The sequence below is a fragment of the Acidobacteriota bacterium genome, assembly GCA_016208495.1.
Lineage (GTDB): Bacteria > Acidobacteriota > Blastocatellia > Chloracidobacteriales > Chloracidobacteriaceae > JACQXX01.
This window is the reverse complement of the sequence record JACQXX010000035.1, coordinates 1-43,563: the sequence shown is the minus strand read 5'-3', so window position 1 is coordinate 43,563 and position 43,563 is coordinate 1. Positions and strand designations below refer to the sequence as shown.

Genomic DNA, 43,563 nt, shown 5'->3' with positions numbered 1-43,563 from the left:
GTGTGAGCCATTGTTTTTCTCCTCCTTCTTAACTAGAGGATGACACTTTAGCTCACTTTTTTGTTTCCGAAAGTGTATACAATTTATGATACTTTCCTGTATACGATTTAATGATATTCAACAGGGTTCAGGGTTCAGGGCCAGATACTCCACGTTGCGTGGTACCCGCCAGTTCCCCAGTCTTCATCTTGAGTGGGATCAGTCAACTCATCGCCGAAACCCTGAACCCTGAACCCGATTTCAGTGGGATTTTATTTTCTTCTGGGTCCCTCAGCATTCACATGTCCCGTGATGGTGATCGTCCGTTGATCTTTTTCTGGTACAACCTGGCATTGGCGGTGGGGTTACCGCTGGTGTTGCCTTACTACGTGTTTCGGGCCATCCGCCACGGTAAATATCTACCGGGTTTTAAGGAGCGGCTGGGTTATTTACCCTCTTCGCTCTGTCCTCCTTGTCCCGTAGCCGAACCAGTGATTTGGATTCATGCTGTCTCCGTCGGAGAAGTTCTGGCGGCGCGTCCGCTGGCAATGGCGTTGCGGGCTCGCTTTCCACAAGCCCGGATCGTGATTTCAACCACGACTGAAACAGGACAACACCGTGCCCGCGAGCAACTTGCCATGCTCGACGGGCATTTTTATTTTCCCCTGGATTTGCCTGGAGTGGTCGCCCGGGCGCTTGATCACATCCAACCCTCACTCGTTCTCATTTTGGAAACCGAAATCTGGCCCAATTTCCTGCGGGCTTGCGCTGGACGGTCAATTCCTGTGGTGCTGGTCAATGGCCGGCTCTCGGATCGGTCTTTTGGTCGCTATCACCGGGTGCGTCGCTGGTTGCAGCCAGTCCTGGCTCTTTTTGCGCGGATGTTGATGCAATCAGATGGCGATGCGGAACGCATTCTGGCACTTGGTGCGGATACTGACTGTGTCCGAATGATCGGCAATTTGAAGTATGAGCCAGCGGATGCCGGCGAATGTGCCCGCCGGGATCGGGTGGCGAAAGAACTCGATGCCCAATTTGGTCTGTCGTCATCACCCAGTCCCTTGCTCGTGGCAGGCAGCACGGTCGAAGGTGAAGAACCCATGCTGGTCAAAGCCTTTGAGCAGTTGCGTTCCCAGCCTGGACTTGAGTCTTTACGGATGCTGGTCGTTCCACGCCATCCCGAACGGTTTGAACCCGTGGCGCGGATTTTAATACAGGCTGGATATCCTGTTGGCCGAAGGTCGCGGCCTTCAGACTCTGACCGTCTGGCGCCGGTGATGATGCTTGATTCGATTGGGGAACTGGCAGCAGTGTACCGGTTTGCAACCGTGGTTTTTGTCGGTGGCAGTCTGGTTCCACGAGGTGGGCACAACATTCTCGAACCGGCGGCTGATGGACGAGCAGTGGTAACTGGTCCCTTTACTGAGAATTTTCGCGATATCATGGCAACTTTTGTCGCAGCTCAGGCAGTGAAACAGCTCTCTCCTGACACTCCAGATGGGCTCATTCAGCAGTTTGTCGCCGTTTGTGAAGAATTACTCGTCAATGCCGAATCTCGTCAAAGCATTGGAACCCGCGCACGGCTGACCTATGAAGCTCAAAGTGGGGCGACTGCCCGTGCAATTGAAGAAATAAAAGCTCTGCTGGAACCTGAAAAATAGCGGGCTGAAGAAAGCGGGCTGAAGAAAGCGGGCTGAAGAAAGCGGGCTCAGGGTATTGAACCCGTTTTCTTCAGCCCCGAGCCCTGGTATTTTCAGCCGCAGAAACCCCACAGAGATCGCTTATGCCGGAAACTGAAGCCAATACAACCCGAATTCAGGTGCCTTATTTGGGTAATATCCCAAGGTGGTGGCTCTATGTACCGGGAAAGCTCTATGAGTTTGGGGTCCGACTCCGGTTGGCCCTCTACGAAACTGGCTACTGGAAACCAAAAGCCCTGAACAATCCAGTGATAAGTGTTGGAAATATTACCCTTGGCGGAACCGGGAAAACACCGCTGGTTGAATTTATCGCCCGCTATCTAACTGGTGAAGGCCATGAAGTCGCCATTTTGACCCGCGGGTATGCCCGACAGGATCGCCGTCAGTCACGAGTTGTTGTTAGTGATGGAACTCAGGTTTGTGCCACACTCGCAGAAGCCGGAGATGAACCGCTGATGCTGGCTCGGAGGTTACAGGGCGTCAAAGTGATTGTTGGTAAAAACCGGTATGCGAACGGCACCTGGCTCGAAGCCAACCAGGGTTGTGAAGTACATCTTCTGGATGACGGGTTTCAACACGTGCAGCTTCAGCGAGATTTAAATCTGCTGGTACTGGATGCCACTGACCCTTTTGGCGGTGGTGAAATGGCGCCGTTTGGACGTCTGCGCGAACCGCTCTATGCGCTCAAACGGGCTGACGCGATCATTGTGACGCGGGCAGACCAGGCTTTTGATGAAGATGAACTGCGCTGGGTGCTCAGCGAATGTGGTGTAGATGTGCCATTAATCTTTTCTTTTCATGAAGTTACCGGCGTTCATGAATTAAAGGATGGTAAACCTCGGGCCCAACGCTCTCTGGCGGGGAAGGCCGTTGGGGTTGTTTCGGCGCTTGGGAATCCAGACCGGTTTGAACACGATGTAGCGACCCTCGGTGCCAGAGTCGTGTATCGGAAACGGCTCCGCGATCACCATGTTTACTCCCAAGAAGATGTTGCCGAGACTGTGTCTGCGGCGCAACAGGCTGGAGCCGAACGACTGGTAACAACGGAAAAAGATGCTGTCAAGCTAGAGCAGTTTCATTTTGGGCTAATGCCCGTGTCAGTGCTTGAAATCAAAGCCCGATTTGATGATGAAGTCAGTTTGAAAACCTTGCTCCTGCGGACTATTGTTCGCAAACAAAAAACAAAACGGGCGGAAGACATCGGGCGGAAGACGTCGGGCTCAGGGGATTGAACCCGTTTTCTTCAGCCCCGAGCTTGCGAGTCTTCAGCCCCAAGCCCTGAGCCCTGGTTTTTCAGTCCTGAGCCCTGGTTTTTTTAGCCCCCAATCATCGTTCCAATCTTTTGCAAAGGGAGACACCGCTTGTGACGCCTCAAATCGAGCAAGTTGCATCACGGCTGCTTGCGGAAGACCGAAGGAAGTTAACCGAAATCGAAAAGCGGTTTATTCGCCGTTTGGCTGAGCGGAGACTGATCAGCGCCAACATCAACCAGCAATTTGACGAACAGTTGACCTTTGGGCAGCGAGTGGCTGATCAGATTGCCTCCTTTGGTGGAAGCTGGCCATTCATTTTTCTGTTTTTTTTCACGCTTTTAGTCTGGATGGCATTTAACAGCTTTGTTTTAAGAGATAATGCGTTTGATCCATTTCCTTACATTTTGCTGAATCTGGCGCTTTCGTGTCTGGCGGCCTTACAGGCACCCGTGATTATGATGAGCCAGAATCGGCAGGCGGCAAAAGACCGGTTGCAGGCCGAGCAGGATTATCAGGTCAACCTGAAATCCGAATTTGAAATTTCACGTCTCCATGAAAAAGTGGACGCGCTCCACGCTGCCTATGTGGCTGAATTAAAACAAGTTGAAGAACGTCACACAATTTTGCTCGAAGAAATCCTGGCGCTCCTTGAAGATCAGCACGATGAAGATTCAGGTAAACCAGACATTAAATAGAATGAAGAATGAAGAAACCAAGTAGTGGTTAGTAGTTAGTGATTAGTGGTTAGAAATCAATATTTTCGAAAAAGAACCAAGAACTAACCACTAACCACTAACCACTAACTACTAACCACTAACCACTAATCACTAAAAGGGTTCTTCATTCTCAATTCTTCATTCCAGAGGTTTTATGTCGTCTCCTGTAACTCCGGTCGTCCACAATCGAGCCGTTTTCTTTGACCGTGATGGTACGCTCAGCGAAGAGGTCGGTTATGTCAATCACATCTCTCGTTTTCAACTCTTGCCGACCACGGGACGGGCAATTCGTAAGCTGAACGATGCTGGCTGGCGTGCGATTGTCGTTACCAATCAAGCTGGCGTGGCACGTGGTTATTTCGAAGAATCACTGATTGGGCAAGTGCATACCACACTCCGGGCTGAATTGGCCAAAGATGGTGCCTTTCTGGATGCCATTTATTATTGCCCACATCATCCATCAGCCGGGGAGCCGCCTTACCGTCAGAACTGCAATTGTCGAAAACCAAAGACTGGGATGCTTGAACAAGCAGTCAATACTTTTAAAGTTGACCTGAGTCGCTCGTATGTCGTCGGCGACAAATACAGCGACGTTGAATTGGCTCATCGTGTTGGAGCAAAAGGAATTTTGGTACTGACCGGGTATGGACGTGGTGAGTACGAGTATCAGCGCCAAAGCTGGCCGCGTGACCCTGATTTTATTGCTGAACACGTGCTTGAAGCCGTTGAATGGATTTTGGCAACCAATAATGTTCAGCTTGGCACCACCACTGACCGCCGCAACACGCCACGCTCACCGTTTCGAGGGTTTCCACATCTGTAGGAAATGAAGAATGTGATTAGTGGCTAGTGATTAGCAGTTAGAAATCAATACTTTCAAAGAACCAAAAACCAAGAGCCAACCACTAACCACTAACCACTAAATGGTTTCTTCATTCAACTATGACTTCCCGCCTGCTTTCGATTATTGAGCGATTTTCAGAGCAAACCATTCTGGTGGTTGGAGATTTGATCGCCGATGAATTTGTGTTTGGAGAAATTGCGCGTGTTTCACGCGAAGCACCTGTGTTGATTCTCCGTCATGAACGAACTGAAACCATGCCAGGCGGGGCGGGAAATACGGCTTCAAACATTGCCTCATTGGGCGGAAATGCTGCATCAATTGGAGTTGTAGGGCGTGATCGGGCTGGCCGGATGTTGACGCTGAGCCTCCGGTCCCGGGGAATCAATACCAGCGGTGTGCTGTCTCTTCCAGGTCAGGTAACCCCAACCAAGACCCGGATTCTGGCAGGTTCGGCGCATGCACCCCGCCAGCAAGTCATTCGAGTTGATCGCGAAGAACAAGAACCGCTACCTGATCGAGCCCGCCAGTGGGTCCTCTCCCGACTTGAAAGCCAGCTTAAACACGCAACTGGCATCATTTTATCTGATTACAATTATGGATTGATTGACTCGGATTGCATCGCTCTCTTGCAAGACTGGCAAACCCGTCACTCTGGGATTCCAATTGTGGTGGATTCACGGTTTCGGTTGCATCAGTTCACTGGCTTTACTTCGGCAACACCAAATGAAGCCGAGGCTGAAGACCTGTGTGGTCAACGGTTTACCACCAGTGAAATCGCACGAGAGCAGGTTGAGCGGTTACGTGCTGACTTGAATTTGAAGGCGTTACTATTAACCCGTGGCCCGGAAGGAATGATCTTGGTTGAGGCGGGTCGTCCAGTGGTTTTTGAAGAGGCAATCGGGAGCAAGGATCCAGTTGATGTTACTGGGGCTGGGGATACGGTAATTGCCACCTATACCACGGCCCTCGCGGCAGGAGCTACGTTTCCTGAAGCCATGCATTTAGCGAATTGTGCGGCTGGATGTGTCGTGATGAAACGGGGAACGGCAACCATCAGTCAGGCAGAACTGGTGGAAAAGCTTGGGGAATGAAGAACCCTTTTAGTGGTTAGTGGTTAGTGGTTAGTGGTTAGAAATCAATACCTCCCAAGAACCAGGAACTAATCACTAGCCACTAACCACTAACCACATTTTCAAAGGGCTAGCGTTTGGTGCGTTCGGCTACCTGAACCTGTACAATGGCGCTGTCGAGTGCCGCCAGTGCTTTTTCGATGTCAATGCTGGCATCTCTTTCAGCACTCTTGAGAACACGTTCGGCCTCCTGAAGTGCAGTCTTGGCCTTGGCAAGGTCAATTTCTTCAGGGAGTTGCGCCCGTTCAGCCAAAATCGTAACGCGGTCGGGCATCACTTCCACAAATCCCTGGCTGACAAAAGCCAGGCCCTGTTCGTTTCCATTGCGATAACTGACCAGCCCCGCCACGCTCAATTGTGAGATCAAAGGGGTGTGGCCGGGAAGGATTCCCATTTCCCCATTCAGGCCGGGAACGGTGATTTCATCGGCTTCTTTATGAAGCAGTAATCGGTCGGGAGTAACAATTTCCAAAGTAAGGCGATTGGCCATAAGTATGATTCCTGAAATAATAGAGATGGACTGAGGTTGGAAAATGACCCGCCAAGATACCAGTCAACGCTTTTGGGTTCAAGCCATTTCCCGCTGGATCCTCTGTTGACATCCCTTCCGCGGTTTGTCAGTATCGCCCTTCTGTGCCCAACCCTCCATTCCACAATCAATCACTCCCCCTATGGAAAACAACATGTGTGCAGACCAGTTTGAGACCAACGGTCATTGCCTGATTGGCGATGAAACAGTAACCGTTCAGGCCGAAACCGGTGTTCATCGGGTGTTGTCGCTTTCGGTGTTGTTTGCTGAACAAATGACCCTGCATCGAACACGGCATTTCCAGGCTGGCGGTCGGACCGATGTCATTTACAAGCCGTATCTCTATGCTTTGGCAATTGATATGGCCGAGCAACAAGCTGTTTGGAAGCCCGTGCGGTACTTGTTTCGGCGGCCATATGAGGGGAAGTTGATTTATGTGGTGACGAATGACAATCGCCGGGTGACGGTGACCGATCAACATCCAATGATTGTTTTTGAAGGTGATCAGCTCGCTGTCCGCCCAGCAGCCAGCCTGAAGGAGGGGGATCGTGTCCCGTTGTACTGGCAGGGAACTGTCGCCACGATTCCGATCAAGGGGCTGGTGACCTGTACGGCCTCAACAACAGTCTATTCGATGGAAGTGGATGATACCCATACTTTTGCAACGTCTTATGGGATTTATGTCCATAACTGTATTCCGCTGTAAAACTTGACTGGTCCAGGATCAAAACGGCATCAAGCCGCCGCACTTCAAATTTGAATTTTCTTCGCGATTTATGAACATTGCAATTGTTGGAACAGGCTACGTTGGTTTGGTAACCGGCGCATGTTTTGCTGAATTTGGTGTCAAAGTCACTTGTGTGGACATTGATGAGGCGAAAATCGCTGGCTTGAATGAAGGCCAGATACCGATTTATGAACCGGGGCTTCATGAATTAATTGAAAAAAATTTGCGGGCCGGGCGCATTCAATTTACCACCAATCTTCGGGCGGCGGTTGAACGCGCCCTCGTGGTGTTTATTGCCGTTGGAACCCCACCCAAATCAGATGGAAGCCCGGATTTATCTCAAATTGAACAGGTTGCCCTCCAGATTGCACCAGCGCTCAATGGATATAAGGTGATTGTGACCAAAAGCACGGTTCCAACTGGCACCGGTCAATTTATTCGCCGGGTGATCGAAGAACATGCTTGCGGTGATCATCGCTTTAGTGTGGCTTCCAATCCGGAGTTTTTACGCGAAGGGGATGCAATCAATGATTTTCTGCGGCCCGAACGGGTTGTTATCGGGTGTCAGGATTCAGAAGCTATTGCCATCTTGCAAGACATCTATAGCCCGTTAACCCAGGTTGGCGTGCCGATGGTGATTACATCACTCGAAACCGCCGAATTGATCAAATATGCCTCCAACGCTTTTCTGGCCACCAAAATTTCATTCATCAATGAAATGGCAAATTTGAGCGATGTTTTGGGATGCGATGTGCAGGACGTTGCGCGTGGGATGGGGCTTGATAGTCGAATTGGGAACAAATTTTTGTATCCTGGGCCAGGATATGGTGGTTCTTGTTTTCCAAAAGATACGCAGGCACTGGTCCATCTGGCCAATTCGGCTGGATATGATTTGAAAATTGTAAGATCAGTGGTTGAAGTCAATCAGCGACAGCACGAGGTTGCACTGGACAAAGTGGTGGAATTGCTTGACCGGCAGGTCGAAGGAAAAGTGGCTGGAATTTTGGGATTGACCTTTAAGCCCGAGACCAGTGACTTGCGCGAATCACCGGCGATGTGGGTTGCCTCCGAACTGGTCAAACTGGGCGTTCAATTACGGGCGACTGACCCCGTGGCAAACAAAGAAGCCAAAACTTGCCTTTCGAAAACTGAGTTTTTTGAAGATCCCTATGACACGGCTCAAGGGTGTGATGTTTTGATTTTTGCCACTGAATGGAACATTTATCGCAAACTGGAGCTTGGTCGCTTGAAAGACCTGATGCGAACTCCAGCCATTGCTGATCTGCGCAACATGTATGACGCCAGACTGGTTCGAAAGCATGGCTTCCGGTATTTAGGGATTGGAAGACGCTAAGTTAATGTGACAAGGTGACAGGGTGAGATTCTTCATTCTTCATTCTAAAATTCCCTGGTGATCTTTCCCTTGTGATGTTTGGAGTGAATCAGTATAGTGTGTCGTTGCGGTATCTGACCTCCTTTCACTCGATTTTTTTCACGCAGTTATTCAAAGTTGTTTTTGAGCAAGGTTTTGAAGTTCCGTCATGGCGAGCCTGATGGTTGTTCACCTCTCCGGTGAAGAACGTGGTAAAACGTTAATTTTTGACCAAGAAGCAATTACCCTCGGTCCTGACGAAGGTTGTGATTTGCCGTTAAATATTCCGGCGACTCACAATGGGGACTTCCCGAGACGTCTGATTGTGGCTGAGATCTATCGGCAAAAACACAATTTTGACCTCTTCTTCCGTGACCCAGAGCATTACTCCCTCCTTGTCAATCGAAAACCCGCTACAACCAATGATGGGCCTATCCCTCTGTCGGATGGGGACTTGCTGTCACTCCAGGCCGTAAAAACATCTGAACTCCATCTGCCAACTGAACTCCTGGTCCACGTGGTTCAAGAAATCGAGGAAACCAAAACTGGTGTTCGCAATGCCCATTTACAATTTCCCGAAGTTGATATGGGCGGGCGAATTCACCCACGTACGGCATCACGGTTTGCCAAGGAGTTGATTGTGGCGCTCTATGGTGAGATCCCGCCCTGGGCGCGGGTTTTTGCCATTATTTTGTCGCTGGTGATTCCACTGTGCATTCTGGTTTCAACCGGAATTGTCTTTGTTGGAGTCATGCGGTACTACGAAATTCTAGACCGCTTTTCCAATCTGAGCCGGGCGGCGGAGAGTCAACTGGAAGATTTACTGACCAAAAATGAAGCACTGCGACAGGAAGTTGACTCGCTCAAAAACGTCCTCAATTCTGGACAAAACATTGCTCAATCCTATGGGCCAGGCGTGTGTTTAATTGAGGGCACGTATTCGTTCACGAATCGCCAGACCAACAAGCCGTTACGCTTTATTGACAATAGTTTTAACCAGAGTACACCGCTGGCTGCGGATGGCAGTTTGCAAGTGAGTTTTGAAGGAACCGGCGACATTTATTATGAGCAATTTACCGGCACCGGATTTGTCGTTGCCGAGGGCAAACTTGTTACCAACCGGCACATTGCTCAACCCTGGTTTAATGATCCAACTGACAGTATTTTGATTAATAGCCTTGGTGGCAAACCTGAGATCCAGGAATTGAATGCTTATTTTCCGGGGATTAAAACTTCGTTCCCACTCAAAGTTTTGCAAATCTCATCTGAAAACGATGTGGCGCTATGCAGCTTTACCCAGGGTGATGCCGCAATTCCGCAATTGCCACTCGATACTTCGGAAGAAACCAAAAACATGACGGGTCAAGGAATTGTGCTGTTAGGGTATCCGACCGGCGTGGAAGGAATTCGTGAAGCGCTTCCTGATGAGCGATTAAAAGACGAACTGCGCAAGCGAATGACGTTTAGCGATCTGGCTGCCGAACTCTCAAACCGCGGATACATTTACCCCAAAGTATCTCAGGGCCATATCACCCAGTTTATTACTGGACGAATTGTCCATGATGCCCAGACCACTGAAGGTGGTTCAGGAAGTCCCATTTTTAATAGTTATGGAAAAGTGGTTGGGATAAATGCTCAGGTGATGCTCGATGAGCAGGAACGAATCCAGGCTAGCTTAGGTGTTCCCATCAGCGCCGCCCTGGAGCTTCTCAAGAAGTCTGAGAAATGAGAACCGTCAGTTGTCAGTCGTTGATGAGTCAGTAGTCAGTAGATAAAACCCGGATAGCTGAGTCCGTGGATTTCTTGAAGAGAATTGCTCTTAAATGACTCAAATCGAACAAAATACACTTGACACCTGACTACTGACTACTGACTACTGACTACTGACTACTGACTACTGACTACTGACTACTGACTACTGACTACTGACTACTGACTACTGACTACTGACTACTGACTACTGACTACTGACTACTTTGTAACCCCACGTTGAGCTGTCTGGATAAACTCCACCATGCTACGGGCAATAGCATTGTCAGACATTTCTTGCTCAATCACTTCAATGGCTTGAGTGGTATTGAGTTTTGAGTTGAGCAGCAGACGGAAAATGCGTTCAATGGTTCGCAAATCTTCGGTTGAGAAACCAGCCCGGCGGAGTCCAATACTGTTTGGACCATAACACTTGGCATGATTTCCCGCCGAACGAGCAAAGGGAAGCGCATCTTTCACCACGACTGAATACGCCCCAAGAAACGCATATTGTCCAACCCGACAAAACTGATGAACTCCGACATAGGCGCCGAGTGTCGCCCGGTCGTGTACGGTAACGTGTCCAGCCAGTGAAGCCCCATTGGCAAAAATGACGTGATTGCCCACGGTACAGTCATGGGCCACATGTGACTGCACCATCAACAGGTTATCGTTTCCGATACGTGTAATTCCCCCCCCCCCAACTGTCCCTCGATGAAGTGTGGCAAATTCACGGATTTGATTGCGTTCACCAATGATGAGTTCCGTTCGTTCGCCCTTATATTTCAAGTCCTGCGGCTCCTGGCCAATGGAAGCAAACGGGTAAATGCGAGTCCCACAACCAATATGGGTTGGGCCTTCAATGACCGCGTGAGAGCCAATTTCAACGTCATCAGCAATAACCACGTCAGCACCAATCACGGCAAAAGGGCCAATTGAGACGCCGTTGCCGATTTCAGCGCGTGGACTGATGATCGCAGTTGGATGAATTGCCATGCAAAATCCTTGGAATTTCTAAATATGAATGAGTTGAGGGTTGATTGGTGACTGGTGCTTGGTACCTGGTGCTTAAGGATCCAGTACTTCGAAGCACTAAGCACCAGTTCAAGCTGGGGTTTCCGTATCTTTGGCTGGAACTGGTGTTTGTTTACGCAGAGTGCTCCGATCAACCAGGACCGATGTGATTTCTGCTTCCGCCGCCAGTTTATCTTCAACAAACACCCGCCCTTGCAGCTTGCAGACTTTCCCTTTAAAGCGAAGCAAGGTCATTTCAATCCTGAGTGTATCTCCAGGAACAACCGGGCGTCGGAATTTGGCTTCATCAATGCCGGTAAACAACAGAATCTTGGACTGTGGATCGTTGACCGAGCCAAGCATGAGCATTCCGCCGGTTTGAGCCATGGCTTCGATAATCAAAACCCCCGGCATGACTGGCAGCCCAGGGAAGTGACCCTGGAAAAAGGGTTCGTTGATCGTGACATTTTTCAAGCCAACGACGCGCTTTCCTGGATCAAGTTCGATGATCCGATCCACCAGCAGAAATGGGTAGCGATGGGGGAGTGTGTCTTGAATCTGGGCTGTATCAAAAATGATTTCCATAAAGTATTCATCAAGAGTGGCTGTTGGGGGGAATTGGGAATTGGGAATTGGGAATGAAGAATGAAGAAGTGGTTAGTGGTTAGTTCTTGGTTCTTAGTTCTTGGTTCTTCTTCGAAAGTATTGATTTCTAACCACTAACCACTAACCACTAACCACTAACCACTAACCACTAACCACTTTAATCATTCTTCATTCTTCATTCGCTCCAGGGTTTGCTCAACTTGCTTGACCCGTTTTTCAAGTTTGGGAAGCCGTTCTGGAAGTTGTGCCGCAAAGATATGCATCAACTTCCATTGTTTCAATGAAAGAATCGGCATTCCAGACGCTTGTTCGCCGGGTCCCACTGATTTTGAAACCCCAGATTTCCCGGCAATAATGGCCCCATCACCAATTTCAACATGTGGATTTGTTCCGACCTGACCAGCAATCATGACGTGGTTTCCAACGCGAACGCTCCCAGAAATCCCTGCCTGGGCTGCAATCACGGTGTCTTCGCCAATGTCACAGTTGTGGGCAATATGGACCATATTGTCAAATTTGGTGCCGCGACGGATGCGGGTCGTTCCAAGCGTTCCGCGATCAATTGTACAGTTGGCGCCCAGTTCAACATCATCTTCAATGATCACGTCACCGATTTGCGGGATTTTGATATGTCGCCCGAGTTTGTCCTGAGCAAACCCAAAACCATCTGACCCGATGACTGTTCCGCTATGGAGTATTGCCCGGTGGCCAATTGTTACCCGTTCATAAATGGTGACATTGGGGAAGATAATACAGTCACTGCCGATGACCACGTGGTCGCCAATCACGACGCCAGGATGAACCACGGTTCGATCTCCAATTGAGCTATTTCGCCCAACTGTGACCCGTGGATGGATGATGACTCCCATGCCCACAACAGTGTTTTCACCAACAATAAAATCAGGTGCAATCACAGGTGGTTCAGCCGGTTTGACGTGGAGTTTGGCGATGGCTTGAGCGAAGGTGACTTTGGGGGAAGGCGAAAGCAGAAGCGAATACCGGGCCCTGTCCGCATCAGTGATTGATTTGGCATCAATAATGAAGGCGGATGCCTGCGACTCGGCCAGATGTTCCCGGTGTTTCCCAAGAGCGAGAGAGAGGCTTCCTGGCTGGGCAGATTCAAATGGACTGACACGCTCCAGAATAAGTTCCGGCGTGCCAGTCCATTCAACTTCCAGAAATTCCGCAAGTTGTTTGAATGTGAGGCTCATGCGAGAGTGGCTGCTGGCTGTTGCCCTGAGGTTACTTGTTGGGGGCTGGTGACGGAGGCGCAGCCGCGACCGGGTTGGATTTGTTGTACTCTTTCATGAAATCATCCGTGATGTTTGAATCAGGGTTGACGGCCAGAAAGAGTCGTGTTGTGTCGTTTTGGGACATATCAAACACAACCACGATATTGCGTGAGGTCGCATAACCCTGCAGGAAGCGGGTGATCTTCTCGTTTAACGGCGACAAGACCGCACCGGATCGGTTGCCGACGTCTGCCTGATAGTCTTCAAATTTGCGCTGGGCTTCTTTTTTGATTGATTCATACTCAGCCATTTTCTGTTGCTGAACTTCCGGCTTCATCATTGGCCCTTTTTCGCTCAGCTCTTTCTGCAGCGCATCAAGCCGGGTTTTGAGCGTTTCCAGCTCTTTGGTCCGGGGCTGAAATTCGGCTTCGAGTTTGTCGAGTTCTTTTTTGTACTCGAGAATTCCCTTGGGGAACTGGGTGGTGTCAATGACCGCCACACGCCCGGTGGGAATGACAGCCGGGGTGGATGGTTTGGTGGGAGTGGTGCCCGGGGTGGTTGTGGTTTTGGAAATCGGCGGCTGCTGGGCCAGAGCCGAGCTGGGGAGAAGAATAACAAGGGCAACGAGCCAGAATAAAACCTTCTTCATTATGTAAATCCTCGATGTGTTGCGGAATTCTAACCCTGATAAGGAGCAATCAAGACGATGCCTGGAGAAAGGAATATGCTACTTTCTGTCTGAGCACTGCGATGACGATTTACAGGGGTGAGTTTGTCGAATGTGACAAGGTTTGATTATACAAAGGGAACTCAGAAACGCAAACCTGATTCTCTTCAGGTAGGATGCCTGAGGTTCAATTCCAATTACAGCCAGCCGTTTATTTTGTCCAGTGGTCATATTTTTTGTCATTTTTTTTCCTGGGGAGCCATGTCCAAGATTCAATTACTGCCTGATATTGTCGCCAACCAGATTGCCGCCGGTGAGGTTGTCGAACGCCCGGCTTCGGTAGCGAAGGAATTACTCGAAAATGCACTGGATGCCGGTGCCACACGGGTTGAAGTAGAAATCGAACAGGGCGGCAAGAATCTGATTCGCATCCGCGATGACGGCGAAGGCATGACTCGTGATGATACATTGCTGGCCTTTGAACGCCATGCCACGAGCAAAATTCGCACCGTCGAAGACCTCAACGCCATTGATACATTTGGGTTTCGGGGCGAAGCCCTGGCCTCGATTGCCTCTGTGTCGCGAATTACGCTTTTTTCAAAATTGCGAGACGATGTGGCCGGGACCGAACTGGTGATTGAAGGCGGGCGGATTCGTCATGTTCGCGATGCGTCCTGGCCGGGTGGAACCGAGATTTCGGTCCGGGACCTGTTTTTTAATGTTCCAGCCCGCCGCAAGTTTCTCAAAACAGAAACCACCGAGAGTTTTCACGTCACCAATCTGGTAACTCATTATGCGCTGGCCAATCCTGAAAAAGCCTTTGTTTTGAGAAATAACGGTCGTGAGATCATTCAGGTAACTCCAACGGCCAGCTTGCGTGACCGGGCGTATCAGTTGTTTGGTGAAGCTTTACTGGAAGAACTGGTCAAGGTTGAATTTGCCCAAAATGAAATCACGGTCAGCGGTTTTATCTCACGGCCTCAGCAGCAGCGGGCCTCCCGTGATGGGCAATATGTATTTGTCAACGGACGGTATGTAAAAGACCGGGTTTTGGGGCGGGCGGTTTCCGATGCGTATCGAAATATCATTCCGCCTGGGTTTTATCCATCCGTGCTGTTGTTTGTCGAGGTTTCGCCTGAGGATGTGGATGTCAACGTCCATCCACAAAAGACTGAGGTTCGCTTTCGACGCGCCCAGGCCGTGCTTGAGACCGTCCGTGATGGTCTGAAACTGGCGCTTGGAGTTGAAAAACCTTTTGCTCATTTTCCGGGTTTGGGTGACCTGCGCGAGACCGAAACCTTTGCTTCAGTTGTACCGCCATCTTCTGAGGAACTGATAGAACCACCTTTTCTTTCGCCACCAGCTGAACCAGTTGAGGCAGGAAATCTGCCTGAGCGACGACTTGAATTGCCCCGGCCTGCCGTGTCACAACCTGTACTTGACCGGAATTTTAAAGCTGAGCTGGCGGCTCGACGTGAAGAATTGGAACTGCAGGAAGCCACGGAACCGATCTCTGAGGTACTTCCCTCGGAATCGCGTCCGGTTCAACCACCACCATTTTTTCTGTCCTCACCAACGGTCGAACCAGTGGAAGCGGCTCCGGTCAGGCCCGAATTAGAGCTTTTTCCACAACTGGCCCGCCAGGGTTCCCGAGCTGGGCGGTCACTCTGTGCCCAGCGTCGAACTCGAACGCCTGAAAGCTATGTTGCCGCCAGCCCGTTGGAATTACCCCGCCAGGATTTTCGGATACTGGGCCAGTTGCACGAGAGCTACATTATTGCGACTGATGCTCGTGGTTTGTTGTTGATTGATCAGCACGTGGCCCACGAACGCGTTTTGTTTGAGCAGCACCTGCGGCGCTTGATGAGTCGTGAAGTTGCCTCGCAAAAACTGCTCATCCCACACACCCTGGATTTGACACCGGCTCAGGCCGCAGCCTTTGAACACACCATGGCTGACCTGGACCAGTGTGGGTTTGATGTCATGCAACTTTCAGGACGAACCATTGCCCTGCGGGCGCTCCCGGCTGAACTGGAGCCCGAAGAAGCCCGAACGCTGCTGACTGAGTTGCTCGATGTGGTTGAAGAAGAACAACGCTCGGTTGCCCTTGAACATTTCCAGCGTGAAATTGCAGCCGGTCTTGCCTGTCGGGCGGCAATCAAAGTGAACAAAGCACTGACCCTTGAGAAAATGATCTGGTTGATTGACGAATTGATGCGGACTGAAAATCCAACCAATTGTCCGCATGGTCGTCCCGTGCTCCTGCGGTTTGATATGCACGATATCGAGCGCGGCTTTAAGCGAATTTAAGGACACCAGGGTTAAAGATGACAGGGTGACAAGGTGACAAAGTGACAAGGTGACAAGAAGCTTTCTTTCATCCCTCATCCCTTCAAGACCCCTGAACTCGATTTCATTGGGATTTTATTTTCTTCTGGGCCTCTAACCCAGATTTTTTTCGATGACAAGAACAACGAAAATCACATTTTTTCAATCAACAGGCCACGCCTTGGAAATGAAAGCCTGGATTTCGGATTCAGAATCATTCACTCAGTTACTGGTCTCCCAGCCGAGTTGGCACCTGTCAGCCTGCTGGCGAGGTTTTAACTGAATTGACAATTTGAACATCCGTTGGTAGGCTCGCTGCTTTGCTTTTGGATCGTCCAAATCTACCTCACCCCATAACTAAGCATCAGCATTAAGATTAAGCAGGACAGGTTAATATCAGAATGACTTTCGAGGCACAGAGACGGCAGCTTTTCAGCCCCAGATGGCTGCGATTGTTTGTTGTTACCACGGTCTTTTCAATTGGGCTGGTTTCCTCCGGTTGTATTACCTCCCGCGTTGCCCTGCCCCGTGAACTTCCGGTTCAGCCCACTGTTCCCACATCCGAACTGGTCTCCCGCATTGCCACGCTCCAGCAAATCACGCAATTAAAATCTTCCGTTGGACTCCAATTTGCCGACTATAAGGAATCAGACCAGGGGAAAGGGAAAATCTATCCAACCGCCGATGGGAAGCTGGTATTGCAGCGGCCACAACGAATTCGACTGGCCGTTGACGCCACGCTGGTTGGGAAGATCGCCGATATGGGATCTGATGGGGAACGATTTACGGTGGCAGTGTTTTACCCGACCGATAAACGGAGTTTTATCCGAGGCACAAACCTGCGCAAATATACTCAGCAAGTTGATCAGTTGAGCGCAACCACCAATACCAAAGACATCAGCACCTTTTCAAAACTGAGACCCCAACATCTGGCGTTGCCGATGTTGGTGCCGGCGCTCCCAGAACCATCACCGGATACCAGCTTTTTTGTGGTTGAATCACGTCAGGATGAAGCTGAAGTTATTTCACGCGATGGTCAAATGTCGCTTGAAGTTCCAGCCAAGCGCGTGATGCGCACCTATTATGTGCTCTATGTGTCCCGGCGTTCGGCTGATGGGCAGTGGTCTCCAGTCTATAGCTACTGGTTTGATCGAACGCGAAAGGGCACGCCGCTGGTCCGGTTGCAGATTTATGAAGAAGACGGCACGTTGAGCACTCAATCAGAATATGAAGGCTATACCGACAAAGCTGGGCGTCCGCAACTGTTGCCGCAAACCGTGAAAATTTCACGTCCGCACGATGGGTACGCCGTTCGCATTACCTTCCGTGAACCAGAAATCAACACTGACCCGCTTTCAGCCGATGTCTTTATGCTGCAGAATGATGAAAACCTGCAGGTTCTCGACCTCGATACCGAGCCAAACAGCGCAATTCGCGCCAAAGCATCTGAGAATTAGTCAGTAGTCAGTAGTCAGTAGACAAAACCCGGATCGTTGAATTCGTCAAATTCTTGAAAAGAATTGTTCCTAAATGATTCAAATAGAACCAAATACACTTGACAGGCAAATCAAATCCCCAACACTCGACTACTGACTACTGACTACTGACTACTGACTACTGACTACTGACTACTGACTACTGACTACTGACGACTGACGACTGACGACTGACGACTGACTTTTACCTTCCGCTCTCTTTAAACCATTATGGACAGTTTAGTTGTTTCAAATGTGCAGCAGCGTCCCACCCGAACCGCCGTGAGCATTCTTGGTGTGGCGCTTGGTGTGGTGCTGGTCTTGATTTTTGTTGGATTGGTCAACGGCATGCAGCACAGTCGTGCGCAACGTGAATCAAACGTCGGGGCTCACATCATGTTTTGCCGTGAGTTCAGCCTGACCACCACTTCCTTGTCCCTCCCAACCCAATATCAGGCAGAACTGAACAAGGTTCCCGGAGTCACTGTCACGACACCGGTTGGCCAGTATCTCAAGGAAAGCAAAAACGGCATTGGGTTTGAGATTCTGGAAGGTATTGATTTTCCAAGCTATGCCAAAATGTCCGGCATCACCATGAAGACCGGTCAGCCGTTGCAAAATGAGCTGGATGTCATTGTTGACGAGGATTACGCCAAACACAAAAAGGTCACGGTTGGCAGTGAAATCGAACTCTTTAACCGTAAGTTTAAAGTCAGCGGCATCTACCAGCCGGAAAGCGGCGCCCGAATCAAAATCAATCTGGCCAGCATGCAGGAAATTCTTTCGTCGCCAGAGCGCTGCACGGTGATCTACGTCAAAGGGACTGGCTCGGAAAGTCAGGCGTCACTCGCCAAAAAGATTGATACAGCACTGCCTGGCAACAAAATTATGCCGATGGAGGACCTGCTCCAGCTCTATGAAAATGGAATTCCTGCCTTCAATCAATTTCTAAAAGTTGTGGTTGGGCTGGCAATCATTGTAAGCTTGCTGGTTGTCTTACTGGCCATGTATACCACCATCACTGAGCGAACCCGTGAAATCGGCATCCTCAAATCACTTGGGGCCTCAAAAGCATTTATCATTCGCGAAATTGAACAGGAAGCCCTGCTGATTTGTGCCCTGGGGGTTGTGGTTGGATTTCTCTTTTCATTCTTGTTGAAAATCGGAATCACTAAATTCACTTCGTTACAGGTTGAGCTTGAACCCCGGTGGATGCTGTATGCCGCATTGATTGGGTTGAGTAGCGGATTGCTCGGGGCGCTTTACCCGGCACTGCGTGCCGCCAATCAGGATCCAGTGGATGCCTTGAGCTACGAATAGCTCATCCTGTGCTCCTAAAAATTGAGAAAGCAGGCTTTGCTCAGTTCAGAAAGTCCAATTGAAATTTATGAAAACAATTCTGCAAGCCATTGATGTCTCTATGATTTACCGGGCGGGGAAAGTTGATGTGCCAGCCCTGCGCGGAATCAATCTGGAGGTGAAAGAAGGCGAATTTGTGGCTGTGATGGGACAGTCCGGTTCTGGCAAATCAACGCTCTTACATATTTTGGGCGGCCTGCTCAAGCCAACCAAAGGCACAGTGCTTGTGGATGGCGAAGATCTTGCCAAAGCCTCAGATGCCCATCGAACTGACATCCGCCGCCGCAAAATCGGCATTGTTTTTCAGCGATTTAACCTGTTTCCAACCCTCTCGGTTGAAGGCAATCTCAAACTTGCTGAGCGAATTCGCCAGAAAGGCTCGCAAAACGAAGCGCCTGCCCAGGAGTATCGTCGCCACATTTTGCAGTTGCTTTCGCTTGAAAGTCGCCTGCATCACAAGCCAATTGAGCTTTCTGGCGGCGAACAGCAACGGGTTGCCCTGGCCCGGGCGATTGTCAACCACCCGGCGATTTTGCTCGCGGATGAGCCAACTGGCAATTTGGACAGCGAAAACTCACAGATCGTGCTCGATATGCTGGTCAAGCTCAATAAAGAACTTGGTCAAACGGTTTTGATGATTACCCATAACCTGGAAGCGGCTCAGACCGCAAACCGACTGGTGACGATGCGGGATGGACGCGTTTTGCACGATGCACCGGTGCAAAAATCAGCACTACCTGCCGTCGAACCCGGTGTTTTGGCGGGCAAATAAAGCAAGTGCCTTTTGTTGTGAGAGAGGGAGCGCGAACCACGCTATGCGCAAGATTTTTGAAGTGATCAAAGCCACTGTGCTCTGGAATTATGATCGGGGAACCTGGCAGTACGATGTGTTGTGCGTAGCCATCCTCGCTTTTATTTTTCTCATCCCAACCTCGTTTTTTGACGAACGGAAATCACGTTCGCTCAAAAAACCTGATTACATCAGCACTGGTGAACTGCAAAACCAGGCCCCGGCGCCAACGCTCAAAGCGTTGTTGGAATCAGCCGGATCACGGCGGCGGGGAGGTCAAGGGGTCAAGCTCAAGCATTTTGAGGCGGTATCAAACGAGGATGGGGTGATCGTTGGATACCAGGTCTGGTATCAACAAAACTAGCCAGTCATCTGGCCAGGACAGAGAAGTTTTGAGGTCAAAAAACACAAGTTATGAAATTAAAAGGACTTTTTTCGGTCATATTGTTTATTGGAATCACTGTGATATCGGTCATTCCCGGCAATTTCGCAGCCGTTCAGGCCAATGCTCCGGCAGATGCCTTAAATACGGTTCTGGCCAATGTCGAAACCACCAGTCGCCGAATGACTGGACTGCAAGCCACTATTTCGCACCAACGCACCAATGGTCAGCTCAATATTAAAGACCCCAAGCAAATCGGAACCCTGCTGTATAAACCAGGGAGTGTTCGTCGAATGCGGATTGATTACACCCAACCACAGTCAAAAGTGGTGGCGGTCAATGGTGACAAGGGACTTTTATTTGAGCGAAGTGTCAATCAAGTTTTTTTAAGCACCGTGAGCAAAGTGGCAAGCAAAGCTGGATCATCAGGTATCTTGTCAATTTTGAATTCAGCGGCTCAACTCAAAGAAAAATTCGACATTAAACTGGTTGGGAACGAAGGATTTAATGGAATGCAAACCACCCATTTAACCCTCACACCCAAAGCACAAGATGGCTTTACCAGAATTGAAGTCTGGATTGACAACAAGACGTGGTTACCGGTGCGCCAGATTTTTTATGAACGCAACCGCGATTTTACTGAAGTGACGCTGAGCAACATTGTGTTTAATCCAAAGCTGTCGGACAAACAATTTGATGTTGATTATGGAAAAGCCAAGGTGATTAAAGGCTAATTGAGCTTGGGGCTGAAGAAATCGGGCTGAGGGCTTGGGGCTGAAGACTCGCAAGTTCGGGGCTGAAGACATCGGGCTGAAGAAATCGGGCTGAGGCAAATGGATTTGAGGGCTAACCCTTGATCCTGCAATGCTTCAGCCCGTTTTCGTTTTCTCTCAACCTGATGTTTTAAAACCAACTGGAGTTCAGGGAAGCACAATTATTTCAACAGTTTGACTTTCTGGCCAATCGAGGTAATGGTTTCAAAATGGTATTAAACCCCGAAGACTTCAGCCCCGAGCTTGCGAGACTTCAGCCCCAAGCCCTCAGCCCAAGCCTTCAGCCTGACGTCTTTTGTACCGAATCCGACACAGTTGGTTGAGAAACCGAAGATGGAACGGCTATGCTGAACATCCGTCATTAAACCGACAATTGTGCTGAGGAGAGAATACCCAATGGCTGACCAAATATTGATCGACCAGGATCCACAAGACCTGACTGGTGAGGATGCTGTCAAAATTCCCGAGGTTCTGCCAGTCCTTCCGCTGCGGGATATCGTGATCTTCCCGTTTATGATCGTTCCGCTTTTTGTCCAACGTGAACGCTCGATTCGGTCGGTTGAACAAGTGCTTTCAGATAACCGGTTGATTTTATTGTTGTCACAACGTGATGGAGATAAAGATGAACCAGTCGAACAGGACCTCCATCAGGTTGGAACCGTGGCCGTCGTCATGCGCATGATGAAGTTGCCAGATGGCCGGATTCGAATTTTGGTGCAAGGGATTTCTCGGGCGCTCGTCAAAAAAATTGAGGAAACCCCAGCCTACCTGCGGGCGACCATCACTCCATTGACTGAACCCAAACTTGAATCATCCCTTGAGCTCGAAGCCCTGACCCGCAATATTAAAAATTCAATGGAAAAAGCCATCACTCTGGGGAAAAACATTTCTCCCGAAGTGATGGCGATTACCAATAGCCTTGAAGATGCCGGGCGGCTCGCTGATTTGGTGGCTTCCAATCTGGAACTGAAGGTTGCCGAAGCCCAAACCGTGCTCGAACAGATTGATCCCAGTCAACGCCTGCGTCGGGTGAATGAACTCCTGGCCCGTGAAATCAGCGTCTTGCAGGTCCAGCAGGAAATCAACAGTCAGGCGAAAGGGGAAATTGATCGGTCTCAACGCGAGTACTATTTGCGCCAGCAACTCAAAGCCATTCAACAGGAACTGGGAGAAGGCAATGAACTCCTTGAAGAAATCAACCAGTACCGCGAAAAAATTGCCGAAGTCAAAATGCCGGAAAAAGTCGAAGAGGAAGTCCTGCGGCAATTGAAAAAGCTGGAACGGATGCACCCGGACGCAGCGGAAGCCTCGACGCTTCGCAATTACCTGGACTTGATGGTGGGGTTGCCCTGGTCAGAATCCTCGACTGACAACCTGGATCTCAAACAGGCACAAACCATTCTGGATGAGGACCATTACGGATTGGAAAAGGTCAAGGAGCGCATCATCGAAGATCTGGCCGTCCGCAAGCTCAAGGGCAAAACCAAAGGAGCGCTTCTGTGCCTGGTTGGTCCTCCAGGGGTTGGAAAAACATCGCTTGGCCGGTCAGTGGCACGTGCCCTGGGTCGCAAGTTTATTCGCATTTCACTTGGGGGAATCCACGACGAGGCTGAAATCCGGGGTCACCGGCGAACCTATGTCGGCGCCATGCCAGGGCGGATTATTCAGGCAATTCAACAGGCGGCAACCAACAATCCGATCATCATGCTGGATGAAATTGACAAGGTGAGTTCCGATTTTCGCGGCGATCCAAGCTCCGCCCTCCTCGAAGTGCTGGACCCGGAACAAAACCATTCGTTTCGGGACAACTATCTGGGCGTGCCGTTCGATTTGTCAAACGCGATGTTTATGATGACGGCCAATATTCTGGACACGATCCAGCCGGCCTTGCGCGACCGCATGGAAGTCCTGCGATTGTCTGGATATACCGAAGAGGAAAAACTCGCCATTTTGCGCCGTCACATCCTGCGCAAACAAATGGAGGAAAACGGGATCTCCTCCAAACACATTTCATTTTCAGATTCAGCTCTCCGGGCGATCATTATGCAGTACACCCGTGAATCGGGGTTGCGGCAATTGGAACGTGAAATTGCTTCGGTGTGCCGGAAGGTAGCCCGGCGCGTGGCTGAAGGCCAAACCGGACGGGTTCAAATCACGATCAAAAACCTGCAGGAATTTCTGGGTGTTTCCAAATTCATGGCCGACGAGTTGCTCAAAAAAGACCAGGTGGGTGTGGCCACGGGTTTGGCCTGGACTCCGGTCGGCGGTGACATCCTCTATATCGAAGTCCTGTTAATGAAAGGGAAGGGAAGTCTGCTTCTGACCGGAAAACTGGGTGACGTGATGAAAGAATCAGCTCAAGCCGCACTTTCGTTTGCCAAAGCCCGGTGCAAAGAACTTGGAATCCTGGAATCTGATTTTGCCTCACACGACATCCACATTCACATTCCCGAAGGCGCCATTCCAAAAGATGGCCCCTCCGCCGGAATTACCCTGGCCACGGCCATGGTTTCAGCTTTTTCCAACCGACCTATCAAAAAATCGGTGGCCATGACCGGAGAAATTACACTTCGCGGAAACGTTCTACCGATTGGTGGTGTCAAAGAAAAAGTACTGGCTGCCCGGCGTGCCAAAATTACAACCGTCATCCTGCCCCAACAAAACCGCAAAGACGTTGAAGAAATGCCCAAAGAACTGGTCAAAGACATGGAGTTTGTCTATGTCGAGCACGTCCGACAGGTTTTGAAAACAGCGCTGGTCAGCTAGGTCAGTACCGCCTGCGTCAGCGGGTGGGTCTTTTGGAGGAAAATGAAATGCACTCCCTTGCCTTTATAGTTCTCAGCGTATTGAGTTTGCTGTTGCCTGTGATACGCCAGGAATCACATGAATATGCACCACTCCAGGAGCAGAAAATTGCCTATAAGAATTGGACTTACAAGAGTTTAAAGGCGGATGCTCCGTCCGTGAATTTGCGTGACTGGGCAACCGGGAAAAAACTGGTGCTGGTGGTGTATTATGCGCCCTGGTGTGGCAACTGGCACAACGAAGCCCCAGTGGTTGCCCGACTCTATGACAAATACCATGCTCAAGGTTTGGACGTGATTGCGGTCAACGAGTACGGTTCCAGTGACGAAGCCCGGACCTTCTTCGCCGGCAAAGGATTATCCATTCCGGTGGTGGTTGAATCGGAAGATCGAGCTGAACGAGAGAAAACCACCCATTTCGGGTATCGTCAGGCAACGGGTGATACGCGACGATGGGGGTCGCCCTACAATGTCTTTCTGGAGCCGGCGACATTTCCCAAACAAGGCGATGTCCTGGCGGAAAAAGCGTGGGTTGTAAACGGCGAATTGATCGAAGCCGAGGTTGAAAAACACATCCGCGAACGGCTTGGGATTCAGTGATCTACCTGCTGACTTGTCTTCTCACCCGAGTCGGGCTAGAGTTGGACATTTCCCTTCTCCAAACTGGAAACTTCCTCAAAAGGATGAGTGCCGAAAACGATGGCCATTACAGAGCAACAGGCTGTGGAAATTGCTGTCGCTGATTTTGCGAAGCGACGAGGTGTCAACCGAAGTGATATCAAGGTCATACGCACCGAGAAAACCCAATTTGCCAATGCTGTATTGGGGGCTCCGGTCAGCGGTGAAATGGCAGCCATGATGATGACTGATGGCTGGCGCATTATTGTTCAGACCAAAGGCGACGGAGATGATGCCGAATATCGGGCCAACCCACAACAAGTTCGTCTCTTCCGCTATCAGGGTTCACATTATAAGATTTATCCGTGACCGTTTGTGCCAAACTGATTTTGGCCAGCCGTCACCCAACGTTGTGACATCAGGAGGTACGAGGCCGTGAAACGCTCACCACTTTTCCATCTCACACTCGGGTTAATGGTGGTCATTGCCGCTTACTGGGCAGGGGCCATTCATCGGTGGGAAACTCAACGTCGAGCTTTACCGAAACAGCTCTGCAGTGGAATTCCTTCCCTGAAACAGTCTGACTTTCCGGCTGGTCAATCGTGCCGCAAAACGGCTGGGCTGGAGTATCGCGGCTATATTGTCAAGTATAAAGAAGGCACGAAACGCAGTGCGATTGAGGCGCTGTTATCACGCTTGAAAGGCGAACACGTCAACGAATACAAATACCTCCCCGGCCTCTCGTTTGAAACCGTTGGGGCTTCGCTCAGTGTTGAAGACGTGTTGCGGATATACCGGGCTGATCCCAATGTTGAGTTTGTTGAGCCAAACTATGTGTATTATCCGTCAGATAGCTGGCCCAACGATCCTGGATTCGAGCAGCAATGGGGGCACCATAACACCGGACAGCCAATCCAGGGCCGACCGGGCGGAAAGGCGGGAGCTGATATTTCAGCCATTGCCGCCTGGAATAGTTCCACCGGTAGCAAAGACATTGTGGTTGGCGTGGTTGATAGTGGAGTTGATTACCTGCATCCCGATCTGGCTGCCAACATGTGGGTCAATGAAAACGAAATCCCAGATAACCGGATTGATGATGATAAAAATGGCGTGATTGATGACGTGTTTGGGTACAACGCGATCAACAACAGTGGAAACCCGATGGATGATAACAACCACGGAACACACTGTGCCGGTATCATTGGGGCGGTGGGGGACAATGGCGAGGGAATCGTCGGCGTCAACTGGAACGTCCGCATTATGGCGCTCAAGTTCCTGTCAGGTCACGGTGGCGGTTCGCTCAATGATGCGCTGGAATGCATCAACTACGGCCTGGAAATGAAGGCCCGAGGTGTCAATTTGCGCGTGCTGTCCAATAGCTGGGGCGGTGGTGGATATTCAAAAGCATTGGAAGAAGCCATTCAACGGGCCAATGAGCAGGGGATTTTGTTTGTGGCGGCGGCTGGCAATGATGAAACCAACACTGACAAAGACCCTAATTATCCATCGTGTTACAACGTTCCCAATGTGGTTTCAGTCGCAGCCCTCAACAACAACGATGATCTGGCGGTGTTTTCAAATTATGGAGAAAACACGGTTCACATCGGCGCTCCAGGCGTCGAAGTCTATAGCACGATTCCCCATGGGCAGTATGCCTACTATTCAGGTACTTCAATGGCCACGCCCTACGTTTCTGGGGCTGCGGCGCTGGTACTCTCAAAAACACCTGACCTGAAAGCGGCTGATTTAAAAGCGCGGTTGCTTGAGAGCGCGGTTCCGGTGAAAGCTCTCAAAGGGAAAGTCAAAACTGGCGGTCGGTTGAATGCCAATCAGGCGCTGGTCGAATGAATGAAGAATGAAGAAAAAGCTATCTTGTTGCAGAAAAACAACCTGGCTTTTTCAGGGTTCATAATCCACCAGATATTGGCAGAACCCACTCAAACTCCTCAACCTAAGGCGAATCGATGGTTTCGGTTCGCCTTTCGTTTTCTGAAGAGATTTCAGCCTTGTCTGGTTGATGGAGTGGAATAAAAACCCGAAAGGTCGAGCCTGTGCCCAATTCGCTTTCGGCTTCAATTTGCCCGTTGTGGGCCTCGATAATTGAGCGACAGATATAGAGTCCCAGCCCGGTGCCGGGGATCCGAAGTTTTCGGGCGTTCCCCATGCGTTGAAATCGCTCAAAGAGTTTTGGAAGATCTTCTTTGGCAATCCCAATGCCCTGATCTGTAATTGAGAGGCAGGCGATATCTCCCTGAACCGACCCTTCGATCACGACCTTTCCACCAGCGGGTGAGTATTTCACCGCATTCCCAATCAAATTATCAAACACTTCCTGAAGGCGTCCGGAATCCGCCGACACCACGATTGGTGTTTCCGGCCACATTGTCTCAAAGGTGACGTTGGTTTCAACAAACCGGCTATCCAGAACCAGTTCAATGAGTTCCCGCAAATACACCGGTTGAAACTCAAAGTTCATTTTATGTGATTCGAGTCGCGACATCGTCAGCGTGTCATTGGCCAGCCGGGCCAGATGGCGTGACTGCTGGTTGATAATCTGCAAATAGCGTTTGGTGCTGGAGTCTTCCGTTTGATCGGACAAGACCTCGCTATACGCCTGGATTGTGGTAAGCGGCGAGCGGAAATCATGGGCAACCATCGAAACCAGATCATCCTTGACCCGAATCATCTCCTGAAGCTGGGTGTTGGCCAGCATGACCTCGTTGTAGAGTTCGGTCTTACGCAGTGCCACTCCGATTCCATCGGCCAGAATTTCAGCCGTAATCACATCACTTCGGTCAAAATGACCTGGGTCGGAATGTTCAAGCAGCAACACGCCGATGACTTCATTCCCACGCAGAATCGGAATTGCCAGTCGCGAACGGGCTTCGGGAATGCTGACCAGATCATCCTTTACTTTCCGCACGTCATCAATTTTGACGGTTTGTTTGGTTTGGATCGCCCGGTGGAGAATGCCCTGGGTACAGGGCAAAACGTCCCCAATATTCCACCCAACCGCCACCTGGTTGCCAACCACGGCTCGAACCATGACCAGTTGCGCTTCCAGATGATAGAGATGTACTGAGACATGCACGTACCCGAAATTGTCACAAATAACTTGCGCGGCCCGTTTCAGCATTTTCTCAGAGTCAAGGATGGCACTGATTTCACGCAAAAAAGTATTGATCAACCGGAATTGTTTGCTGCGTTTGTGCTCAGCTTCAAAGGCTCGCGCGTTCTCGACCGCGATTGAGACGTGGGTCGTGAGGTTGTTGAGCATTTCAATTTCAATCTGAGAAAATGGCTGGCGGGGTGAATTTCGACCAACATGAAACATACCAATTTGTCGTGCCTCACCCGTTTCAGGATGAGTGGTGCGGATGGGCAGGCTGAGCAGAATTCCATTCGGCGGTGTTTTATCTGTTGGCGGTGGTGTGCCCGGAGGTGTATCGGAATTAATAACCATCAGCCCTGGCGGGATCGGGCGAATCCACTTGGTTAACTCCGTCACCGCATGAGAATCGTCAAGGAGCGCCACCGAGACCTGATCGGCATTTAAAAGCGTGGCGGCATTCTGGGTCACTGAATCCAGCAACGGTTTGAGCGCCAGATGTGAAGTGATGCTTTTGCCAACTTCAAACAACGCACTCATTTGGGTGGCCAACCGATGCGAATGCTCAAACAACTGGGTTGTTTCAAGGGCCAGTCCCACCTGTTTTCCAACGTTGGCCAATAAGCGGCAATCCGGGGCGGAGAAACTCCGTTTTTCGTGCGACCATAAGACCATCACGCCCAGCACACCATTTCGGCCCGAAAGTGGAACACTGACCAGGGTTTGGATTTGTTCCCGGTGGAGTGTTTGCTTGAGATGGGGAAGTGAGGTATGGATGGTTTCAAGGTCGTGGATTTCCAATTCGCCACGAGTGGTTTTCAATCCCACTGTAAAACATTCAATCCCAAAGTCATACATCAAGCGGCAGAGTGAATCGGGAACATTGCTGACATGTTCGAGTCGTAGCTGTTCGCGTGTTTCATCAAGCGTCAAGATGGCGGCGGCTTCGAGGTCAACCACGTCGAGGATTTTGAGCGCCCCCTCCAACACCCCGTGCCGGTCCATGGAACGGCTGGTGGTTTCAAGCACCAGATTCAATCCAGCCAACTCACTGTTGTTGACCGAAAGCTGAATCAGCATGCCTTCCATTTCTTGTTCGACCCGGTGGCGCTCCAGAATCAGGGAAATTTGCCGGGCAAAGGCAATCACTGGTAACACGCTTTGTTCAGTCGGGGCCAGACCGGATCGTGGATCATCGAGGGACATCACCCCCAGATATTCACCATCCTGACTTACAATCGGGACAAACAGTTCATCGTTTTTATTCCACTTCCCCTGGCCTCCGGTGTAAGACTCAGGGCTTTTATAAAGATTTTCACGCTCTAAAACATGATGGAGCCTGGGTGGAAAGTAGAGTGCCTGACCAAGCATGCCAACCTGGATTGGTTCACCCAGATGAAGCAATTGTCGGAATTCATCCTGTGGAAATGGAATCTGGTGGATACGCTCCAGAATTTCAGCCGGAATGGCGTCACATCCCACCAAATCACGATAGGGAAACTCTTCTTTAAACAAAGAGACAAGCACCAGCCGGTAATCTGTCAGGTGTGCAATGGCATTGACCACTCGATGAAGCAACGCCGCACCAGCCTGACCCGATGCTGAATCACTCAAAATACCAATTAATTCTTCAAGGTAAGATAGAGAAACCGTCGCGGAAATACTGGTCGGAACTGGTACCTGCTGAACCTGGGTTTGAGTGAGCAATGATGCAAAACGCTCAGTGGCTTCCGCCCGGTGAATCTGGCGAGTGATTTTATCAAGGTGAGGATTGTGCAATGCCTCACGCAGCAGGCGCTGGATTTTCTGAGATTGGTGCAGCAGGAGCGACTGAGCTGTTTTTTCAACAATGTGTGGGTCAAAACTGATACTTCCCACCAGTCTCGGCGCCTGATCAGGCCCTGAGGAGGGAAGGCTTTCAGCCGCAATGCAGCAGGAAAACTGAGCGTCCAAAAAAAGATACACCCAAAAAGGGTGTACTTTTTGAGTGGCGGTAAACAGTAGTTCATGCACCTGAGTCAGTTCAAATTCAGCCAGGGCTCGATTCCATTTCTCCCAATGTTCGGGAGGTGACGCAACCCAAAAACAAGGTGGGGTCAGCCCCCACAGATTGCGACAAACTCGAACCGTCTCCAGCGCATGGCGCAATACCTGCACATCAATTGCCTGGGCAGGGAGATATTCACCGAAAATTTTTCGGAAATCCGAGGAGAACTGAAGCCTCATGGAATCTGATCCAGAATGTGGAATGAGATGATTTGTGCTGATAGAAATCGGTAACCAGGATTGTTGCCCAGTATACACCAATTACCCAAATGACAAAGTGACCATTTGACAAGGTGATCAGATGACAGAATGATAAGGTGACAGGGTGACAGGGTGACAAGGTGACAGGGTGACAGGGTGACAGGGTGACAGGGTGACCGGGTGACAAAATGGAGACTTTTTGGTTTTTTGTGTAAATGGCTAAACTGAATTTTTAGCTCGTTTTTAAGTTTAGATAAACTGTTTATATTCAATATTTAGTGACTAAAGAAAGAGCTAATCACCTGGTTTTTCCAGGTTAAATTAACTGGTTACAGAAAAATTTGGACAGTCCCCAAACTTGTTTATTTTCAATCCTGTCACCTTGTCATTTTGTCACCTTGTCATTTTGTCACCCTGTCACCTTGTCACCTTGTCAGATGTCATCTGGTCAGGTGGAAGATTTTTTGAATCAACCGAAGCTCCTGGGCGCCAAGCTCTCGGGTAATAATCAGAATCATCAGGTAGACCAGCCCTTGAATCGTCATTTTCACGACCACCAGAATCCCAGTCAGTGGAATCAGATGGAGTCCATAAATCACGGCTGATGCCAGCACAATCCGTCCCAGGGTCAGAGGGGAGATAAGGGCTTTGAAGGAGAAGAGAACGTACCCGCAAGCCAGAAGGGCACCAACCGTCATGGAAATGGTGGTTCCGATGGCTGCCCCTCGCAACCCATACACCGGAATCAATTTGTAGTTCAGCACCACATTGGCCACGAGCGTAAAGGCGCCAATCAGGAGTGAAATCCAGGGATGTCCACTCCCTGTGATGATCGTGGTCAGAACTGAAATCAAGCCGAAACTCAACATTCCAAACGCCACGATTTGCAGTGCCCCAGCCCCACTGAGATAAATCTTCGGATATAACAACCCAAGCGAATCCGCCGCATTGGACGAAAAAACGGTTGCCAGCAGTGCCATGACCAGCAATGCCACCCGCATGGTCTGGCGGATGTAGGTTTGGACTTCTCCGGTTTCTTTTTCAAATGAAGCTTTGGAAATAAGCGGAAAGACCACAAACGTGACTGAAATCACTGCCTGATAGGTGATGTTGGCAATGTTGATTAGCGCGCCATAATCGCCGGCATTGGCGCTGGCAATGGTGGGATCGGCTGAGGAAAAGGCTTTCAGGAAGGCAATATCTACTTTTTGCAACAGGTTGTTGCACAAAACGAATGCCAGCAACGGCAACTGAAATGTCAGGTAGGTCCCAAGTTCGACATGTGGTGCAATGGTTGATCGCCCACGGCCAGCCAGTCCAATGGCTAAAATCAAAACGAGAAAGGCCCCCAGTGCAAAGCCCCCCACGGCACCAGTCACACTCCGAAAGATCAGCGCACAGGCAATAATGGCCAGCATTTTGAAGGTCGAGTAGGAGGTATCAAGCGTTGCTTGCCAGAAAAACTCTTTCTTTCCATTGAGATACCCCATGTAAACTGCATAAAAGGCATAACACAGGGTGATCAGTGCTGAAACTCGCAGCGGCGTGATGAGCGAGGCATCATTCCAGAACTGAGTCGCCAGATACGGCGTCAGCAGCACATACACCAGGACGGTAAGGGTTCCGAGGATTCCCTGAACCCCTAATGCCCGTGACCTGAGTCTTTCCGCCGCCGCCGGGTTTTCTGAAACAAACTTTGAAACCGCTTGCTGGGTGCCGGTGATGATGACGGCATTGATGATTGAGACAAACGACGTGACAACGGCATATTCGCCATACTGCTCCTTGGTCAGAAGCCGAGGCAGGGTGAAAATGATCGCATATCCGGTAAAGATGAAATAGAACTTGGCCAGCGTGATATAGATAGCACCGCGTCCAGCCGAAGTGGCTGTATCAGAAGCGGAACCAGTTGGCGATTTGATGGATGAAGACAAAGTGGCTTCCGGGGTGGGGTGAACAGAAGATTTTGCGGGAGTACTCATGAGAAAGAATAACGAGTAGCGAATAGTGAGTAGCGAGTCGTTTCCAATTCAACGGGAGACAGTAATTAAAAAACAGAGCAATCCAGATAAGTTTGACTACTCGCTACTCGCTACTCGCTACCGAAGGACTTAGCTTGGCACGATCAGCACGGGGCAATTGGCATCACGCATGATGCGTTCGGTATTGCGCCCGAGCACGTTGCCGGTTTGACGATTTCCAGTGCCGACCACAATCAGATCAACGTCTGACTCCTTGGCAATCCGCAACACTTCAGAGTAAGTTCGGCCTTCACCCAGAACCGTTTTGGATTCAATGCCTTCGGCTTCGGCCTGGAGTGCAGCCAGTTTCCCAGTGGCTTCTTTGCGGACATGGGACTCAATGTCTTCGGTACCAATCGTGGTAACCGCCCGGACATAGTTGAGAAACACACCCAGGGCATGAGTAAAGATCAGGCGGCTATGGTGTTCGCGAGCCAGATTGATGGCCACGGCTTTGGCGGCGGCATCATCGTCTGAGAAATCGGTGGCAAAGAGAATCCGGTTGAGGGCAATCGTTGTTTCTGAGCCGCGATAAAAGACAAAGTCGTGAGCGGGTTGTCGTGACACAAGCACGGGACATTTGATCTTTTCCAGAATCGCGACACAGGTCGAGCCGACCATGGCGCGTCCCAGCGTGCTGCGATTTTGGGTGGCAATGGTGACCAGATCAATTTGATGTTCTATCGCGACCCGGGCGATTTCGTCTGCCGGGTTGCCTTCGGTCAACAGGAGGTGGACATCCAGACCTTTCACCACTTCGTGTTGGCCAATTTCTTCAAGTTCATGACGAACGGCAATCAGCCATTCATATCCATGTTCAGACAGGGCACGTTCTGAAAGCCGGAGCGCCTGGGGAGGGAGTGTCCCTTCCTGGACGTTGTGGATGTACAACCGGGCGTTGTGGGCCCGGGCAAAGGCAGCCGCATATTTCAGCATGCTGCGGGAAAGTGGGGAAAAATCAGTGCAGAATAAGATATTTCGGTATGGATACATATGACGGAAAATCCCTAAAAAGAATGAAGTCGAAAGGATTCGAAGTCAGAAGCACCGACGTAGGGAGGGTGCTGAATTGAAACCCTTCAAAAACCACAAAATCGTCGAAATTGCAAATGAAAAAACGCGAAAGCCAGTTCCCGGATGGCGTTCAGCCTGTTGCTAACGCCGATCTGGCACGAGAAATTGAGGGGCTGGGGTGGTCGTGGCATGCCGCCCAATATCCTTCAGTTCTCCAACCCGGCGGCCAAGGTGGGATTTGACAACCTGCAGGCGAAACGTTACTATCGTGCTCTCCGCTGAGCCTACGCATGCTGGTAAATCTATGAAAATCTACGACATATCTATTCCGATCACTCCTCACATGCCAGTTTACCCAGGCGATCCTCCAGTCGTTTTTGAGGCCCGTCAACGAATCGCAAACGGTGATCCAGCCAACGTTTCATATTGTGGAATGGGCACCCATACCGGCACTCATATTGATGCACCGTTTCATTTTGTGGATTCAGGACGGAAAGTCGGTGAAATCCCACTCAATTTATTGATTGGTCGCACCCGGATTGTTGAAATCACGGCGCCTCGGATTGATGAGGAAGTCCTCTCGGAAGTCGATCTGGATGATCACGTGCGGGTGATTTTTAAAACCCGAAATTCCTACCTCTGGAGCCGCAATACTTTTGTCCAGGAATATGTTCACGTTACCCCTGGTGCCGCCCGGAAGCTGGTTGAGAATGGAATCAAACTGGTTGGAATTGATTATCTTTCGATTGAAAAATTTGGCTCCACCTCGTTTCCAACCCATCTGGAATTGCTCTCAAACGGCGTGGTAATTATTGAAGGGCTCAATTTAAGCGAAGTTGACGCCGGTGAATATGAGCTGATTTGTCTCCCAATGAAAATTCAGGATAGCGATGGCGCCCCAGCGCGCGTTATTTTGCGTGGGTAGACTGGCTTGTAAAGTATCTGGTGCTTGGTACTTTGGAGCCAATACCTTCGGGGGAACCAAGAACCAAAGAGTGGTTGGTGGTTGGTGGTTGGTGGTTAGTGGTTAGCAATCAATACTTTCGAAGAAGAACCAGTCACCAGTCACCAGTCACCAGTCACCAGTCATAGGTTACCAACCCCAATTCCGTTCACCTCTCCCGGTTATGAACCCATTATTTGAGCAGCAACTGGCATTCTTTCGACAACACCGGGTGGTCGGAATCTTGCAAGCCACCTCGGCTGATCTGGCGCTCAAAGCGGCTGAAGCTGCGATTATGGGAGGCATTAAAATTATTGAAGTCCCATATCAGGCCCCTGGCGCCATTCGGGTGATTGCTGATCTGCGACGCAAATTTGGCGAGCGGGTTTTGATTGGCGGCGGTACCATCACCAACGTGGAGATGGCGGATCGAGTCATCAAGGCCAATGCCCAATTTATTACCGCGCCTCATACGAACGCCTCATTGATCGAATTTTGCTGCTCCCATAATGTGTTTGCGATTCCAGGAGCGGCCACACCGACTGAAATCATTTCGGCAGTCTCGTTTGGCGTCCCACTGGTCAATATTTTCCCAGTCGGTTTGCTGGGCGGCGCCGCCTATGTCAAGCAGTTGCACGAACTGCTCCCCGACGTCAATTTTATGGCCGGTGGCGGAATCACGGTTGAAACACTCAATGATTACTTTGCTGTCGGCGCCACCGTGGTTGGGATTCGGGAAAGTCTGTTTCAGCCCGGTCACATTGCAAATGGAAATTACGCCGGGATTGCCGAATGTGCCCGCGATATCGTCCGCACCTTACAAGGTGGTGGGTACTGAGGGACCCAGAAGAAAATAAAATCCCACTGAAATCGGGTTCAGGGTGCAGGGTTCAGGGTTTCGGCGATGAGTTGACTGATCCCACTCAAGATGAAGACTGGGGAACTGGCGGGTACCACTCAACGTGGAGTATCTGGCCCTGAACCCTGAACCCTGAACCCTGGTGGTATGATATTTCCATCCGACTCCCTGAGAGAGCGTTGTTTTTCTCTCAATGGGTTCACTCACTTTGCCATCATGCTCCAGGTGTTGCGTCCCTCAACATCGTGCATTCACAAATTGCCAACACCCAGCACGAACCTTCAATGCCCATCTCAATTCCAGCGAATTGCTGGACTCTGATTGGGCACCAACTCCCTTCATATTGATCCCTGGTGTGCTGAAAAACCAAAAATCTGAGGTGGCTTATGCTGAACCTGCGCCAATCAAAGTTGCAGGGTTGCCTGATGACCTGGCTTGTTTTGATCATTATGGTTGCCAATGTTGTTCCTGCGTTTGCTCAAAACGCCCCACGCCGTTCCAAAACTCCCCCCAATAAATTAACAGCGACGTTGCCGCCTGCGGTTGACGACCCAACCACTCTGGCGCGGATGGTTCCTGCCGATGGGTTTGTGTTTGTTGAGTTAGCGAACCTTCAGAGTGTGATTGATACCCTGGATGCGATATTAAAGTCAGAAGAAATTCGCAATTTGCTCAAGGACAAGCCTGAATTTGCACCACTTCAGCAATATGAATCCTTTCTGACGGTTCTGGGTCTGCCTGATAAAGCCACGCTGCGTGCTACTCGGGTTGCCGTGGCCGTGCGGATTCCAAAGCCTGTCCCACCAGCCCCCACAGGTGCGAAACCAGGTGCCAAACCACCCGCCGGCCCTGAGCCGGAAGTGGTCGTGTTTTTAGAACCTCCGACCATTGAGGGCGCTGATAAAATCCGGCTGGCATTTACAGGACTTGCTGAAAAGCAAGGTATGGCAAAGCCGACGACGGTCATGGTTGGGAAGACAAAGATCACGGCCTATACCGAAAAACAGCCGGTGGGCTATGTGCAGATGGGGAAGGTTCTGGCTTTTGGGTTGTTGCCGATGGTGAAATCCGTGGTCGCGACGGTTGCTCCGCGGACCGGCGCCGCACTCAATACCAGCACTGATTTTGCTACGATTCGCCAACGGGTTGGAGCGCCTCAAACACTGTTTGCCTATATGAACACCAAAATCATTGGTGAACTCATTAGTGCCGGAATCGAGGCATTTAAAACACCATCCACCGTCAAGAAGGGAAGCAAGCCCGTCAAAAAAGAACCGTCCACTGGGGAGGTCGCGCTCAGCAACATCGGAAATTATCTTGGGTTGCCGTCCCTGGGTGGCATCGGACTGGCTGCCGGCATGACGGAAACTGAGTTTCGGCAACGGCTCTACATCGCAATTGACCGAAAAGGCAAAGGCTTATTGCCGGTTCTGGCTGACGCCCCGGACCTGACGTTGCGTGGAGCATCGGTGGCGCCAGATTCAGCTCAACTCTTTGTTTCGTTTGGATTTAATCATCTGCGGTTTTATGACGAAGTCCTGGAAGCCGTTCGGGCCCTCCCGCGCAAAAAAGACGAGCCGCCGCCAGATGCTTTGATTGCCCAGAGTGAAGCAATGGCCGGATTCAAAATTCGGGATGAATTCCTGGCCGGTTTCAGTGGTGAACACGGTGTTTTTATCAATGTCGGCGATGTCAGCCAGTTGATCAAAAACCCCGGTTCCTCAGACCTTCCGAAAGATGCCCGAATCGCTGGCTTTATGGTATTGAGCAACCCTGGAATGGTGAAAGCAGGTGTTGACAAGCTCTTGAAACTGGCGGCGTCAGAGAAGAAGGAGGGTGACACGGCTGAGAAAAAACCTGGGCCAACCCGTGAGAACTACAACGACATTGAAATCATTCAAATTGAGGAAGTTGGGATTTCTTTTATCGAGGATATGCTGGTCATTGGCCGGGCTCAGGATGTGAAGTGGGTGATTGATAGCCGGGTCGCAGGTCAAACGCTGGAGAAAAACCCTGCGTTTGCCGCGCTCAAGCAAAAGGCACCCGCCAACACCATGCTCAGTTACTACATTTCCGAGAAATTTCAACAGGCAATGTTAGATGGCATTCGAAAAGAAGCCGCTCCAGGAGTCCTGGAATTGTTAAGTCAAGTGCCATCAATGGCCCAGTTTATTCACCTGCAACATGATGATCAGGGCGTGTTTATGGACGCGACTGTCCCGGCTGATGTGATGAATCGGGCGATGGCGGCGATTCCCTCGATGCTGGCCATTCAGGTTCTGGCAACGGCTCGCATGAGCAATACCATGTCGGCTCGATTTGCGTTGCATGATTTGCACCGGGCCATGAACCTGTATCAATCAGGCAAGGGAAATGGCGAGTATACGGACAATCTGGCGGTGCTCGGCGAAGCTGGGGAAGATGGTTCCAGCTTCCTGGCAAGTGACATTGCGAATATGCAAAAAACCCCTCGGTTTGGGTACTTGCTGGGTCCAATCAAACTTGAACGCGACGCTGATGGAAAGCTGACCCGCTATTTGGTGGTTGCGTTTCCAGCCGTGAAGGAAGGTCAAAACCGGACGGGTGACGATTGTTTCTATCTTGATGAAACAGGTGTCGTTCGTCATTCGACATCCGCCACTGTTTTGCCGGACAAAAACAGTGAGCCCGTTGGGTCAAAATAGCCAGGGACACCATGAAAAAGTCGTTGGTTGACCCAGAAATTGAACGGCACCTCACCACATTTAAAAAACTGGTGAGCGTTTCAGAGGCCGAACTGGATCTGGCTCAAGCGGCAGTGCAGATTGCAGGCATTGCCGATCCTGATCTGGATCCAGCACCTTCCTTACTCAAACTGGAGCAACTGGCCGAAACCCTCCGGCCACGGTTGTCCAGCCTGCCTTCAACACTTGACCAGGCTGTTGAAGTTGCTCGCTATCTGTTTGTGGAATGTGGCTTTACCGGAAACACCAATGATTATTACGATGTCCGGAATAGCTTTTTGAATGAAGTCTTGGAGCGGCGGCTTGGAATACCGATTTCGCTGTCGGTGATATTTATCGCCGTGGCCCATCGCCTGGGCCTGCATGCGGAGGGGGTGGGGATGCCGGGACATTTTCTGGTTCGCCATACCTCGGCGGATGGACAGGTGCTGCTTGATCCATTTCATGACGGAAAAGTCATTCACTTTGAGGATTGTCAGCGACTACTGGCGCAGGTCTATGGCTCATCGGCTCAGATGAAGCCAGAGTATTTGCGGGCTGTCACCAAACACCAGCTCCTTGGGCGAATGCTTTCCAATCTGAAAAACATCTATCTCAATGATGAAAACTGGCCACTGATGTTTCAGGTGATCGAGATGATTCTGCTCGTGCAGCCTGAATGGTGGACCGAATACCGGGATCGAGGTGTCATCCATTTGCGCCTCGAAAACTGGTCGCAAGCTGTTGACGATTTGACGTTCTATTGCGCCAAATGCCCGGAAGATGAGAATTTCAAAGTCCTTCAGGAATATATTGGGCAGGCTCGCCGCGCTCTGGCCCAGTGGAATTGATAATTGAGTGAAATAGCGAAGTAGAGAAAGACAAAGAGTTTAGGGGATAGAAACCAACCTTGAACACACTATTTCACTATTTCACTATTTCACCACTTCACTCCCTCACGCCTTATGACTTCAATTACCGAAAAAATTCGACTGGCCCAGCAATTTCGTCACAATCCGCCGCTTGAAGTGAATTTTGAAACCGTTCGAAAGATGCTTGACCATCGTGTGGCGCATTCTCCAGATGCTGTATATCTCATCAGCTACGACACGGCTGGAAATCGGATTGAACTCACTTATGGTGATTTTGGGAAGCGGGTCCGAACTGGTGCCGCGCTGTTGACCAGTCTGGGGGTTCGGCGTGGTGACCGGGTGGCAACCTATGCCGCCAACCATGCCGAGACGGTGGTGGCGTACTTTTCAGCTCTCTATCTGGGCGCTTGCCTGGTGCCGGTCAATATGACCGAAGATGCTGACCGACGAAAATTCATTGTTGAAAACTCCCAGGCCCGGGTCATTTTGGCGTTGCATCAATTTACCGAACTCGCCTTGAGTCTGGCCCTGGAAGTTCCGGCGATTGAGCACGTGGTTCAACTGACCGGCGACTTGTTTGACGGGGTGGTGAACTGGCAGGCTGCACCGCCAGTGGATGGCGATTTTGAAGCCCCAGGTGCCCAGGATGAGTCGTTGATTGTCTACACCAGCGGAACCACCGGTGCCCCGAAAGGCGTGGTGCTCCTGCAATCCAACCTGCTGGCTGATGTCCACACACTGGCGGTCTGGAATCAACTCGAAGCCAAAGACCGGACCATGTGTGTGTTGCCGATTCACCATGTCAATGGATTTGTGGTCACGTTGTTGACGCCGATGTATTTTGGAGGCTCAACGGTTCTCAACGCCAGATTTCATACTGACCATTTTTGGGAGCGCATTGCCAAAGAGCAGGTGCGAGTCGTGAGTGTCGTGCCCACCTTGCTGGCGTTTTTATTGGAACGGCCAGAATTCTTTAAGCCTGAAAAAGTGCGTTCACTGGCACACATTATTTGCGGTGCTGGACCGCTCACGGTTGAACTCGGTAAGGCATTTGAAGATACATTTGGAGTCCGCATTCTGCACGGGTATGGGCTCAGCGAAACCACCTGTTATTCGTCAATGCTCCCCGTCGAACTGACTTCTGAACAACATCAGCACTGGATGCGTGATTTCGGGTTTCCTTCAATCGGAGTGGCACTGCCAGGGTGTGAAATGGCAATTCATGATCCAAATGGCAATCTGGTCCCCCACGGCACCCGAGGTGAAATCGTCATTTGTGGTCCGACCGTGATGGAAGGGTATTTCAACCGCCCGGATGCCAACGAAGCTGCTTTTACCCATGGCTGGTTCCGCAGTGGGGATGAGGGATTTTCAGCCATTGATGAGCAGGGGCGGGTCTTTTTCTTCATCACTGGACGCATCAAAGAATTGATCATCCGGGGAGGAATCAATTTATCTCCCTTTGAAATTGATGAGGTGTTAAATCAAATCCCCGGCGTGAAATGTGGGCTGGCTGTGGGGTTTGAAAATTTCTGGTATGGTGAAGAGGTGGGTGCCTATGTGGTGCTTCAAGAGGGTGTGACGCTGGACGAAGCAACCGTGCTGGCCGCAGCGCGCCAGCACTTGCCGTTTCACAAATCACCGAAAGTCGTTGTCTGGGGAACTGAAATCCCGGTGACCTCAACCGGCAAATACCAGCGCAACCGGTTAAAGCCGCTGTTTGAACAATTCAAACATGAACAGTTCAAAGAAAAGTAACAAAAATCGGCCACATTAAAGAAAAAAAACAATCGTTCGCTAAAAATGAAAGTACCCCTCAAAATAGGTTTGGAGGGGTACGCAAAAAGGAAAAAATTGGTATACAAACCAAATGAAAAATTAGAGTTTGATCACGTTTTCAGCCTGTGGCCCTTTTGGTCCTTCTGTGATTTCAAACTCAACCATCTGGCCTTCAACAAGCGACTTATAGCCATCTTCTTGAATGGCCGAATAGTGGACGAACACGTCGCTTCCACTTGGCTGTTCGATGAATCCATAGCCCTTGCTGTTATTGAACCATTTCACTTTTCCTCTGGTACGCATTGTGTAACACTTCCTCCTAAACGTAGGTAAATCAATTATTTTAGGTTTCAAGATATGTCGATGTAAAGACAGGGTTCTCCCACCAGCCTGTTGGTTTCAGGCCCAGTCGAAGTGCAGATTGCTTGGGAGGTAACTGCATACAACTGAAAACGACTCAGGTGTGGATTCCCGACCTGATCTTCCAGGGCAAAAAAACAAAAAGACCGCTCTTCAAGCAAATTTATTGCCTGAACAAGCGGTTCATTTCTGCGTGCTTATGGAGGGGGACAAATCGGGACTACCTTACGAACAAAACTGTTGGAAGAAATGGTACTTCACAAAGACCTGCCGAGAGTACAAGAAGCTTTTTATGCTGTCAAGCATAATTCAATTCGGGGGCTATGGTGGAACTGGTCAGAAAACAAGCGGCTGCTCATAAAAGGGCACCTGGAGCACCGAGTGAGGGAGTGGGTTGTGTATCAACGAAAAGCAAACCGGGCAACGCCTGGAATTGACGTTGCCCGGTAGCTGGGAATCGGTTGGTTGTGTGGTCCTACCCTTTTTTCTTATCCTTGGGGGGATCGTTCTTCGGGGGAGGATTTGGTTCTGGGTTCTGTTTCGGGACTTTTTGGATGAACCGAGGTTGTTTTAGCATATCCTGATTGTCGAAATTTTGTTTTGGCGCTTTCTCTGGTTTGTTATTTTTATCTTTGTCTTTGTCTTTATCCTTGTTCTGAAATGAAATGGTCACTTGTTCCTGAGGTTGAGCGGCCCAAACCTGGGGAGAGGGAAGGGTCACCAGAGTGCCCAGGAGCAGCATATTGATCAAAGCTAAGTAAATTCGTCGTTGTGTCATGGCATCCTCACTGTTCAACCGAGATCTCCCAATTTTGTATACAATTCCCGTGCCTGAAAGCGCCTTTGACGGTAAATGAGAGCTGCCGGCTTTCAGAAAGACCAGAAAACAGTGTATTAAATGAATATGTCCTGATCGTTCAGGTGTCAAGCAGATCAGGGCATAACCGGTTTCGGTTGCACGTTACACCATATGGAATGTGAGGGCGTGCCGTCCACATATTTTTGGAGATTCCCAGTGTCAGAGACTTCTCAACCCATCAAAAAACTCATTTCCGTGGATGAACTGATTCCCCAGGCTGTGGCCCTGCGGGCTCAAGGGCATCAAATTATCCTGGCCAATGGATGCTTTGATTTGATTCACGTCGGCCACATTCGATATTTGCAAGGCGCCAAAGCCCTGGGCGGAATCCTGGTGGTCGGCGTGAACGGTGACAGCGCCGTGCGTCAACTCAAAGGCGCCGGGCGTCCAGTGATGCCGGATATCGAGCGGGCTGAAATCCTGGCTGCCCTGGCCTGTGTGGATTTCGTGACGATTTTTGATACGCTCACGGTCCACCCGCTCCTGGAAGCCTTACGGCCTGATATCCACGCCAAAGGGACCGATTACACGACTGAAACCGTGCCGGAACGCGAATTTGTCCGCGGGTATGGCGGGCAAGTGGCGATAGTTGGCGATCCCAAGGACCATTCAACCACTGGATTGCTCCAGAAAACAGCCGCTCATGAGTAATTTCGGCAACGCTCCGCACTCCAAAATTCTCATGGTGGCTGGCGAAGCCTCGGGTGATATGCACGCGGCTGATGTTGTGAACCACCTGAACCACCTGTCAGCCTGTGCCTCAACGGCCCCGCCTCATTTTTATGGAATGGGCGGTGGTGCCCTTCGTGAGCTTGGCCTTTCACCCTTATTGCCGATGGAACCAGTGAGCGTGATTGGCCTGGTTGAGGTGGTTCGCCATTTGCCTCAAATTTGGACCACGTTTCAAAGTCTGGTTCGGTCACTGGACCAGGAACATCCGACCCTGGCCGTGCTGGTTGATTTTCCGGATTTCAATCTGCGGCTGGCGAAAAAAATCAAGCAACGGGGAATTCCCATTGTCTGGTATATCAGCCCCCAGCTCTGGGCCTGGCGCGAACAGCGGGTGCATACCTTTAAGCACGTCGTTGACCGGATGCTTGTGCTTTTTCCATTTGAAGTTGAGTTTTATCGAAAATATGACATGGAGGTCACGTTTGTCGGTCATCCGTTGGTGGATCGAGTCCGGATAACCCATCCACAACTTGAAGTGCGCCAGGAGCTTGGCCTTACTGAAGGCCAGCGAGTTGTGGCGCTCTTGCCCGGAAGCCGACGGTCGGAACTGAAAATGTATTTAGAACCGATGCTGGTGGCGGCTGAACGGCTGGCACAACACAACCCACAACTCCATTTTGTATTGCCACTGGCCCGTTCGCTTCAACCAGCGGACCTGGTTCCCTACTTGCAACGGTATCGAGTTCCTCTCACCTGGCGGCAGGGAATGTCCTATGAGTTGACCCACATTGCCGAGGCGGCTGTGGTTGCCTCCGGAACCGCCACCCTGGAAACAGCACTGATTGGGACACCTATGATCATTTTGGGGCGGGTTTCACGCTTGACCGAACTCTGGCTTCGGCGGGTGGCCAATTTGCCATACTATGGATTGGTCAACTTTGTGATGGGTGAAAAATGCGTTACCGAATTGATTCAGCAAGCCGTGACACCGGAAAATATTGTTACGGAGGTTCTTCGCTTGCTTGAAGATAGCGCCGAGCAAGCCCGGTTGCGGGCCTGCTATACTGAAATTCGGCACCGGTTGGGAGATGGTGGTGCGGCTGGACGGGCGGCTGAAGCGATCTGGCAAATGACGGTTCAGGGCTGAAAAAACCAGGGCTGAGGGCTTGTAACGTGAGTTCGACGTAAGAAAAACGAAAAAATAACCAACAACTCTCATTTTTGGTATCATTTACAAAATGAAAATTCGGTGGTGGACACCAAAAAGGAGAGTGTTGGTATGATGTTGATAGATCTTTTTTGCGCGATTGATGATTTTTGTCAAGAATTTGAACCGCAGTGGAATCAAATGTTGTTGGCCAACGGGGTGAAACAACGTCAGCGGGCGAGCAACTTGAGCTTGAGTGAAGTCATGACGATCATCGTGCGGTTTCACCAATCCGGGTATCGAACCTTCAAAGATTTTTATACCAAACAGGTTGTCCCCCATCACCAGCGTGAGTTCCCACACCTGGTGAGTTATGCTCGATTTGTGGAGTTGATGGCGTCGGCCTTTGTTCCGCTGACCTGTTTTCTCAATACCCGCAAAGGACAGATGACCGGAATTGCCTTTATTGATTCGACGGCGATTGCGGTGTGTCATAACCGACGGATTGCTTCCAATCAGGTCTTCGCCGGGTTGGCCAAACGTGGAAAGACCAGTATGGGTTGGTTTTACGGGTTCAAACTCCATCTGGTGGTCAATGATACGGGTGAGATCCTGGCTCTCAAAATCACCCCAGGCAATATCGATGATCGAGCTCCAGTTCCGGATTTGACCCAGAGGCTGATCGGGAAATTGTTTGGGGATCGGGGGTATGTGTCTCATCCGTTGTTTGTCGAACTCTTTGAGCGGGGGTTACAACTTATCACCCGCGTCAAAAAGTCCAGGAAAGAATGCCGGGCGTTGATGCCGATGTTTGACAAAATTCTGTTGCGCAAACGGGCTGTGATTGAATCCGTCAATGATCAACTCAAAAACCAATCTCAAATCGAGCATTCCCGTCACCGTAGCCCAACCAATTTTATGGTCAATCTCAT

Annotated in this window: 37 protein-coding genes; 27 read left to right on the top strand and 10 right to left on the bottom strand. The window is 50.4% G+C overall.

The genetic code is table 11. From position 1 onward, the window contains the following. Positions 1–281: 281 nt before the first annotated feature. The 5 genes from HY774_06175 (at position 282) to HY774_06155 (ending at position 5,583) form a co-directional block, all read left to right on the top strand. Complete coding sequence (locus HY774_06175) at positions 282–1,640, top strand: 3-deoxy-D-manno-octulosonic acid transferase (protein MBI4748056.1); 1,359 nt, start codon at positions 282–284, stop codon at positions 1,638–1,640. A gap of 122 nt (positions 1,641–1,762) precedes the next feature. Beyond that, positions 1,763–2,911: a tetraacyldisaccharide 4'-kinase gene (gene lpxK / locus HY774_06170; GenBank protein MBI4748055.1), complete on the top strand. Its 1,149-nt coding sequence runs from the start codon at positions 1,763–1,765 to the stop codon at positions 2,909–2,911. A 131-nt stretch (positions 2,912–3,042) separates the two neighbouring features. Then, positions 3,043–3,627, top strand: coding sequence for a DUF1003 domain-containing protein (locus HY774_06165; protein MBI4748054.1), 585 nt, complete (start codon positions 3,043–3,045; stop codon positions 3,625–3,627). A 175-nt stretch (positions 3,628–3,802) separates the two neighbouring features. Further along, positions 3,803–4,471: an HAD family hydrolase gene (locus HY774_06160; protein ID MBI4748053.1), complete on the top strand. Its 669-nt coding sequence runs from the start codon at positions 3,803–3,805 to the stop codon at positions 4,469–4,471. Between the two features lie 119 nt (positions 4,472–4,590). Beyond that, positions 4,591–5,583 (top strand): bifunctional hydroxymethylpyrimidine kinase/phosphomethylpyrimidine kinase, encoded by a 993-nt coding sequence (locus tag HY774_06155; GenBank protein MBI4748052.1) that lies wholly within the window; start codon positions 4,591–4,593, stop codon positions 5,581–5,583. 109 nt (positions 5,584–5,692) lie between these two features. Here the strand turns inward: HY774_06155 and HY774_06150 are convergent, their stop codons facing one another. Next, on the bottom strand, positions 5,693–6,112 hold the full coding sequence (locus HY774_06150; protein ID MBI4748051.1) for a F0F1 ATP synthase subunit epsilon: 420 nt from the start codon (positions 6,110–6,112) through the stop codon (positions 5,693–5,695). Positions 6,113–6,305: 193 nt separating this feature from the next. Here HY774_06150 and HY774_06145 point away from each other — a divergent pair, with 193 nt between their 5' ends. The 3 genes from HY774_06145 to HY774_06135 all read left to right on the top strand — a co-directional run bounded on the left by HY774_06145 (position 6,306) and on the right by HY774_06135 (position 9,979). Further along, positions 6,306–6,857, top strand: coding sequence for a hypothetical protein (locus HY774_06145; protein MBI4748050.1), 552 nt, complete (start codon positions 6,306–6,308; stop codon positions 6,855–6,857). Positions 6,858–6,927: 70 nt separating this feature from the next. Continuing rightward, complete coding sequence (locus tag HY774_06140) at positions 6,928–8,232, top strand: UDP-glucose/GDP-mannose dehydrogenase family protein (protein ID MBI4748049.1); 1,305 nt, start codon at positions 6,928–6,930, stop codon at positions 8,230–8,232. Between the two features lie 187 nt (positions 8,233–8,419). Continuing rightward, entirely contained in the window at positions 8,420–9,979 is a 1,560-nt protein-coding gene (locus tag HY774_06135) for a trypsin-like peptidase domain-containing protein (GenBank protein MBI4748048.1), read from the top strand. A 242-nt stretch (positions 9,980–10,221) separates the two neighbouring features. Here HY774_06135 and lpxA read toward each other — a convergent pair whose 3' ends face one another. The 4 genes from lpxA to HY774_06115 form a co-directional block, all read right to left on the bottom strand. Further along, positions 10,222–10,995, bottom strand: a complete 774-nt coding sequence (gene lpxA, locus HY774_06130) for an acyl-ACP--UDP-N-acetylglucosamine O-acyltransferase (GenBank protein MBI4748047.1) — start codon at positions 10,993–10,995, stop codon at positions 10,222–10,224. 108 nt (positions 10,996–11,103) lie between these two features. Next, positions 11,104–11,598, bottom strand: coding sequence for a 3-hydroxyacyl-ACP dehydratase FabZ (fabZ, locus tag HY774_06125; GenBank protein MBI4748046.1), 495 nt, complete (start codon positions 11,596–11,598; stop codon positions 11,104–11,106). 182 nt (positions 11,599–11,780) lie between these two features. Beyond that, on the bottom strand, positions 11,781–12,830 hold the full coding sequence (lpxD, locus tag HY774_06120; GenBank protein MBI4748045.1) for a UDP-3-O-(3-hydroxymyristoyl)glucosamine N-acyltransferase: 1,050 nt from the start codon (positions 12,828–12,830) through the stop codon (positions 11,781–11,783). A gap of 31 nt (positions 12,831–12,861) precedes the next feature. Then, complete coding sequence (locus tag HY774_06115; protein MBI4748044.1) at positions 12,862–13,500, bottom strand: OmpH family outer membrane protein; 639 nt, start codon at positions 13,498–13,500, stop codon at positions 12,862–12,864. 279 nt (positions 13,501–13,779) lie between these two features. Between HY774_06115 and mutL the strand changes: the two genes are divergently transcribed. The 10 genes from mutL (at position 13,780) to HY774_06065 (ending at position 25,895) form a co-directional block, all read left to right on the top strand. Further along, complete coding sequence (mutL, locus tag HY774_06110) at positions 13,780–15,828, top strand: DNA mismatch repair endonuclease MutL (protein MBI4748043.1); 2,049 nt, start codon at positions 13,780–13,782, stop codon at positions 15,826–15,828. Positions 15,829–16,247: 419 nt separating this feature from the next. Further along, positions 16,248–17,303 carry a hypothetical protein gene (locus HY774_06105; protein MBI4748042.1) on the top strand — a complete coding sequence of 352 codons (1,056 nt, stop codon included), beginning with the start codon at positions 16,248–16,250 and terminating at the stop codon, positions 17,301–17,303. A gap of 249 nt (positions 17,304–17,552) precedes the next feature. Continuing rightward, complete coding sequence (locus tag HY774_06100) at positions 17,553–18,641, top strand: ABC transporter permease (protein MBI4748041.1); 1,089 nt, start codon at positions 17,553–17,555, stop codon at positions 18,639–18,641. A gap of 100 nt (positions 18,642–18,741) precedes the next feature. After that, positions 18,742–19,452 (top strand): ABC transporter ATP-binding protein, encoded by a 711-nt coding sequence (locus HY774_06095; protein ID MBI4748040.1) that lies wholly within the window; start codon positions 18,742–18,744, stop codon positions 19,450–19,452. A gap of 43 nt (positions 19,453–19,495) precedes the next feature. Further along, on the top strand, positions 19,496–19,834 hold the full coding sequence (locus tag HY774_06090) for a hypothetical protein (GenBank protein MBI4748039.1): 339 nt from the start codon (positions 19,496–19,498) through the stop codon (positions 19,832–19,834). 50 nt (positions 19,835–19,884) lie between these two features. Beyond that, positions 19,885–20,586 (top strand): outer membrane lipoprotein carrier protein LolA, encoded by a 702-nt coding sequence (locus HY774_06085; protein MBI4748038.1) that lies wholly within the window; start codon positions 19,885–19,887, stop codon positions 20,584–20,586. 435 nt (positions 20,587–21,021) lie between these two features. After that, complete coding sequence (lon, locus tag HY774_06080) at positions 21,022–23,391, top strand: endopeptidase La (protein MBI4748037.1); 2,370 nt, start codon at positions 21,022–21,024, stop codon at positions 23,389–23,391. 47 nt (positions 23,392–23,438) lie between these two features. Next, positions 23,439–24,029, top strand: a complete 591-nt coding sequence (locus HY774_06075; protein MBI4748036.1) for a TlpA family protein disulfide reductase — start codon at positions 23,439–23,441, stop codon at positions 24,027–24,029. Positions 24,030–24,128: 99 nt separating this feature from the next. Then, a complete protein-coding gene (locus HY774_06070; protein MBI4748035.1) occupies positions 24,129–24,416 on the top strand; it encodes a hypothetical protein in 288 nt (95 codons plus the stop codon). A gap of 66 nt (positions 24,417–24,482) precedes the next feature. Then, positions 24,483–25,895, top strand: coding sequence for a S8 family serine peptidase (locus HY774_06065; protein MBI4748034.1), 1,413 nt, complete (start codon positions 24,483–24,485; stop codon positions 25,893–25,895). Between the two features lie 103 nt (positions 25,896–25,998). Here the strand turns inward: HY774_06065 and HY774_06060 are convergent, their stop codons facing one another. From HY774_06060 to HY774_06050, 3 genes are all read right to left on the bottom strand, one after another. Further along, entirely contained in the window at positions 25,999–29,382 is a 3,384-nt protein-coding gene (locus HY774_06060) for a GAF domain-containing protein (GenBank protein ID MBI4748033.1), read from the bottom strand. Between the two features lie 461 nt (positions 29,383–29,843). Then, a complete protein-coding gene (locus tag HY774_06055) occupies positions 29,844–31,337 on the bottom strand; it encodes an oligosaccharide flippase family protein (GenBank protein ID MBI4748032.1) in 1,494 nt (497 codons plus the stop codon). Between the two features lie 177 nt (positions 31,338–31,514). Continuing rightward, a complete protein-coding gene (locus tag HY774_06050; GenBank protein MBI4748031.1) occupies positions 31,515–32,417 on the bottom strand; it encodes a universal stress protein in 903 nt (300 codons plus the stop codon). 116 nt (positions 32,418–32,533) lie between these two features. Here HY774_06050 and HY774_06045 point away from each other — a divergent pair, with 116 nt between their 5' ends. The 6 genes from HY774_06045 to HY774_06020 all read left to right on the top strand — a co-directional run bounded on the left by HY774_06045 (position 32,534) and on the right by HY774_06020 (position 39,572). Continuing rightward, a complete protein-coding gene (locus HY774_06045; GenBank protein MBI4748030.1) occupies positions 32,534–32,680 on the top strand; it encodes a hypothetical protein in 147 nt (48 codons plus the stop codon). Between the two features lie 101 nt (positions 32,681–32,781). Then, on the top strand, positions 32,782–33,363 hold the full coding sequence (locus HY774_06040) for a cyclase family protein (GenBank protein ID MBI4748029.1): 582 nt from the start codon (positions 32,782–32,784) through the stop codon (positions 33,361–33,363). Between the two features lie 202 nt (positions 33,364–33,565). Continuing rightward, positions 33,566–34,219 (top strand): bifunctional 4-hydroxy-2-oxoglutarate aldolase/2-dehydro-3-deoxy-phosphogluconate aldolase, encoded by a 654-nt coding sequence (locus HY774_06035; GenBank protein ID MBI4748028.1) that lies wholly within the window; start codon positions 33,566–33,568, stop codon positions 34,217–34,219. Between the two features lie 407 nt (positions 34,220–34,626). Next, positions 34,627–36,924, top strand: a complete 2,298-nt coding sequence (locus HY774_06030) for a hypothetical protein (protein MBI4748027.1) — start codon at positions 34,627–34,629, stop codon at positions 36,922–36,924. A gap of 11 nt (positions 36,925–36,935) precedes the next feature. Then, positions 36,936–37,793: a tetratricopeptide repeat protein gene (locus tag HY774_06025; GenBank protein ID MBI4748026.1), complete on the top strand. Its 858-nt coding sequence runs from the start codon at positions 36,936–36,938 to the stop codon at positions 37,791–37,793. A gap of 114 nt (positions 37,794–37,907) precedes the next feature. Continuing rightward, entirely contained in the window at positions 37,908–39,572 is a 1,665-nt protein-coding gene (locus HY774_06020) for an acyl--CoA ligase (GenBank protein ID MBI4748025.1), read from the top strand. Between the two features lie 120 nt (positions 39,573–39,692). Here the strand turns inward: HY774_06020 and HY774_06015 are convergent, their stop codons facing one another. Both HY774_06015 and HY774_06010 read right to left on the bottom strand, forming a co-directional pair. Continuing rightward, on the bottom strand, positions 39,693–39,896 hold the full coding sequence (locus tag HY774_06015; GenBank protein MBI4748024.1) for a cold shock domain-containing protein: 204 nt from the start codon (positions 39,894–39,896) through the stop codon (positions 39,693–39,695). A 532-nt stretch (positions 39,897–40,428) separates the two neighbouring features. Beyond that, a complete protein-coding gene (locus HY774_06010; protein ID MBI4748023.1) occupies positions 40,429–40,731 on the bottom strand; it encodes a hypothetical protein in 303 nt (100 codons plus the stop codon). Positions 40,732–40,923: 192 nt separating this feature from the next. Between HY774_06010 and HY774_06005 the strand changes: the two genes are divergently transcribed. The 3 genes from HY774_06005 to HY774_05995 form a co-directional block, all read left to right on the top strand. Continuing rightward, a complete protein-coding gene (locus HY774_06005) occupies positions 40,924–41,463 on the top strand; it encodes an adenylyltransferase/cytidyltransferase family protein (protein ID MBI4748022.1) in 540 nt (179 codons plus the stop codon). Continuing rightward, positions 41,456–42,631, top strand: a complete 1,176-nt coding sequence (gene lpxB, locus HY774_06000) for a lipid-A-disaccharide synthase (GenBank protein ID MBI4748021.1) — start codon at positions 41,456–41,458, stop codon at positions 42,629–42,631. The genes HY774_06005 and lpxB overlap by 8 nt, the downstream gene beginning before the upstream one ends. 132 nt (positions 42,632–42,763) lie before the next feature. Next, positions 42,764–43,563: IS982 family transposase (locus tag HY774_05995; GenBank protein ID MBI4748020.1), on the top strand; the 800-nt coding region annotated here is incomplete at its 3' end.

Excerpts from the sequence above, each read along its gene's own strand:
- HY774_06175 (MBI4748056.1), top strand. The coding sequence starts at position 282 with ATGTCCCGTGATGGTGATCGTCCGTTGATCTTTTTCTGGTACAACCTG.
- lpxK (MBI4748055.1), top strand. The coding sequence starts at position 1,763 with ATGCCGGAAACTGAAGCCAATACAACCCGAATTCAGGTGCCTTATTTG.
- HY774_06160 (MBI4748053.1), top strand. The coding sequence starts at position 3,803 with ATGTCGTCTCCTGTAACTCCGGTCGTCCACAATCGAGCCGTTTTCTTT.
- HY774_06155 (MBI4748052.1), top strand. The coding sequence starts at position 4,591 with ATGACTTCCCGCCTGCTTTCGATTATTGAGCGATTTTCAGAGCAAACC.
- HY774_06150 (MBI4748051.1), bottom strand. The coding sequence starts at position 6,112 with ATGGCCAATCGCCTTACTTTGGAAATTGTTACTCCCGACCGATTACTG.
- HY774_06145 (MBI4748050.1), top strand. The coding sequence starts at position 6,306 with ATGTGTGCAGACCAGTTTGAGACCAACGGTCATTGCCTGATTGGCGAT.
- HY774_06140 (MBI4748049.1), top strand. The coding sequence starts at position 6,928 with ATGAACATTGCAATTGTTGGAACAGGCTACGTTGGTTTGGTAACCGGC.
- HY774_06135 (MBI4748048.1), top strand. The coding sequence starts at position 8,420 with ATGGCGAGCCTGATGGTTGTTCACCTCTCCGGTGAAGAACGTGGTAAA.
- lpxA (MBI4748047.1), bottom strand. The coding sequence starts at position 10,995 with ATGGCAATTCATCCAACTGCGATCATCAGTCCACGCGCTGAAATCGGC.
- fabZ (MBI4748046.1), bottom strand. The coding sequence starts at position 11,598 with ATGGAAATCATTTTTGATACAGCCCAGATTCAAGACACACTCCCCCAT.
- lpxD (MBI4748045.1), bottom strand. The coding sequence starts at position 12,830 with ATGAGCCTCACATTCAAACAACTTGCGGAATTTCTGGAAGTTGAATGG.
- HY774_06115 (MBI4748044.1), bottom strand. The coding sequence starts at position 13,500 with ATGAAGAAGGTTTTATTCTGGCTCGTTGCCCTTGTTATTCTTCTCCCC.
- mutL (MBI4748043.1), top strand. The coding sequence starts at position 13,780 with ATGTCCAAGATTCAATTACTGCCTGATATTGTCGCCAACCAGATTGCC.
- HY774_06105 (MBI4748042.1), top strand. The coding sequence starts at position 16,248 with ATGACTTTCGAGGCACAGAGACGGCAGCTTTTCAGCCCCAGATGGCTG.
- HY774_06100 (MBI4748041.1), top strand. The coding sequence starts at position 17,553 with ATGGACAGTTTAGTTGTTTCAAATGTGCAGCAGCGTCCCACCCGAACC.
- HY774_06095 (MBI4748040.1), top strand. The coding sequence starts at position 18,742 with ATGATTTACCGGGCGGGGAAAGTTGATGTGCCAGCCCTGCGCGGAATC.
- HY774_06090 (MBI4748039.1), top strand. The coding sequence starts at position 19,496 with ATGCGCAAGATTTTTGAAGTGATCAAAGCCACTGTGCTCTGGAATTAT.
- HY774_06085 (MBI4748038.1), top strand. The coding sequence starts at position 19,885 with ATGAAATTAAAAGGACTTTTTTCGGTCATATTGTTTATTGGAATCACT.
- lon (MBI4748037.1), top strand. The coding sequence starts at position 21,022 with ATGGCTGACCAAATATTGATCGACCAGGATCCACAAGACCTGACTGGT.
- HY774_06075 (MBI4748036.1), top strand. The coding sequence starts at position 23,439 with ATGCACTCCCTTGCCTTTATAGTTCTCAGCGTATTGAGTTTGCTGTTG.
- HY774_06070 (MBI4748035.1), top strand. The coding sequence starts at position 24,129 with ATGGCCATTACAGAGCAACAGGCTGTGGAAATTGCTGTCGCTGATTTT.
- HY774_06060 (MBI4748033.1), bottom strand. The coding sequence starts at position 29,382 with ATGAGGCTTCAGTTCTCCTCGGATTTCCGAAAAATTTTCGGTGAATAT.
- HY774_06050 (MBI4748031.1), bottom strand. The coding sequence starts at position 32,417 with ATGTATCCATACCGAAATATCTTATTCTGCACTGATTTTTCCCCACTT.
- HY774_06045 (MBI4748030.1), top strand. The coding sequence starts at position 32,534 with ATGAAAAAACGCGAAAGCCAGTTCCCGGATGGCGTTCAGCCTGTTGCT.
- HY774_06040 (MBI4748029.1), top strand. The coding sequence starts at position 32,782 with ATGCCAGTTTACCCAGGCGATCCTCCAGTCGTTTTTGAGGCCCGTCAA.
- HY774_06035 (MBI4748028.1), top strand. The coding sequence starts at position 33,566 with ATGAACCCATTATTTGAGCAGCAACTGGCATTCTTTCGACAACACCGG.
- HY774_06030 (MBI4748027.1), top strand. The coding sequence starts at position 34,627 with ATGCTGAACCTGCGCCAATCAAAGTTGCAGGGTTGCCTGATGACCTGG.
- HY774_06025 (MBI4748026.1), top strand. The coding sequence starts at position 36,936 with ATGAAAAAGTCGTTGGTTGACCCAGAAATTGAACGGCACCTCACCACA.
- HY774_06020 (MBI4748025.1), top strand. The coding sequence starts at position 37,908 with ATGACTTCAATTACCGAAAAAATTCGACTGGCCCAGCAATTTCGTCAC.
- HY774_06015 (MBI4748024.1), bottom strand. The coding sequence starts at position 39,896 with ATGCGTACCAGAGGAAAAGTGAAATGGTTCAATAACAGCAAGGGCTAT.
- HY774_06010 (MBI4748023.1), bottom strand. The coding sequence starts at position 40,731 with ATGACACAACGACGAATTTACTTAGCTTTGATCAATATGCTGCTCCTG.
- HY774_06005 (MBI4748022.1), top strand. The coding sequence starts at position 40,924 with ATGGAATGTGAGGGCGTGCCGTCCACATATTTTTGGAGATTCCCAGTG.
- lpxB (MBI4748021.1), top strand. The coding sequence starts at position 41,456 with ATGAGTAATTTCGGCAACGCTCCGCACTCCAAAATTCTCATGGTGGCT.